Here is a 57,671-nt window from a genome sequence, read left to right as displayed (position 1 = left end):
CTCGACACCGAGCGCGCGGGCGGGGGAGAGGAGGGCGAGCTCGGTGATCCGGGCGGCGCCCAGCACCCCGATCCGCAGCGGGTCCGTCGACGTCGTCGGCACGGTCATGGCGCCGAGCCTAGGGGGAGGGGGCCGGCCGAGCGGGGACCGATGCCGCCGGAACCACCTCAGCCGCGGGGCGCGGCCGTGGAGTCGCGGACGACGAGCCGGGGTTCCACGACGACGTCCTCGACCCCGGTCGTGCCGTCGAGGAGCGCCGTCATGGACGCGATGCTCGCCCGGGCCAGGGCCTCCGGGTCCTGGCTCACCGACGTCAGCCGCACGGTCTCGAGCCGGGCGAGCGGACTGTCGTCGTAGCCGACGACCGAGAGGTCGGTGGGGACGGCGAGCCCGGCGCGGACCATCACGTCGCGCACACCCAGGGCGCACCGGTCGTTGAACGCGACGACCGCCGTGGGGCGTGTGCCCGGCGGTTCCGCCGCGAGGGCCGCCCCGGCCACGAGCCCCCCGGCCTCGGTGTCGCCGGCCCGCACGACGGCGGCGGCCGGCGCCAGCCCGTGGTCCCGCATCGCGGCCCGGTAGCCCTGCCGTCGTGCCGTGGAGATCGCCCCGCGGCCCCCGTCGGCGTAGGCGATGCGGGTGTGGCCGAGCCGGGTGAGGTGGTCGACGACGAGCCGCAGCCCGTGGGCGTCGTCGGCCCGCACCCCGCGGGCCAGACGGGCCCCGGGACGTCCGACGACGACGAGCGGCGCATCGGCGGCCAGGGTGTCGAGGGCGTCGTCGCCGAGCGTCGTCCCGAGCAGGAGGACGCCCGCGCAGCGGGAGTCGACGAGGGTGTCGACCGCCGCCCGTTCGTCCCGGCGGGACGTCGTCGTCGACAGGACGAGGTCGAGGCCGGTGCCCGCCACCGCGCCGTCGAGGGCGTCGACCATCGTGGCGTGGAACGGATGGCTCACGTCCAGGACGACGCCGAGCAGGTGCGAGCGCTTGCGGGCCAGGGCGCTGGCCGACCGGTCGGCGCGGTAGCCGAGGGCCCCGGCCGCCTCGTGCACCGCGGAGCGGGTGGCCTGGCTCGGTCCGGGCCGGTCGCGCAGCACGAGCGACACGGTGGCCGTGGACACGCCGGCCCGCCGGGCGACGTCGGCGAGGCGGGCGCGGGGCATGGGCGCGATCCTTCCACCGACGGGCATCCCTTGACAGCATCGCCGGAGCGGTCCCAGACTGCCTTAAAGCGCTTTAAGGATAGCCCATCGGCAGCCGCCCGAGGAGCCGCAGATGACCGTCGCCGCAACCCCCCGCGAGTACGACCCGTTCTCCGACGAGTTCAAGGCCGACCCGTTCCCGGTCTACGACTGGATGCGCGAGGAGGCGCCGGTCTACCACTCCGAGAAGTGGGGATGGTGGGCGCTGTCCCGGTTCGACGACGTCCGCGCCGCCGCCACCGACCCGGAGACCTTCCTGTCCTTCGAGGGCATCGACATCGACGACACCGCGAAGGACCAGTCCGGGCCGGGCTTCCTGCCCGACATCGACAACCCCCGCCACGACGCGCTGCGGCAGGTCATCCAGCCGTTCTTCCTGCCGCGGCGCATCGCCGAGCGCGAGGACGCCATCCGGGCCGTCATCCGCGGGCACCTCGCCCCGTGGCGCGACCGCGGGCGGGTGGACCTCGCGCAGGAGTTCGCCTGGCCGATCCCCAACGACGTGTTCTTCGCGGTCCTCGGCCTCCCCGGGCGGCACGACGACCCGGCGACCCGGGCGCAGCTCGACACCTGGGTGCACCAGCTCAAGGACCGCAAGCCGGGCGACCAGAGACTGACCCCGGTCGCGCGGGCGGCGACCGAGGGCATCCGCGACTACTTCGTGCACCTGCTCGACGACCGGCGTGCGCACCCCCGTGACGACGTCCTCACCCACCTCGTGCGGACCGACATCGGCGGCGTCCCCTTCGCCGAGGAGCACATCACCCCCGCGTCCGAGGTGCTCGGCCTGATGATGGTGCTCTTCCTCGGCGGGGTGGAGTCGACCGCCGGCCTCATCGGGACGACCTTCAGGCTGCTCGCCGACCACCCCGACCAGCGCGAGCTCGTGCTGCGCGACCCCTCGCTCATCCCGTCGGCCGTCGACGAGGCGGTGCGGTGGAACACCCCGCTGCAGCTCGTCGGCCGCACGGCAGCCCGCGACGTCACGCTGCACGGCACGACGATCCCGGAGGGTGGCCGCGTCGTCCTCGTCTACGGCGCGGCCAACCGCGACGAGCGCCGGTTCGAGGACGCCGACCGCTACCTCGTGACCCGTGGCCGGTTCCGCCACCTCGGGTTCGGCGAGGGGATGCACGGATGCCTCGGGCGCCCGCTCGCGCTGCTCGAGACCCAGGTCGCCCTCGAGGAGGCGCTGCCCGTCCTCGGCCGCTACGCCCTGGACGGCGAGCCCGAGAAGTACCGCAGTACGCCCAACATGCACGTGTGGTGGCACCTGCCCGTCTCGTTCACGCCACCGGGTGAGCGCGGGGAGTCCGGCGACGCGGTCTCCCGGCTCACCGGCGAGACGATGACCGAGGCGGTCGTCGAGGCCAAGGACGCCGTGGCCGACGGCGTCGTCTCGCTCACCCTGCGCCCGACCTCCGGGGGCCCGTTCCCGGCGTGGCGGCCCGGCGCGCACGTCGACCTCGTCCTGCCCGGGGTGCGCACCCGGCAGTACTCGCTCTGCGGCGACCCGGACGACTGCTCCACCTACCGGCTCGGCGTGCTCCGCGAGCCCGCGAGCCGCGGGACCTCCGAGCTGGTGCACGCGGGCCTGCGCGCCGGCGACACGGTGCGGGTCGTCGGGCCGCGCAACCACTTCCGGCTCGCCGAGTCCGACGAGTACGTGTTCGTCGCGGGTGGCATCGGCATCACGCCGATCCTGCCGATGCTGCGCGAGGCGCAGGCGCGCGGCGCCGACTGGCACCTCACCTACGGCGGACGGAGCCGGGCGTCGATGGCCTTCCTCGACGAGCTCGAGCGGTACGGGGACCGGGTGACGGTCGCACCGCAGGACGAGACGGGCCTGCTCGACCTCGCGGCCGCCCTCGGCGAGCCGCGGGAGGCCACGGCCGTCTACTGCTGCGGCCCCGGCCCGCTGCTCGACGCGGTCGAGGCCGCCACCGCCGGGTGGCCGCGGGGCAGCCTGCACGTCGAGCGGTTCGCCGCGAAGCCGCTGACCGACCCGGTGCGGGCCGACGCCTTCGAGGTCGAGCTGCGGGCGAGCGGCCGGACGGTCACCGTGCCCCCGGACGTCTCGGTGCTCGACGCCGTCGCGGAGGCCGGCGTGCCGACCGTGTCCTCGTGCGCCGAGGGGACCTGCGGCACGTGCGAGACGACCGTTCTCGAGGGGACACCGGACCACCGCGACTCGGTGCTCGACGAGACCGAGCGCGAGGCCGGCGACTGCATGATGATCTGTGTCTCGCGCTCCTGCACGTCGCGTCTCGTCCGCCACCTGTCCGCGCGGGGGGGGTTGTGTTTATAGGCGCCTTTGGGGGGGTCGCGTTTCACCTCGACCGCGCGGCGCGCCTCGGCTGCGGATATCTCGACGGGGCTTTGACCGCATGACATAATGATCTAACATTTGCTGGTCCGACCCTCACCGTCGAGAGGAGCCCCTGTGGCCGAGTCCAAGGCACGCAACACGACCGACCCGCGCTACGGCAAGCTGACCCTCGGCGTGTGCCCCGACCAGTGGGGCGTCTGGTTCCCGCAGGACGAGAAGCAGATCGACTGGGACGTCGCGCTCGACGAGATGGCCGAGGCCGGCTTCTCCGTCATGGAGACCGGCCCGTTCGGGTACTTCCCCACCGACCCGGCGCGCCTCCAGGACGAGATGGACGCCCGCGGCTTCCGGGTCGTCGCCGGCACCGGCTGGGGCATCCTCCACAAGGAGGAGGCCTGGGCCGACACCGAGAAGCTCTTCCGCTCCATCGGTGAGACGCACGCCGCGGTCGGCGCCGAGTACGTCGTCCACCTCCCCCCGATGTTCCGTGACGAGAAGACCGGCGCCTACATCGACGACAAGGTCCTCACCCCCGAGGCCTGGCGGCTCTACATCTCCAACGCGAACCGGCTCGGCCGGATCATGAAGGAGGACTACGGACTGACGATGGTGCTGCACCCGCACGGCGACAGCCACATCGAGACTCCCGAGGACATCGACCGCGTCTTCGAGGCCACCGACCCCGAGTACGTCGGCTTCTGCCTCGACACCGGCCACATCGTCTACGGCTCCGGCGACCCGATGGAGCTCTGCCGCAAGTACCCCGAGCGGATCTCCTACGTCCACATCAAAGCGATGGACGCCGCCCTGGTCCAGCAGGCGCACGACGAGGACTGGCCGTTCGTCCAGGCGGTGCACGCCGGGGTCTCCGTGGCGCCACCGGCGGGCCTGCCGGACATGCGCGACCTCGTCGAGGCGCTCGCCGACCTCGACAAGGAGCTCTACGTCGTCTGCGAGCAGGACATGTACGGCTGCCCGAAGACCGACCCGCTGCCCATCGCCGTCGAGACGCGCAGGTACCTCGCGAGCCTCGGCCTCGGTCTGCCCTGACGCCGGCCCCGCCGGGAGTCAGCGCTCGTCCACCATGATGTCGATCGAGTAGTCCTCGGCGCGGTAGCAGTGGTCGCCGAACTCCACGGCGTTGCCGGCGGCGTCGAAGGCCATCCGGCTCATCGTCAGCACGGGCTGCTGGCCGCGGATGCCGAGGTGCCGGCGCTCGGTGGGCGTGGGCATCCGCGCCCCGATGGTCTGCCGGGCGACGACCGGCTTGACCCCGCGGGCCCGCAGCGCCGCGTACAGCCCGGTCTCCTCGAGCTCTTCGCGGGTGACGTCGGAGAAGCGGGGCGGCAGCCAGTTGTGCAGGTACGCGATGGGGGCGTCGTCGGCCGACCGCACCCGCACGACGCGGAGCAGCGGTGAGTCGGCCGGGAGGTCGAGCGCCGCGGCGGCGCGCTCGTCGGTGACCGTCTCGAGGCTGACGACGGAGGAGCTCGGGTGCCGCCCCTCGCGTCGCAGGTCGTCCCAGAGCGAGGTGAGCTCGGCGCGGCGGTGCACCTTGCGGTTGGCGACGTGGGTGCCGAGGCCGCGGCGGCGGACGAGGAGGCCCTGGTCGACCATCTCCTGGATGGCCCGGCGCACCGTGGGGCGGGACAGGGCGAGCCGGGCGGCCAGGGCGACCTCGTTCTCGAACGGGTCGCCGGGCTGGAGCCGTCCGTCGGCGATCGCCCCGCTCAGCTGCTCGGCCAGCTGGTGGTAGAGCGGCACGGGTGAGTCGCGGTCGATCTCGACGGTGACGAGGTGCGCGCTCACGCAGAGCACTGTAAGACAGACCCCACGCGGAAGTCAGCCGTTCCTGAGGTGCATATATCAGAATGTAAGGACAAAGTCTTGACATGACGTCACGTCCCGGCGACAGTGGACCCGTCCCCCTCGGCGCCACGGACGGCGCCTCTCACGAAGGAGTGCGGATGCGGATCGGTCTGGCGGGTGTGGGGCGTATCGGTGCCTTCCACGCGGCGACCCTCTCCGCGCTGCCGGCCGTCGACACGGTGGTCGCCACCGACGCCGACCCCGTGCTCACCGAGAAGGTCGCCACCGAGCTCGGGCTCGAGACCGCGCCGGACGCGGCGACCCTCCTCGACTCCGGCATCGACGGCGTCGTCATCGCCACCGCCACCCCGGGCCACGCGCCGCTGCTGCGGGCCGCCCTGGAGGCCGGCGTCCCGGTCTTCTGCGAGAAGCCCGTGGCCGCGACCCTCGCGGAGACCATCGAGCTGGCCCACCTCGCCGAGTCGACCGACGTCCCGGTGCACGTCGGCTTCCAGCGCCGCTTCGACCCCGGCCACCGGCGTGCCCGGGAGGCCGTCGCGGCGGGCGAGCTGGGTACCGTCCACGCCGTCCGCAGCCAGACCCACGACCAGGCGCCGCCCCACGCCGCGTACATCCCGACGAGCGGCGGCATCTTCCGGGACTGCGCCGTGCACGACGTCGACGGCATCCGTTTCGTCACCGGCCGCGAGGTCGTCACGGTGTACGCGACCGGCGAGAACGTCGGTGCGCCCTTCTTCCGCGAGGCCGGCGACGTCGACACCGCGGTCGCGGTGCTCACCCTCGACGACGGGACGCTCGCGACGGTCACGGCGACGCGCTACTCCGGCACCGGCTACGACGTCCGGATGGAGGTCATGGGCGAGCACGCCGTCCTCGGCGTCGGGTTCGACGACTCGCTCGCCCTCGTGTCCGCGGAGCCGGGTGCCGACTTCCCCCGCGGTACGCCCCACCTGGTCTTCATGGACCGCTTCCGGACCGCGTACACGGCCGAGCTCGCGGCCTTCTGCGAGGTCGCCGCCGGCCACCTCGCGAGCCCCTGCACGGTCCGCGACGCCCTCGAGGCGTTCCGCGTCGCCGAGGCCTGTGAGCTCTCCCGCGCCGAGCGCCGCCCCGTGGACATGGCCGAGATCGCCACGGTCGAAGGATGAGCGAGATGTCCGCACCCGCCTACGACCTCGTCTCGATGGGACGCACCGGCGTCGACGTCTACCCCCTCGAGCACGGCGTCGGTCTCGAGGACGTCCGCACCTTCCAGAAGTTCCTCGGCGGCAGCGCCACGAACGTCGCCGTCGCCGCAGCCCGGCACGGCCGCCGGGTGGCACTCGTGACCAAGGTGGGGGCCGACCCGTTCGGCCGCTACGTCCGCCGCGAGACCGCGCGGCTCGGGGTGGACCCGGAGTTCGTCTCGGTCATCGAGGGGGACGGTCCGCCCACCCCGGTCACCTTCTGCGAGGTCTTCCCCCCGGACGACTTCCCGCTGCACTTCTACCGGTACCCCTCCGCACCGGACCTGCTCATCACCCCGGACGAGCTGCCCCACGAGGCGATCCGCGAGGCCCGGGTCTTCTGGGCCACGGTGACCGGTCTGTCCCAGGAGCCCTCCCGGTCCGCGCACACCGCGGCGTGGGACGTGCGGGGCCGGGCCGGGCACACCGTCCTCGACCTCGACTACCGCCCGATGTTCTGGGCCGACCCCACCGAGGCGAGCGAGCAGGTGGGCAAGGCCCTCGAGCACGTGACCGTCGCCGTCGGCAACCGCGAGGAGTGCGAGATCGCCGTCGGCGAGACCGACCCCCAGCGGGCCGCGGACGCGCTGCTCGAGCGCGGCCTCGACCTCGCCGTCGTCAAACAGGGCCCCAGGGGCGTCCTCGCGGTCACCCGGGACGAGCGGGTGGAGGTCGCACCGCACCGGGTCACCGTCGTCAACGGCCTCGGGGCCGGGGACGCCTTCGGCGGGGCCCTCGTCCACGGCCTGCTCGCCGAGTGGGACCTGCGCCGCACCGTCGCGTTCGCGAACGTCGCGGGCGCGATCGTCGCGTCCCGGCTGGAGTGCTCGACCGCCATGCCGACGACCTACGAGGTGCAGGCCGCGCTCGCCGACGGAGGGGACGCGTCATGACCTCCTTCCAGCGTGTCTCCCGCGCCGAGCTCACCGACATCCGGGCCGGCGAGCCCGAGCGCATCGGCACGGCGTGGGCGGGCCGCGAGCGTCGCCCGCTCCTCGGGGACGACGGCCGCCTCCTCGTCGTCGCCGCCGACCACCCGGCGCGCGGTGCCCTCGGCGTGCGGGGCGACGCCCGGGCCATGGCGAGCCGCACCGACCTCCTCGAGCGGCTCGCGACCGCCGTGTCGCGCCCCGGCGTGGACGGCGTGCTCGGCACCCCCGACGTCCTCGACGACCTCCTCCTCATGGGTGCCCTCGAGGGCCGTCTCGCCATCGGGTCGATGAACCGCGGCGGCCTGCAGGGGTCGGTCTTCGAGCTCGACGACCGGTTCACCGGCTACACGGCGGACGAGATCGCCGCGCGCGGTCTGGACGGCGGGAAGATGCTCACCCGGGTGGCGCTGGACCATCCCGGCACGGTGGCGACGCTCGAGGCGAGCGCGCACGCGGTGACCGCGCTCGCCGGGCACGGCCTGATGGCCATGGTCGAGCCGTTCTGGTCGGTCGTCGAGGACGGCCGGGTCCGCAACCTCCTCGACCCGGACTCGACCATCCGCTCGATCCACGTCGCCTCCGGCCTGGGGGCGACGAGCGCGCGCACCTGGCTCAAGCTGCCGGTGGTCGACGACCTCGAGCGGGTCATGGACGCCACGACCCTGCCCACCCTGCTGCTCGGGGGCGACCCCCAGGGCCACCCCGACGACACCTACGCCTCGTGGGGGGCCGCCCTCGACATCCCGGCTGTCCGGGGACTCGTCGTGGGCCGCGCCCTCCTCTACCCCCCGGACGGCGACGTCTCCGCCGCCGTCGACATCGCCGCCCATCTCGTCCACGGAGGATCCCGATGAGCCCCGTGTCCGGCACCGGCCTGGACAACCACCACTACGTCCGCCCGCTCGGCAGCTCCTCCGAGGGGCGGTTCCGGGTCGCGATCACGCCGACCGCGTCGCATCCCGTCGAGGGATGGCGGCACACGACGCTGCGGGTCGCATGGTGCGCCGCGGAGGGACACGCCGAGCACGACTCCGGCGGCGAGGAGACGCTGGTCGTCCCCCTGACCGGGGCCTGGCGCGTCGAGGTCACCGAGGCCGACGGCACCGAGCACTCGGTCGACCTCCCGGGGCGTCCGTCGGTCTTCGCCGGGCCTACAGACGTCGTCTACGCGGGCCGCGGCTCGACGATCCGGGTCACCAACACCTCGGACGGGTCCGCGCGGGTCGCGCTCTGCGGCGCCCCGGCCACCAAGGCCGAGCAGCCGAAGCCGTACCGGCACGTCCGCGCGGCCGAGGTACCGGTCGAGCTCCGGGGCGCGGGCACCGCGAGCCGTGAGGTCCGCAACCTGGGCCTGCCGGACGTCCTCGACGCCGACTCCCTCCTCGTCTGCGAGGTCGTTACGCCGGCGGGCAACTGGTCCAGCTGGCCGCCGCACAAGCACGACCAGGAACGCCCCGGCGAGGAGACCGAGCTCGAGGAGATCTACTACGTCGAGACCCGCTCGACCGACGACCGCGGCACCGACCCGGTCGGCTACCTGCGGGTCTACGGTGCCGCGGCCCGCCCCGGTCTCGACGTCCTCGCCGAGGTCGGGACCGGCGACGTCGTCCTCGTCCCGCACGGGTGGCACGGGCCCGCGATGGCCGCTCCGGACGCCGACCTGTACTACCTCAACGTCATGGCCGGCCCCGGACCGGAGCGGGCCTGGCGCATCTGTGACGACCCGGCGCACGCCTGGGTCCGCGACGGCTGGGCGGACCAGCCCGTCGACCCCCGCCTCCCGACCGGACAGGAGACCCGATGAGCCGTTCGCCCGGCACCGTCCGGCTCACCGTCGCCCAGGCCACGGTGCGCTTCCTCGCGCAGCAGTGGACCGAGCGCGACGGCGAGCGCCGGCGGCTGTTCGCCGGGTGCTTCGGCATCTTCGGGCACGGCAACGTCGCGGGAGTCGGCCAGGCGCTGCTCCAGGAGGAGGTCCGCGCCACCGAGGCCGGCGAGACTCCCGGGCTGCCGTACGTGCTCGCCCGCAACGAGCAGGCGATGGTGCACACCTCCGTCGCCTACGCCCGGCAGAAGGACCGGCTGCAGACCTGGGCCTGCACCGCGTCGGTCGGCCCGGGCTCGACGAACATGCTCACCGGCGCCGCGCTCGCGACGGTCAACCGGCTGCCCGTGCTGCTCCTGCCGTCGGGCACCTTCGCCACCCGCGTCTCGGCGCCGGTGCTCCAGGAGCTCGAGCTGCCGCACGCCGGGGACGTCACCGTCAACGACGCCTTCCGGCCGCTGTCCCGGTTCTTCGACGAGGTGATGCGGCCCGAGCAGCTGCCGTCGGCGCTGCTCGGTGCGATGCGCGTGCTCACCGACCCCGCCGAGACCGGTGCGGTGACGATCTCGCTCCCGCAGGACGTCCAGGCCGAGGCGTTCGACTGGCCCGAGGAGCTCTTCGCCGAGCGCACCTGGCACGTCGCGCGCCCACTGCCCGAGCCCGACCGCGTCGCCGCGGCCGCGGAGGTCATCCGGTCCGCGAAGCGGCCGATGCTCGTCGCCGGGGGTGGCGTCCACTACTCCGGCGCCGAGGACGCGCTGCGGGCGTTCTGCGAGTCCACCGGCATCCCCGTCGGGGAGGCGCAGGCCGGAAAGGGATCGCTGCCGCACGGCCACCCGCAGCAGATGGGCGCCGTGGGCTCCACCGGCACGACCGCCGCCAACGCGCTCGCCCGCGAGGCCGACGTCGTCATCGGGGTCGGCACCCGGTGGAGCGACTTCACGACCGCCTCGCGCACCGCGTTCCAGGCCGACGGCGTGCGGTTCGTCAACGTCAACATCGCCGCGTTCGACGCCGGGAAGCACAGTGGCCTGTCGGTCGTCGCGGACGCGCGCGAGGCGCTCGTCGCCCTCACCGGCGCCCTCGACGACTGGTCGGTGCCCGGCTCGTACCGCCGGCGCCAGGCGAAGCTGTGGAAGGAGTGGGACGCCGCGGTCGAGGCCGCCTACGACCCGCCGCGCAGGGTGACGAGGAAGCTCGCCGACGGCCTGCTCACCCAGGGCCAGGTGCTCGGCGCGGTCAACGAGCTCACCGACCCGCGCGACGTCGTCCTCTGCGCCGCCGGCTCGATGCCCGGTGACCTGCACAAGCTGTGGCGGGTGCGGGACCGCAAGGCGTACCACGTCGAGTACGGGTACTCCTGCATGGGCTACGAGGTGCCCGCGTCGATCGGGATCAAGCTCGCCGACCCCACCCGCGAGGTGTTCGCGATGGTCGGCGACGGCGGCTACCTCATGATGCCCACCGAGCTCGTCACCGCCGTCCAGGAGCGGGTCAAGGTCGTCGTCGTCCTCGTCCAGAACCACGGCTTCCACTCGATCGGCTCGCTCTCGGAGAGCCTCGGCTCGCAGCGCTTCGGCACCCGCTACCGGATGCGTGGCGAGGAGAGCCACCGGCTCGACGGCGATCTCGTGCCGGTCGACCTCGCCGCCAACGCGCGCAGCCTCGGCTGCCACGTCATCGAGGTGCACTCCGCGGAGGGCCTCGCGGCGGCGGTCGCCGAGGCCCGTGCGTGGCCGCAGGACGGCGGGCCCGTCGTCATCCACGTCGAGACCGACCCGTTCGTCCACGCGCCCGACAGCGAGAGCTGGTGGGACGTGCCGGTGAGCGAGGTCAGCGACCTGTCGACCACCCGGTCGGCGCACGGCGACTACACCGACCACAAGAAGAGCCAGCGACCCCTCGTCACCCCGACGGACGTCCCGACCGGACGCCGCCGGGGCCGGCGCGCCGAGAGGGGCTGAGGCCCGACCTGCGAGCACCCGACGCCGCGCCGCGGCCACCGACCTTCCCGTCCGTCCGACCAGCACAGCTCACGGAACCCCAGGACACCGCCTCGACGAAGCGGTGATGTTCGAAAGGCAGAAAACCCCATGACCCGCACGAAGCCCACGGTCCTCGCCGCCGCCTCTCTCGTCGCCGCGCTCTCGCTCGCGGCGTGCTCCTCGGGAGGCGGCCGCGAGACCTCCGACGGTGGCGGCGGCAACGCCGGCCAGGCCGACACCGAGCAGATCACCATCGCGATGATCACCCACCAGGCACCCGGAGACACCTTCTGGGACGTCATCCGCAAGGGTGCCGAGTCCGCGTCGCAGAAGGACAACGTCAACCTCGAGTACTCCAACGACCCCGACGCGACGAAGCAGGCCCAGCTCGTCCAGGCGGCCATCGACAAGGGGGTCGACGGGATCGCCGTCACCGATCCCAACACCGGCGCGCTCGGCGCGGTCATCGAGTCGGCGGTCGCCGCCGGCATCCCCGTCTCGATGTTCAACGCCGGCGGCCCGGACGCCCTCGGCCTCGGCGCCATCGGCTTCTTCGGCCAGAGCGAGAGCGACGCCGGCGTCGCCGCCGGCGAGAAGATCGTCGAGGAAGGCGGCAAGAACATCGTCTGCGTCATCCAGGAGCAGGGCCAGTCCCAGCTCGAGGCACGGTGCGACGGTGTCACCGAGGGTGCCGAGGGGGCGAAGGTCGAGCGGCTCTACGTCAACGGCCGCGACGACTCGGCGGTGACGACGGCCATCCAGGCCAAGCTCACCGAGGACAAGAGCGTCGACTACGTGCTGACCCTCGGCGCGCAGTTCGCACTCGACGCGGTCCAGTCCGTCGAGGGCGCGGGCTCGGAGGCGAAGATCGGCACGTTCGACACCAACGGCGAGCTCGTCAGCGCGATCCAGGACGGCGACGTCGCCTTCGCCATCGACCAGCAGCCGTACGTCCAGGGCTACCTCGCCGTCGACTCGCTGTGGCTCTACATCAACAACGGCAACGTCCTCGGTGGCGGCGAGAACGTCGCGACGGGCCCGGCGTTCGTCGACTCCTCGAACGTCGAGCAGGTCGCCGAGTTCGCCCAGAACGGAACGCGGTGACCTGAGATGGCGACCGTCACGGCCACACCCGCCGACGACCGCGTCGGCACCCGCTCGACGCTCTCCACCGTCCTGGCCCGTCCCGAGGTCGGCGCGCTGATCGGAGCGATCGCGGTCGCCACGCTGTTCCTCGCGGTGGCCCCCGCGTTCCGCAGCGTCGGCAACATCGGCACGATCCTCTACGGCTCCTCGACGATCGGCATCATGGCGGTCGCGGTGGCGATGCTCATGATCGGTGGGGAGTTCGACCTGTCGGCAGGTGTGGCCGTGACGACGTCGGGGCTGGCCGCCGCGCACACCGCGTGGTGGTTCGGCCTCAACGTCTGGGCGGGCGTGTTCATCGCCCTCCTCATCTCGCTGGCGATCGGGGCCTTCAACGGCTTCCTGCTGCACAAGACCGGCCTGCCGAGCTTCCTCGTCACCCTCGGCACGTTCTTCGTGCTGCAGGGCGTCAACCTCGCGATGACCCGTCTCATCACCGGCGGGGTGTCGTCGAACTCCTTGCGCGACCTGGACGGCTTCGACTCCGCCAAGGCCGTCTTCGCCGCGGACTTCTCCCTCGGCCCGGTCAACGTGAAGATCCCGGTCGTCTACTGGGTGGTGTTCACGGTCATCGCCGCGGTGCTGCTGCTGCGCAGCCGGTACGGCAACTGGATCTTCGCGGTCGGCGGCGACTCCGCGGCCGCGAGGGCGGTGGGCGTCCCGGTCGTCGCGACGAAGATCGCGCTCTTCATGGGCGTGGGCCTCGCGGCGTGGCTGCTCGGGATGCACCTGCTGTTCCAGTTCAACAACCTGCAGTCCGGCCAGGGCATCGGCAACGAGTTCATCTACATCATCGCGGCCGTCATCGGCGGCTGCCTCCTCACCGGCGGCTACGGCTCGGTCGTGGGCGCGTCGGTCGGGGCACTGATCTTCGGAATGACCCAGCTCGGCATCACCTACGCCGGCTGGAACCCCGACTGGTTCAGGACCTTCCTCGGGGTCATGCTCATCGCCTCGGTGCTCGTCAACATGTTCGTCAAGCGGAAGGCGGAGGGCTGATGGCTGCTCTCGAGGACACCCGTGTCGAGTCGACGGACCGCCCGGTCCTCGAGCTCGAGGACATCGGCAAGAGCTACGGCAACGTCAACGCGCTCCGCGGGGTGAACATCAGTGTCCGCCAGGGCGAGGTCACCTGCGTGCTCGGGGACAACGGCGCCGGGAAGTCGACGCTCATCAAGATCATCGCGGGCCTGCACGAGTACACCGAGGGCACGATGAAGGTCGGAGGCGTCATCCGGCAGTTCAACAGCCCGCGTGCCGCGCAGTCCCTCGGCATCGCCACGGTCTACCAGGACCTGGCTCTCGCGCCCCTCATGGCGGTGTGGCGGAACTTCTTCCTCGGCAACGAGGTCCGCAAGGGCCCGTTCCTCGACATCGAGACGATGAAGCGCGTCGCCGGCGAGGAGCTGACGAAGATGGGGATCGTCATCCCCGACCTCGACCGTCCGGTCGGCAGCCTCTCCGGTGGCCAGCGGCAGTGCATCGCCATCGCCCGGGCGATCTACTTCGGGGCCAAGGTCGTCATCCTCGACGAGCCGACCGCGGCGCTCGGCGTCAAGCAGTCCGGGGTGGTCCTCAAGTACATCGTCGCGGCGCGCGACGCCGGGCTCGGGGTCATCTTCATCACCCACAACCCGCACCACGCCTACCTCGTCGGCAACCACTTCGTCATCCTCAAGCTCGGCCGGGTGGCGCTCGACGCGCACCGCGACGAGCTGACCCTCGAGCAGCTGACCGGCGAGATGGCCGGCGGCCAGGAGCTCGACGAGCTCAGCCATGAGCTCAGCGCCGCCGACCCGGGCAAGGTCGCGCCCGCGCACGAGGTCGCGCACGGCGGCGTCCCCGCTCCCGGGCTCGGTGACGACGAGCGTGACGGTGCCGAGCCGGGCGACGACGCCCCGAGGCGGACGGAGTAGCCGGGTGGGGAACGAGCTGAGGATCGGGATCATCGGCGTCGGCCTCATGGGCGCCGACCACGCCGAACGGGTCGTCGAACGGGTCTCCGGCGGGCGGCTCGTCGCGGTGTCCGACCCCGACACCGCGCGGGCCACGGCGCTCGCGGAGCGGTACGAGGGCGTGCGCGCCCTGGCCGACCCGCTGGACCTCGTGGCGGACGACGACGTCGACGCCGTGGTCATCGCCTCGCCGGGCGTCGTCCACGAGGAGCAGGTGCTCGCGTGCCTCGCGGCCGGCAAGCACGCGCTGTGCGAGAAGCCGCTGACGATGGACGGCGAGTCCTCGCTGCGGCTCGTGCGGGCCGAGCGGGAGGTGGGGCGTCCGCTCGTCCAGCTCGGCTTCATGCGCCGGTTCGACCCCGAGTACGCCCGGATGAAGGAGCTGCTCGGCTCGGGGCGTCTCGGCCGGCTGCTGCTCGTGCACAACACGCACCGCAACAAGGACGTCCCGGACTCGTTCAGCTCCGAGATGATCGTCCGGGACAGCCTCGTCCACGAGGTGGACGTCGCGAGGTTCCTCTTCGACGAGGAGATCGCCGAGGTCACCGTCCACTCGCCGACCCCGACGTCCGCGGCGGCGCCGGGTGTCGTGGACCCGCAGGTTTCGGTGTTCCGGATGGCCGGAGGCGCGGTGGTGACGAACGAGGTGTTCGTCCGCAACCAGGTCGGCTACGAGGTGCGCTGCGAGGCGGTCTGCGAGCGCGGCACGGCGATCGCGGGCCGCCCGTGGGGCGACCTCTACACGACCCAGGCAAGGGACGTCGGGGGCTCGTGGGGTGGCGGTGTCCCGGCCGACTTCCGGCAGCGCTTCGCCCTCGCCTACGACCTCGAGGTGCAGGCCTGGGTCGACGCGACCCGGCGCGGCGAGGTCGTCGGACCGACGACGTGGGACGGCTACGCGGCCACCGTCGTGTCCGAGGCGGGCATGGCGTCGCTCGCCTCGGGCGAGCCGGTGGGCGTGCGGCTCGCGGACCGGGAGACGCTCTCGTGAGGGCCGCTCCGCGACTGCCGGGAGGCCGCCCCTGCCCCATGATGTTAGTATGTCAGTACATTTAATCGTGCCCGCCAGGAGACCTCGATGAGCAGCCCCACCCGCATCACCCACCTCGTCGCCGGCGCGCCCTGGGAGGGCACCCCCGGTCGCACCGGCCCCGTGTACAACCCCGCCACCGGCGAGCAGACCGGTGAGCTCGACCTCGCGTCCGCCGCGCTCGTCGGCGAGGTCGTCGCCGGAGCGAGGCAGGCGTGGGCCGAGAGCTGGGGCGACGCGTCCCTGACCAAGCGCACCCAGGTCCTCTTCGCGTTCCGGCAGCTGCTCGACGAGCGCAAGGAGGAGATCGCCGCCCTCATCACCGCCGAGCACGGCAAGGTCCTCTCCGACGCGCTCGGCGAGGTCACCCGCGGCCTCGAGGTCGCCGAGTTCGCGTGCGGCATCCCGCACCTGCTCAAGGGCGGCTTCACCGAGAACGCCTCGACGAAGGTCGACGTCTACTCCATCCGGCAGAGCCTCGGGGTCGTCGCCGTCATCAGCCCGTTCAACTTCCCGGCGATGGTGCCGCTGTGGTTCGTCCCGGTCGCGATCGCGTGCGGCAACGCGGTCGTGCTCAAGCCGTCCGAGAAGGACCCGTCGGCGGCCATCGCCGTCGCGAGGCTGTGGACCGAGGCGGGCCTGCCCGACGGCGTGATGAACGTCGTGGGCGGCGACAAGGAAGCGGTCGACGCGCTGCTCACCCACCCGGACGTCAAGGCGGTGTCGTTCGTCGGGTCCACGCCGATCGCGAAGTACGTCTACGAGACCGGCACGGCTCACGGCAAGCGGGTCCAGGCCCTCGGCGGCGCGAAGAACCACATGATCGTGCTGCCCGACGCCGACCTCGACCTCGCCGCCGACGCCGCGGTCAACGCCGGCTTCGGCTCGGCGGGCGAGCGCTGCATGGCCATCTCGGCCCTCGTCGCGGTCGACCCGATCGGGGACGAGCTCGTCGAGAAGATCAAGGACCGGATGGGCAAGCTCGTCACCGGCGACGGCACCCGTGGCTGCGACATGGGGCCGCTGGTCACCCAGCAGCACCGCGACAAGGTCGCGTCCTACCTCGACGCCGGGGTGGAGGACGGCGCGACCCTCGTCGTCGACGGCCGCGAGGGCGACGTCGACGCCGACGGCGCGGGGTACTTCCTGCGGCCGACCCTGTTCGACCACGTCGAGAAGGGCATGAGCGTCTACGACGACGAGATCTTCGGGCCGGTGCTCTCGGTGGTCCGGGCGAAGACGTACGACGACGCCATCGCGCTCGTCAACTCCAACCCGTACGGCAACGGCACCGCGATCTTCACCAACGACGGCGGGGCCGCGCGCCGGTTCCAGCACGAGGTCGAGGTCGGGATGATCGGGGTCAACGTCCCGATCCCGGTCCCGATGGCCTACTACTCCTTCGGAGGGTGGAAGAACAGCCTCTTCGGCGACACCCACGCCCACGGCATGGAGGGCGTGCACTTCTTCACCCGCGGCAAGGTCGTCACGTCCCGCTGGCTCGACCCCAGCCACGGCGGCATCGAGCTGGGCTTCCCGCAGAACGCCTGACCCGAGGAGGGCGGCCCGGGTGGAGCCCCCGGGCCGCCCTCGGCGTGTCGGGTTGCGCTCGTTGTGCGGATCGGGTTGGCCGGATCGGCCTCCGTGCCGCATCATGGAGCGCGGTGTGTACGAGGACCACACCGAATCCTTCGGGGAAGGCAGTTCGATCATCATGACCATGCGCAGGAACGCCCTGCTCGCGGGCGCCATCGCCCTGCCGATGGCACTCGGGGGCGTCGGCACCGCGTACGCCGCGCACTACCAGGACCGCGCCCTGCCGGGCAGCAGCCTCGGCGGGGTCGCCGTGGGCGGCATGACCCGCGAACAGGTCGCCGACGTCGTGCGCCAACGGGTCGAGGCCGCCACCGTGACGATCCGGTCGGGCGCCGAGACGCGCACCGAGTCGCTGGCCGACCTCGGGTACGACGTCGACGTCGACGCCACCGTCGAGGCCATCTTCTCGGCGAACGGGTCGTGGTCCTCCTACGCCCGCTCGCTCGTGTCGACCCGCGAGGTGCGCGCCGTCGTCCGGACCGACGAGGACATCACCGACGAGGTCGTGACACAGCTCGTCGAGCAGGCCGACAAGGTGGGGCGCGACGCCACGGTCGCGCTCGGCCCCAAGAAGGCCAAGTTCGTCGTCACACCCGCCGTCCCCGGTCAGACCGTCGACCCGGCGACCTTCCAGGACGTCGTGGCGGCCGCCGCCGAGGGTCTCGAGCCGGCGACCGCGACCGTCTCCTTCGTCGAGGACGAGCCCGACGTCACGACCGCGGCCGCCGAGCAGGCCGCGGAGGTGGCCAACGCGATCATCGCCCGCGACGTCAGCATCTCCGACGGCGACGAGGCGCACGCCGCGTCCACCAAGACGAAGGCCTCCTGGGTCACCATCCCCACCGAGGGCGACGTCCTCGGCGCCCCGGGCGTCGACGCCGGCAAGGTGAAGGCGTGGGTCGAGAAGGTCGCCGCCGAGGTGGCGGTCGAGCCGACGAAGGGCCTGCGCTACCTCGACGCCGCGGGCGAGGTGCGCAAGGTGATGACCGAGGCCCGCGACGGCCGGAAGGTCGCCAACGCCCCGGCGCTCGCCGGGGCGGCCGTGCAGGCCCTCTCCGCCGGGAAGGCGTACGACGGCGGCTTCGAGTTCGACGTGGTCGACGCGACGTGGGAGGAGCGCCGCATCGCCAAGGGCGCCGAGAACCTCGCGTACCCCGCCGCCGAGGGCGAGAAGTGGATCGACGTCGACCTCGGCAAGCACACGATGACCGCCTACGTCGGGGCGAAGGTCGTCTACGGCCCGGTCGCGATGGTGAGCGGTGCCGCGGAGACGCCCACCGTCACCGGCACCTACCACGTGTACTACAAGAACCCGCTCATGACGATGCGCGGCCAGAACGCCGACGGCTCCGACTACGAGACCGAGAACGTGCCCTACTCCACGTTCTTCCACCGCGGCTACGCGCTGCACGGTGCGCCGTGGCGGTCCTCCTTCGGGTACGCGGCCTCGCACGGGTGCGTCAACCTGCCGGTATCCATCGCGAAGTGGGTCTACGACTTCGCGCCGGTCGGGACCCCGGTCACCACGCACTTCTGAGCAACCCCGCACGCACTGCGGCGGCCCGTCCCCGAAAGGGACGGGCCGCCGCAGTGGTGTGTGGCGCTGCTGGACTCAGGGGGCGGGCGTGATGACGTCCCGGACGAGCTGGTCGAGCTCCTCGTCCGCGGCGAGGAACTGGCGCAGCGTCTTGCGGGTCGCCCCGAAGTCGTCGAACTCCTCGGGCGTCATGCCGTCGGGCTCGTAGGCGCGGCGGAAGTCCTCGAGGCGCTCGAGCGAGGCGATGACCTCCGGGTCGACCGGGACGTCGATCCGCGGCGTGGGGTCGATGCCGCTGGCGTCGAAGCGCTGCCCCCACGCGAAGGGTGGGGAGAGGACGAGGTCGCCCCCGACGAGCTCGGTCCACTGCAGCTCGTTGCGGTAGGCCGCGGCGAGGACGCGGGCGCGCAGACCGCGCTCGCGGAAGATCGCGTAGGCGCGCTTGACGGCGGCGACGCCGGCCCACTCGAGGTGGGTGGGGTCGATACCCACGCCGTCGCGGGCGACGACGTCCTTGAGCCAGTCGTCGAGGCGCCCCACCATGATCGTGACGACCGGCCCGATGCCGTCGACCGAGCGCACCTCGTCCTCCCGGCGGCGCAGGCCGCGCTCGATCGCCTCGCCCGCGGCCAGGGCCTGGGGGACCGAGAAGGACACCGTGACGTTGACGTTGACGCCGCGGTACGTCGCCTCCTCGATCGCCACGACGCCGACCGAGGTCGCGGGGATCTTGACGATGATGTTGGGGGCCAGCGAGGCGAAGTGCTCGGCCTGGGCGACGAGGGCGCTCGCGTCGCGGCGGAGCCGCGGGTCGGTCTGCATCGACAGCCGCCCGTTGCGGCCGTCGTGCTCGGCGAAGGCGGGTTCGAGGAGGTGGGCGGCCTCGAGCGAGACCTCCTCGACGACCGCCCAGCCGATCTCGGACTCGGTGGCCGTCGGCCGCTCGGCCGCGAGCTCGCGGATCCTCGCGTCCCACCTCTCCTGGTCAGCCCTGATCGCAGCGAGGGCGATGACCGGGTTGCAGGTGGCGCCCACGGCCCCCCAGCCGATCGCGGTCCGCAGCTCCGTCGGGTCGGCGCTGTCGTTCCACAGCGCCGTCGGCGTCGTGCGCGTCATCGTGCGCAGGGGTGACTCCACCCCGGTCGTGGTGGGCCCGGCCATCCCACAGTCCCTTCAATGGGTGATAATGTCAGGACATACACACTAACCGACAAAGCGGCGGTTGGAAACCCGGGCGCGCACCGGGAGGCTCGGAGGACGACGATGACGACGACGCGCGGTGCAGCCGGCCCGTTCACCCTCGCGGTGTGCGCCGAGATGGTGTTCCGCGACCTCCCGGTCGTGGAGCGGATGCGCCGGCTCACCGCCCTCGACGTCCAGGTCGAGATCTGGGACTGGACGCGGCACGACGTCGACACCCTGGTGGAGCTGCGGGACGAGGGCGTCGTCCTGTCGTCGATGACCGGGTACGTCCGCGGGGGGCTGGTCGAGCCCGCCGCTGCGGCCGAGCTCCTCACGACCGCCGAGCAGTCGGTGCACGTCGCCCGGCGCCTCGGCATCCCGCGGCTCAACCTGCACGGCACCGGCCTGGACGCCGACGGCCTGCCGGTCGCGCCGGTGGAGTCGGTCACCGGCCGGATGTGGCTCGCGGCGCGGGACACCCTCTCGCGGGTCGCCGACCTCGGGGAGCGGCACGGCGTCCAGTTCGTCCTCGAGAACCTCAACACGGCCGTCGACCATCCGGGGGTGCCTTTCGCGCGGGCCGAGGACACCCTGGCCCTCGTGGCCGCCGTCGACAGCCCGCACCTGCGGCTGATGCTCGACCTCTACCACGCCCAGATCGGCGAGGGGAACCTCGTCGAGCTCTGCCGGCGGGCGCTCCCGTACATCGGGGAGATCCAGGTCGCCGACGTCCCGGGCCGGTGCGAGCCGGGGTCGGGCGAGATCGCCTACCCGGCCGTGGCGCGGGCGCTCGCGGACATGGGGTACCGCGGCCCGGTGGGGATGGAGGCGTTCGCCAGCGGGGACTCCACCGCGGCCGTCGAGGCCTTCCGCGCCGCCTTCACCGTCGGTTCCTGACCGGCCGGGCGTGCCCGGTGTGTGGCGTGTGCCGGGTTCTACCGCGACACGGTGACCGGGTCGAGTGGCTCCTCGCCGAGCACTCGCCGGGGGGCGGGCTGGGCCGCCACCCGGGCGCGGAACCCGGAGGCCGCGGCGAGCACGGTGCGCCGGTGCGCGGTGCCGAGCGACGCCGCGGCCACCGGCTGCCGCCGGCGCTCACCTGTGCGGGTGGCGGCGCGGGCGAGCGCCACCCCTGACGGGTCGCCTCCGTCGGTCCTCGGCTCGACGTCCACCACGACCTCCTCGTAGTGCGGTCGCATCGTCACGCGGTCGCCGTCGGTGGCACCGCCGGGTCGGATGGCCACACCCGACTGGTAGCTGCGGAACGCCGGCGAGGTCAGCCGTTGGGTGTCGGTCATGTCGAGGTACTGGGCCGGAGCGAAGAGGTCGCGCACGGCCGTGTGCTCGACGACGCCGCCGCCGAGGAGCACCTCGTCGATGACGAACCGCCGGGGACCGGAGGGTGCCTGCTCCCCGTGCTTGTCGATCCTCGTGTTCAGCGGGAGCAGGGTCTGGCGGACCTCGAGCCGGCCCTGCGGGTGAACCAGGACGACGTCCGGCTCCGTCCCGGCGTCGCGCAGGGTGACCGCACTGCCGTCGGCCGGGGGAAGCTGGCCGCTCCACGACTCCGGCCGGGCCAGCTCGGTGGCCAGCAGTGCGCGCAGGTCGACCCGCTGGATCGACGGGAACTGGCCGCCGCCGCTGGTGTAGTTGACCGGGATGGTGATCTTGACGACCACCCGGAACTTGGCCGACCCGGAGACGCTCCATGGTTTCGGACCGGAGACCCGCAGCTTCAGGGTGACGCTGAGCAGGTTCTTGCCGGACCGCTTGACCGCCGCCCCGGCGCTGATGTCGACGACGAACCGGAACGGGGTGAACCGGAACAGGGTGTCGAAGGCAAGGTGGCCCTCGACCGAGAAGTTTCGCCACGAAGCGTAGGCCTCGACCCTGGCCCCGAACTGCACCGAGTTCGGGGTCATCGCGAGGTAGCCGGTCAGCCGCACCCGGGGGTTGTCTCCCCTGGTGAGGTTCAGCGTGACCCGGCGGAGTGCCGGGAACCCGGGCGGCGGGCGGAAGCGCGGGTGGAACCCGCCGATGGAGAGCGCGAAGTCGGGGTCCCGGCGCCACCGGGCCCGGACGGCGGCCTGCCCGTCGATCAGGACCGCGCCGATCCTGCTGTTGAACAGCTGGGCGTCGACGGCCAGCGTGCCGGCATCGAGGTCGACCAGGCCGACCACGTCGAGGTTGAACCGGCCCAACGGGGTGCGCAGGCTGGGCAGCCCCATCCGCACCCGGCCGACCACGGCCAGTCGTAGCGGCTCGGGCATCTCCAGAACCAGCGCCAGGTCGGCCCGGAGCACCGGCACCGGGCCCCACCCCAGCTGCACCATCGGACCGAGGAGATGGCTCCCGGTGCGCTCGGGGAAGTAGCTGCGCAGGCCGGAGAGGACCTGCGGGGCGTCGTCGACAGCCCGTCCGGGGAACATGACGGAGTCGAGCGCACCCGTGCGCGCCCCGGTGCGCAGCGCCGCCATGTCCGCGCTGCGGTTGATCCCGACCAGACCGCCGATCCTGTTCAGGCTGAACCCGTAGCCGAGCCGGATCGCCGGGCGGAACTCGCCGGTGAGCAGGAGCACCATCGAGAACCCCGGCCCCCCGCTGGGGCGCCGCGTGCTGACCAGCCCGACCGCCGAGAACACCAGCTTGGCCGCGGCCAGCTGGAGCACCCCGGAGTACTCGCCGGTGTCCGGGTCGTGGTCGAGGAACCCGCCTCCGCGCAACGGTCCGGAAGCAGGGCTGAGCCCGACACCCTCGGGTGGGACGACGTCGACGGTCAGGTCGACCGGGCCGAGGTTGCCACCGTGCTCGGGGAAGCTCAGCCGGGCCCCCAGGCCCATCCCCAGCACGTTCGCACGCAGCGGGCCGAGCCGAGCGGCGACCTCCAGCCCGGCCTGCACCTGCACCGAGTCCTCGTCCAGCCCCACCGCCAGGTCCACCGCGTCCACGTCGAGGAACGGCAGCGCCGAGGACCCGATCGGGATCCGGGCCGCGAGCCCGGCGCTGCCCCGCAGCGACAGGCCCTGTTCCGGCGACCAGCGCAGCGTGAGGTCGAACTCGCCGTTCACCGCGTTGTCCTGCGCCAGTGAGCGGACGAAGGCGTCACTGCCGGAGGCGGCGAGGCCGGCGCCCTCCAGCCGCAGCTCGACCGCCGGACTGGCGGTCACCCGGCTGCCCGCGCTCCAGCTGCCCGCCACCTCGAGACTCGCCGTCACCCGCCGGGCGACCAGCTGGGCCAGGTTGCCGACGCTCAACAGGACCACCGGGCCGTCGTCGCGTTCCCCGACCAGCCGCGCGGTGATGGCCAGCTCCGCGCTCGCCGGCCCGGGCGGGTGCAACGTCATCCCCATCGGGGGTGTGATCGCGACCTCCACCCCGGAGTCGAACTCGGCCGTCGTGCCGAGCTCGAACCGCCACGGGCCGGCGAAGGGCTCGGTGTGCTCGAGGCCCGAGCCGGCCACCCGCAGGCTGGCGAGTAGCCCCGGCGGGGCGGCGTCCGGGTCGACGGCGAGGCTGAACAGCGTGGCCTCCAGCACTGCCGGATCGGGCTCGGGTGGCACGATCAGCGTGCTCAGCAAGCCCACGGCGCGCAGCAGCTGCTGCACCCGTTCGAGCAGGTCGACCCCGTCGAACTCGGTCGTTCCCCAGCCGTGCACCTCGCGGCCGTAGCGGGCCGGGTCGGACAGCAGCACGGGCAGCCGGTCCAGGTGCAGCGCGCGCCGGATGTGCCAGGGCTGGGTCGGGTGGTCGACGATCTCCTCCTGGTCGACGAGTCCGATCACCCCGAGGATGGCGGTGGTCACCGGTGCCTCGTAGGCCAGTCGCTCGACGACCAGCTGCTCGACCACGCGCCGCGCGAAGGTGGCCGTCAGCTGCTGGGCCTGTTCAGCCTGGTCCGCGTCCAGCTCTGCGCGAGCCGCGTCCAGTGCCTCGGCCAGTGCGTCGACGGTGTCGAACACCGAGCGGTTGGCCGCCAGCAGGTCTGCCCCCGCGGCGAGGAGGGCGGTGGCGTCCCCGGCTTCCCCGGCCTCGACCAGGTCGATGATCCCCGGCAGCAGCGCGGTGGCGGCGTCGGACAGCTCCTGGGCGGCCGAGCTGACGTCGTTGCGGAAGGCGATCTCGTCGGGCAGCTCGTGACCGAGATGGCGGGCCAGGTCGTCCACGGCTGCGCCGTCGAGCCGCGATCCCAGGATGTACAGCGCCTCGGCCACGAACCGGGCGGTGGCTTCGAGGGCTCCGGGTGTGGTGGTCATCGGTGTTGTCCTGCCGTGTGTGGCGGGTGAGCGGTGAGGGTGGCTGTCAGGGTGGTGGGTGGGGTTGTGGCCAGCTCGTGCCGGCAGCGCGTCGCGTCGCGTCGTAGGCGTGGTGAGCCCACGTGTTCGAGCTCGGTGAGGAGGGCGTCGAGGTGTTCGGTGAGCACGGCTGGGTCGGGAGGTTCGGGGTGGTCGGGGCTGCCGGTGAGGGTGTGGGTCAGCCATCGCAGCAGGGCGGGGCCGTCTGCTTGGTGCCAGTGTGCGGCCAGGGTGGGTTGGTGGGTGAGGAGGCGTTCCAGCTCCGCGAGGTGGCGGCTGATCCTGGCGGCCCAGCGGGCCAGTGATGGTCTGCCGGCGCGGTGGTCCGCGGCAGTGGCCAGTGCTGCCCACAGGGTCCGGAGGTCCTCGGGTGTGGTGCGGTCGGAGGTCTCACCCGTTCGGGCCGCGGACGGCAGGGACCGAGCGGACGAGGCCGTGGTGGCCGAGGGCGGGGGCGGGTTGAAGATGTTGTTCTCCAGCTTGGCCAGGGCGTCCTGGGCATCGAGAATGCCCTTCCCCCAGTCGTCCGACTCGAATGTGGTGACGTCCTGTCCGCTGCTGTCTGTCGGGCGCCGCGCCGAGTTTCGCAGCGCGTCCCTGACCTGGATGAAGGTGGCCGTCGGGTGCCGCTGGAGTAACAGCGCGACCACGCCGGCTACGTGCGGTGCCGCCATGCTCGTTCCGGACTTGCGTCCCCACAGCGGACCCTGGGTATCCGCGGGCGGGTGGTAGAGCGCCGACATGATGTCGGCCCCTGGTGCGACGAGGTCGGGTTTGCTCGGGTTGGATCCGTCCACGGGGCCACGACTGGACATCGTGACCACCCTCTCCGACCTACGAATTGTGTGGTCTCGGGAGTGGTAGGCGCCCACCGTGATGACCTCGCTAATACGGGCAGGTATGACGATGGTCCTTTTCCCACTGATGTGGTTCTCGAATCGGCCAGGTCCCTGCGCGTATCGGGCAGTAAAATCGCCGGCACTTCCTTCTTGAAAGTTGGACTTTAAGGACAGCGACACTGACCACGTACCGCCTGTCGGCGTCGCGTCGCTGTCATGCGTCAGGAACAGGGTGACTGTGGGATGCACATACTGGACAAACACGGATGTCCCGTCGATCGTCCACGTGTCGGAGCCAACTTTTTGCGAAATATCCACGTCTTTGGATCCGGTCCGGGAGGGTCCGGTGACTTCTACCCGGCGCAACTGTGTGAACGGACCGGTGAGCTCGATCTCCACGGCGAATCCTGGCTGGACGCGGAAGGTGAAGGCCTTGGTTGGGTTTTTTGAGTCAAGTGCGAAGACTGCGCTCTTCATCCCTTCGTTGCCCGCGGCTACTACGACTGCACGTGGTGGGGGTCTAATCCCCGTGTCGCTCTTCTTGGCGCTTTCCTCGACGCCCGCGGAGATCGCCTTTTCCCACGGGGTGGGATTCTCGTCGTCGGAAGCCGCCGGACGGCCCAAACTCATGTTTATCACTGAGGGGAGGTTGAGATCTTGCGCCTCTCTCCAGATGTACTTGAATGCATTTGCTACATGGACGTCTTTCGGTTCGTCGGGGAGGCACACGACGACCAGGTCGGCCTCCGGTGCCATACCGGTGTAGTCCGTTCCGGCCGGTGACCCCCGGCCGTTCCCGGCGGCGATGCCCGCGACGTGGGTCCCATGGCTGGTTGGGTCGACGGTCTGCGGGTGGGGGACGCCACCGGTGGACGGGTTCTTGGCATGGAGGATGGGGTCGCGACTCTTGCGGTACTCCACGCCTGGCAGCCTGACCCCGCTATTCAGCCGTCTGGGTTCGGACTCCCCGTTACGTGGCTGGTGTCTCATGTCCCAGACCGTCAGGATGCGGGAGGTGCCGTCCGTGTTGCGCAGCGTCGGGTGGTAGAGGTCGATTCCCGAATCGATGATGCCGACCAGCACCCCTGCGCCTGTCAGGGTGGAGTTTGCCGCGCGCACCGCCGTGACCTTGCTGTCGTCGCGGCTGTGGTCCAGCTGGGGCGAGACCGGGCGGGCTCCGGTGGCTCGGATGACCTGCTCGGCGTCCTGGAGCCGGGGCAGCGACTCGACCGGCATCCAGCCGGCCGCCACGGTGAGCCCGTGCCGTGGGACCGGCTGCACCGACTGGGCGTGGAACCCGAGAGGGGTCAGACCGTCCACCGGCCCGGTGAACTCGACGAACAGCTGGACCGTGTCCGATTCGTCGGCGGACTCGGCGGACTCGGCAGAGCCGGGGCCGGTCCGTGCCGCCGAACGCCGTTGATGCTCGCTGATCGCCCGCAGCAGGACCTCGTCCAGCTTCGACATCTCGCCCTCACCACTCATGCTGGTCGGCTCCGGTGGTCATCGGTGTTGTCCTGCCGTGTGTGGCGGGTGAGTGGTGAGGGTGACTGTCAGGGTGGTGGGTGGGATTGTGGCCAGCTCGTGCCGGCAGCGCGTCGCGTCGCGTCGTAGGCGTGGTGAGCCCACGTGTTCGAGCTCGGTGAGGAGGGCGTCGAGGTGTTCGGTGAGTGTGGCTGGGTCGGGAGGTTCGGGGTGGTCGGGGCCGCCGGTGAGGGTGTGGGTCAGCCATCGCAGCAGGGCGGGGCCGTCTGCTTGGTGCCAGTGTGAGGCCAGGGTGGGTTGGTGGGTGAGGAGGCGTTCCAGCTCCGCGAGGTGGCGGCTGATCCTGGCGGCCCAGCGGGCCAGTGATGGTCTGCCGGCGCGGTGGTCCGCGGCAGTGGCCAGTGCTGCCCACAGGGTCCGGAGGTCCCCGGGCGTGGTGCGCTCGGTGGCCTCGGACTGCTCGCCCGTCCCGGCCGGGGTTCGGAGGGAGCCCCGCTGGGCGGTACTCGTCGTCCCGGACGGTGTGCGCAGGTCTCTACGGAGCCTGGCCATGGCGGAGGCGGCGTCGAGGATGCCGTGCCCCCACTCGTACCGGTCGAACCCTGGTAACGACCTGCCGTTGCTCTCTCTCGGGGGCCGTGCCGCTGCTCGCAGCCAGTTTCCGAGCTGTACATGGTTGGCAGTCGAGTGCTCCTGGAGTAGCAAGGCGACCACCCCGGCGACGTGCGGTGCCGCCATGCTCGTCCCGCTCTTGCGACCCCAGAGGGGTCTCTCGGCCAGAGTCCTCCCCTTGAAGACCGACGCCATGATGTCGATGCCGGGCGCGACCAGATCGGGCTTGCCGTTCTGGGAGCCTGGCACCGGGCCCCGGCTGGACTGGTCGACAACGATCTCGCTCTGATGTGGGCGCCGCAGATTGCAGTTGCCCACCGCGATGACGTCGTCGATACGAGCCGGGACCATGACGGTCTCCTTCTCGTGGAAATGGTCAATGAACGCCCCGTGACCCGCCACGTACCACCCGTCGATGTCGGCGATGCGGCCCGGTTCGACTTCGAAGGTCACCGCCCAGTTCCCGGGGCTCGGAGTGGTCGTGCTGGTCGTCTTCAGGACGATGGTCAGGATCGGGTCGAACCGATCGACATGGACGTCGGTGTTGTCTACCTTGACGTCGTGAGTAACATAGCCCTCCACCGAGAGGTTATCGGTCGGCTTTCCGCCGGGACCCTCGATCCGGATCCCGCGCAGACTGTCGAGGTCGCCTTCGAACTCCAGTTGCAGCCGGGCCCCAGCGTTTGCGGAGAAGCCCACCCTCGCTAGTTCTCCCTCGTCACGGTCTCCTGGACGTGCTTTCGCGCGGCCCAGACCCATTTTCCCGGCTGCGACGACGACCGCCCGACCGCCCTTGTTCAGAGCTGCGGAGATCCATTTCTCCAATGTGTTGGGCCCGCCCCTCTCGCCGATCTCCACCCGTCGTCCCATGCTCAGGTTGATCACGACGGGGCGGCTACGCTCCTTCGCCTCCCTCAGGATGTACTCGAAGGCGTTCGTCCACGTCACGTCCTTTGGCGATCGACCGACACACACGACCACCAGGTCGGCCTCCGGTGCCATACCGGTGTAGTCCGTTCCGGCCGGTGACCCCCGGCCGTTCCCGGCCGCGATCCCCGCAACGTGGGTGCCGTGGTTGTTCGGGTCATCGGTGAGTGGAAAGGGTGCCCTGTACGGGGGAGCAGCGAGGACGCCGTCGCGGTCTTTGCGGTACTCCACGCCAATGAGGTCTTCACCACCCTCGAACTTCGCAGGCGGGGACTCGCCTGGTCTTGGAGGGTTCCGCATGTCCCAGACCGCCAGCATCCGCGATGTGCCGTCCGGGTTGCGGAAGGTCGGGTGGTAGAGGTCGATCCCCTCGTCGATGATGCCGATCACGACTCCGGCACCGCGCAGCGCCGGGTTCCGCATGTGCAGCCGGTCGGCGTTGACCTCGCCCAGGCTCTGGTCCAGCTGGGGCGAGACCGGGCGGGCTCCGGTGGCCCGGATGACTTGGTCGGCGCCTTGGAGCCGGGGCAGCGCCTCGACGGGCATCCAGCCGGCCGCCACGGTGAGCCCGTGCTGCGGGACGGGCCGTACCGACTGCGGGTGGAACCCGAGAGTGGTCAGGCCGTCCACCGACCCGGTGAACTCGACGAACAGCTCGACCGTGGCCGGCTCGTCGGTGGCTGTCTTGGCAGTCTCGGCGGAGCCGGAGCCGGAGCCGGAGCCGGGGCCGGTCCGTGCCGCCGAACGCCGTTGATGCTCGCTGATCGCCCGGAGCAGGACCTCGTCCAGCTTCGACATCTCGCCCTCACCACTCATGGCTGGTCACCTCCGGCCTCGGCGGTGTCGAAGCGCATCCCGCTGCGCGCGTCACCGTGCTCGGCGGCCACCCGGCGTCGACCCACCCACAGGTACTCTCCCCGCGCACCGATGGCGAACTGGTGGCTACGGGTCACCCGCAGCCCCGAGCGCGGCACCTCCTCGTCGGACAGCCGCAGAGGCGCACCGCCGGGCGCCAGGACCCGGCCCAGCGGCACGACCGGTTCGTTACCCGGGTCCGCCGGCAGTGCGCCACGCTCCAGCAGCCCTGCCCCGTCCGCGTCGCGGACCGGCAGGAAGGGGAACCAGTTGGGCGGCACACCGGTCGCGAGCCGGTAACGCAGCGTGCCCGGGCCGCCGGTTGCGGTATCCGGTTCGGGTGCGGCGGTGGGGCCGGCGCCGAGCCGGCGGTCCACCGGCTCTCCGCCGGCTCCCTCGACCAGGTGCTCGATGCCCCAGGCGAGGTTGGCGGTCTCGTCGCGCAGGATGCGCACGTCCTCGACCGGCTCCCCCTCCTCGAACTCGTAGACCGCAGGAAGCAGCAGCAGGCCGTCGTCGCGCCCGGTCGGCACGTACATGCGCCAGTCCTCGGTGAGCGCGGTGGGCACCGTGGTCCGTACGCCGAAGACGTCGGTGACGACCAGCGAGGTGATCCGGGTGAAGGTGCCCGGTTCGATGTCGAGCGGGACGACATACCAGTCGCCGGCATAGGTGAGCGCGTAGTCCACGAGCAGCAGGCGCAGGAGGTCGTTCGTCCCGGCCTCCAGCCCACCCCAGTCGACGGCGGCGTCCTCCAGCTCCCACCACCGTGCGGCGGGCATGCCGGGGTAGGTCAGCGGCGTGGGGATCATCGTCTCGCTGACCCGGGTGAGGTTGATCGTCGACAGCGGCACGTCGCGCCAGTCGGCGCCGAGTGAGACACCCGCCGCCGCGGCGCTGAGCGCGTCCCAGTCCAGCCGCCCGCCGTGGTAGCTGTCCGCGACGAACACCGACTCCTCCTCGTCGCCGTCGTGCGTGGCGACGGCGAACCGGTACTCCTGACGCCCGGGGTCCCAGGCGTCCTGACCCGGTTCGGGCTCGACGTAGTGGGTGTCGTACCAGTCGACCCAGCCGGTCAGGCAGGCGCGCAGACCGGCGTCGTCGGCCGGGTCGGCCACGACGCCCTCCGGCCAGCTCCACGCCGCCTCCGGGTCGGCCGCCGCCGGTGCCGCGAACGCGTACACGGCCCGTCCGTCCGGGACCCGGCCGCCGGCCAGCCGCAGCCGTCGCAGCGCGGCCGCGTCGACCAGTGGGTCGCCGGGGTCGACCGGAGGCAGCGGGAAGGCCGCGGTCACCGCGTCGAGGTAGCTCTCCAGCCCGGCCGCACGCAGCATCCGCCGCAACCTCAGCCCGGTCGTGACGCCCACGTTCGCGGTGGGGTCGGCCCGCCGGTGCACCGGCTGGGACTCCACGAGTGGTTCCAGTGGTTCGAAGAACTTCCACGGCCGCCCGGTCACCGACGTGCCCGGGGCCAGCGTGCCCTCGGCGTGGTACCGGGTGATCGGGGCCACCGTCGCCGACACCTCGGTCGAGATCGGGGTGCCGGCGTCCTCGCCGACGAACTCGCCCAGCTGCCACTGGCGGGCCAGCATCCACATCGGGTCGTGCACCCGGGCCGCAAGGCCGGGGTCGATCGTCGGGGTGCGGGTACCCATCACCAGGCGGTGGTGCCCGGTCAGGGACGGGGTGGGGTCAGGCATCAGGGCTCCTCGTGGCCCTGGCTGCCGCTCCGGTGCCGGGCACGGTCAGTCGCCCCCCTCGTCGAGGTAGGCGAGGAAGTCGGTGGAGACGGTGTGGCCCTCGGCGTTCTGGGCGAAGAACGTCGCGGGAAGGAAGTGGCCGAGCCCGGACGGGCCACCCTCGGCGGCCCGGGACGGCACGTCCTCGAGGACGTCGAGGACGTCGGCGAGCAGCTCGTCGGTGCTCCACGGCCCGGTCGGGTCGGCGGGCGTGGCGACCAGGACGGCGTGCGGTGGCTCGCTGTCCGGCCCGTCGGCGGTGAACGCCACCCCCGTGGTCTGGTAGGGGCGGTACCCCGACGAGGTCGCGTCGATCGCCTCCACCAGCAGCCCGGTCAGCGGCTGGTCCAGCCGCTGCGACGCGGTCCGCACGACGAGCATGTCCAGCGGGTCCTCGTCCGGACCGCGCGCTTGACCGAGGTGGACCGCGGGGGTCCGGTCGGGGGCGAGGGCCTCCAGGTGGTCGCGCACCCGTTGCATGCGGGCGAAGCCGGGGCGGACCGCGGCGAACCGGGCCATCGTCGCCTCCACGGCCTGCTCGAGGTACACCGGCGGCACGAAGGCGAATGCGTCGAGGCCGGCCTGCAGCTCGGCACCCCGGGTCGGGGTGAACGCGGTGAGGACCGGGAAGGTGGTGCCGAACACGGTGCCCAGCCGCCGGACGTGCCGGTCGACCGGTCCCTGCTCGTCCTCGTCCTCCCCGGCCTCGTCTGTCGCATCGGTGACCAGCTGCTCGATGCGCTCGGACAGGCTCGCGATGACCCCTCCGGCCTGCTCGGCCAGCACCGCCGCCGCGTCGTCGGCATCGGCGGGCACCAGTGGCACCGTGCCGGGAACGCCGAAGGCCAGGGCGGCGTGCAGAGCCGCGTGCAGCGGCGCTGCCTCCCCCGTGTCGGCGGCCTCGGCCGCGGCCTCGTCCAGCGTGGTGACCGCGGCGACGAGGGCACTCCAGGCGGCGGCGTCGCGGGCGCCCAGCTCGGCGAGGTCCACGGTGGCCGTCGGGTCCTCACCGAGCAGGTCGTCGTCGGCCAGCGGCCGCGCCCCGGACAGCAGCGTGTGCACCGCCCCGGCCAGCTCGACGAACGTCTCCAGGTCCACCTCGTCCGCGGCCAGGTCGTCCAGCACGGTGCGCAGCTCGACCACCGTGCCCGGGTCGGTGCCGGCAGGTCGCACGTCCGCGCGCAGCAGATGGTCGCGCAGCAGCGCCTCCAGGTCGGAGACGGTCGAGGCGAGCCCGACCAGGTGGACCGGGTCCAGCCCGAGCGCGTCCAGGCCCATCCCCTCGGTCGCGACCACCCCGTCGTCGTCGAGGTAGCTCGCCTGCACGCGGTACGTCCGCAGGTCGCCGAGCAGGGCCGCGCAGAACGCGTTCAGCTGCGGGGCGGCCTGCGCCAGGGGGCCCCCGCCCGCGTCGCCACCGACCGCCAGCGGTACGAGCAGCCGGTTGCGGCTGCGCGGAGCGGAGTCCACCGGCTGCAGGCTGGGGTCGTTCGTGGTGGGCGGGGTCTGCTGGGACTCCAGCTCCGGCGGCGGAGCCTCGTCGCTCGCGGCGGCGTCGAGCACCGCGCCGGCACGGGTGGGGTTGTCCCGCACCACCTGGTAGACGCTCTCGGCCAGCAGGGCGTCGTCCACTGCGTCGAGCACGGCATCGACCTCGCCGCCGACCAGATCCAGACCGACGCGGTCCTCGCTGTCCACCAGCGCGGCCGGCAGCCAGTGCGGGCCGCCCTCGTCACGGTGCAGCCGCAGCGCGTGGACCACGGCCAGCCCGTCGAGCACCGCGGCCGGCGGCGGGCCGTCCCCGGCTCCCGCTGGTTCGTCGTCGCCCGGGTAGGCGGTGCGCAGCGCCGGGACGTGCCCGCCGAGGCCGTGCTCGACCATCAGCCGCTCGCAGCGGTAGCCGAGCAGGGCCCCGAGCGGCTGGCCGGCCCGTACCCCGTCGAGGACCTGACGGGCCAGCCGCACGCGCTGCGAGGACAGGTCGATGCGCAGCGGGTTGGCGGAGCCCTCGGCGGCGCGGGCCCGATAGCCGCTGCGCAGCAGCGCGGCGGCCCGGGCCTGGTCGACCGACGGTGCGTGCAGGTACCCGGCGGAGACGCTCGTGTCACCCCCGGTGTCGCCGACGGCGGGCACCGGCAGGTCGGTCAACCAGCCGTAGCCGCCGACGTAGCTGCCGGTCACACCGCCGGTACGCAGCTCCCGCAGCCGCTTCGTGGCGAAGGCCGTGGTCCAGGCGTCGAGCCGGTCTCCGGTCAGCGCGAGCGTCTCGCGGAGCAGGACGTCGAGCTGGTCGACGGGCAGCTCGGCGAGCCGGTCGAGCCCGGTGTCGAAGTCGGTCAGCTCGGGCTCGACATGGGTGCCCTCCGCGGACCGTCGCTCGTAGAGCTGCTGGCGGGTCTCGGTGGAGCCGGGCGCGGTCTCGGCGGCGTAGTCCCAGCAGGTCTCCCCCGCGACGGGGAGCGCGTTGTGGCCCACGTCGTCGTAGCCGAGCAGGCCCGGGTCCTGGGCCTGCCACATCGCCCGGTGGTAGGCGGCCAGCTTGGCGTGCCGCACCAGGTAGGCCAACACGACGTGCGGGACCTGCGTGGCGGCGGCGTCGCGCAGCTCGACCAGCCCGGCGCCGCGGACGAACCCCAGATACTCCGCCGGTGTCGGCCCTTCGCCGGACGTGACCATCGGCAACGTCCCCTCGGGGCCGTCGAGCCGATGGATGCCGTCGGCGTAGACCGCCCGGGAGAGCATCGGCAGCCAGTCGTCGGCGGTCTCGAAGGTGAACCTCGCGGGGTCCGCGCCGAGCGCGACCCACAGGTCGCGGTGACGCTCGAAGAGCTGCTGGAGCGCGGGGAGCTCGTCCCACTCCCGGAACAACTCGAAGACCACGTCGAGGGTGCGCGGCAGCACCAGCGTCTGCAGACCGAACGCCTCGGGCACTGCCGACCGGCTCAGCACGTCCACGAGCACCACCGCCGGGTCCTCGCCGGACCCGACGCGGGGCACGCTGCCCGGGTCGAACGAGCGACGGTGCAGGGCGCGGACCCGCCGCAGCACGGTGAGGACCCGGCCATCGGAGTCCTCCGTGCCGTCCATCGGCCGCCAGCGCGCCAGGTCGGTGACGGGGAGCAGCCCGTAGGGCTGGTCCCCGACGCGCAGCACCGGCAGCGGGCCCCGGGCCCGGACGTGCTCGCGGAACAGTGTGTAGGCAGCCTGCTGGTCCCGCCTCCAGTCGACACGCCATTGCACCTGGTCGGGAACCTGCTCTGGTCGCAGGGCGTCGCCGAAGACCATCGAGTCCAGGAAGTAGCCCCAGGTGGCCGGCCACAGCACGGCGTTCATCGCGGCGGTTCCGCGCAGGTCGTCACCGTGGCCGCCATCGGTGTGGCGGAACGTCTCCCAGCCGGCGCCGAGCGCATCGGCGGCACGGACCGCGTTGCTCCCCGGCGGGGGCGCCTCGGCATGCTCGAGCTCGAACAGCTGCCGGTCGCGCGGGTCCTCGGTGGTGTACGCAGCCGGCTCGGCCGCGGTGTTGTTGGTCGGCGAACCCTGACCCAGGAAGCCCAGCGTGGCGGTGTGGCGCAGGGCGTCCAGCTGCTGTTCGAGCAGGTCGGCCGCATCACCGGCGGAGGCCCGCACCCCGATCGCCACCAGGCGGTCGATCGTCGGCACCGGCACGTCGGCGAGCGTGTCGGTGAGGTCGACCCGAACCGCCATCCCGACCCGCACGGCCTCGTCGAGGTCCACCATCCAGGTCATCCCCGGGTCGGTGAGCTCGTCGGTCTGCGCGTGCGGGTCGAAGCCCGCTGCCAGGTTCGCGGGGACGGGCTCGCCCAGCGCCCGGAAGAGCTCCACGCTGTGTCGGTCGTCATCGGCGGTCGGAGTGCGCCGCCGGTAGCCCACCACCAGCCACCGGTCGGGCATCAGGGTGGTGCGTGGCGCCCTGGTCCATCCGGACTCCCGCATCGGTGGTTCCGGTGAGGCCCGCAGCGCGCGGACGACCCAGGCCGCCCGCGGACCGCCGAACCGGTTCGCCAGCACGCTCCACGCGGCGGCGACGACGCCACCGTCGTCGTCCGGGTCGGCGCCGTCGACCGCTGCGAGGTAGGTCTGCCCCCAGCTGAGCTCGTCGGCGGTCAGCTCGCGTTCGTGGCTGTCGACGTGCAGCTCCTCGGGATAGATCCGCACCAGCAGCTCGCGCCGACCCGACTCGGTCTGCCAGCGGGTCTGCAGCCGGACCGGCAGGAGGACGACGGGGCGGTCACCGGGCAGCCCGGCCAGCAACTCGTCGGTGGGGGTGGTCGTCACGATGCACCGTCCTCGCCGGCCGGTCCGGAGGAGAGCAGGGCGTCTGCGTGCCAGGCCACGCTGGCGGGTCCACGGGCGAAACAGCGCGCCATGTGCGCACCGTTGGCCGCCCAGGTCACCGGTGGCGATCCCGGGTCGGTCGGGTCGGTGAACTGCGGTGGGCCCGGCAGGTCGCCCATCCGCACCCAGCGACCGGGCTGCTCCGGGCCCAGCACGTGCGACCAGGCCAGGTCGTCCAGGTGCTGCGGGACGGCCTGGTCGTCGTCGTCCGGGTCGAGTCCGAAGCGGGTCGCGGTCGGCGACTCGCGGAACACCACGAACCACCCGGGGTCCTCGGCACCACCTCGCGCCTCGGTGGCCGGCAGGTCGAACCCGAACAGCGCTCCGTCGTCGGCCAACCGGCCCTCGAGCATCGGCTGCCGGGTGCCGTTCTCCGGCGCTGGGACCCGGACACCGTCCTGCTCGACCGCGCGGACGAGGATGACGACGAGGCCCGGGAAGCGCCGCACCAGCTCCCCGCGGACCGCCAGCATCAGCCCGTCGCCGCCTGGGGAGTCCAGCAGCGGGTGGTCCGGCGCCAGCTGGTCGAGCGGTGGGATGTCCGCGCCGCCGTCGGTGCGGTCCCAGAAGTGTCGGAAGAAGGTCGCGCGCGGGTCGGCCGGGTAGCCGCGCCAGGACAGCTCGGCGGCCATGGCGTGGTTAAGCCCGACGAGGTAGGACTCGACGAACCCGGTATGGGCCTGCACCAGGCACAGCGACTCCGTGGGCAGGGCCGCGTCCAGTGCCAGGAAGCGCGGCGCCACCTCGCGCAGTGCAGCCACCATGGGCCACGGGAACGACGGCGCCGCCAGGGTCGGGGCGGTGCGGGCGGTGGCCTCGCTGCGCCTGGCCGGTGCGCCGACCAGCCCGGCGACCAGCGTGCGGGCCAGCTCGGCCGGCGTCGGCACGGCGGTGGCTGCGGCGGTGGCTGCGGTGCTCACCTCGGGGTCCGTCGGACGTGACCTCAGACCGGCCTGGCGGTGGGCGAGCGCGATGCCCGCGGTGAACGCACCGCGGGCGAGGTCCTCCTCCTCGAGCAACACGGCGTCGGGCGGGACCGTCTCCGGACTCTGCGCCTGCTGCATCCACTCCGCGTAGGTGTGGTCCAGCAGGGTCGCTTCGAAGTCCTCGTACTGCTGGGTCAGGCCGGCCTCGGTGAACATCGTCTGGCCGTGGTCGCTGATCTCGGGGATCGTCACCGACCCGGCCGGTGCGGTGAGCTCCGGTACGGGCTGAGCGGCCCGTGCGACGGCGTGCTGCACGACGGCCCCGCCGTCGAGCACACGCCCGCCGTCGCGTGAGCTGCGCCGGGCCAGTGGCCCGCCGGGCCGGGTGAGCCGTCGGGCCGCCCCGGTCAGCGCGGCGTCGACCCTGCTCGGCAGCGTGTGCTTCACGGAGGCGGTGCGGGTGACCTGGAGCTGGCTGACGGCGGTCATCGCTCCCAGCCGGCGGTGCAGCGCACTCGTCCTGACCTCGCGGGCCAGCTCGGCCTGACGGGCGCTCTGGGTGCTCTCCCGGAGCTGGTCGTACTGCTCCCAGGCCGAGGCAATCAACACGTCCTGGAAATGCTGCACGGTCGCCACCCCGAGACCGGCGAAGGTCCGTAGTCGGGGGTCGAGGTTGAGCTCGCGCAGCCAGCGCGGAGTGTCCCCATCGGCCGGTGGACGCTCCAGCCCGGCGTGCTGCCCGCCGTACAGCGGTGGACCGACAACGGTGGTGGCCGCATCCGCGGCTGCGTCGAAGAAGGCGCGCAGCCCGTCGGTGAACCACTCTCCACCGGACCACGGCGCGTCCCGGTACCCCGCGGGAACGACGGCTCCCCCCAGCGGCAGCAGGCTGTCTTCGCTACCAGGGGGGACCAGCGCCGCGCCCGGAGCGCTGACGTCCAGCGTGGTCACGGCGTCCGAGCCCAGCTGGTGCGGGGTCAGCCGGCGGACCAGTGACTCCAGGTCGCCGCCGGCCTCGGCGGTGGTGAAGCGCCAGTGGTGGAAAACCGGCAGCTGCACCTCGTCGCCGGCGTCGGCGGCGTCCGGGTCCGGCCATGCCGGCGCGAGCGTGGTCGTGGTGACCTCGTCGCCGGAGGCGGCCTCGACCCCGGCCCGGAAAGTCGGTACCAGGCAGGCGAGGTAGCGCCGGCCGGGTAGCAGCCGACGGGCGGCGATCAGTCGGGACCGGGCGCGGTGCGGGTCGTCGTCGAGCACCTGCTCGACCGACTCGTCCGGCTCCAGGCCGACGACCTGCGCATGCGCCCAGGCCCAGGTCTCCGTCGGGTCGGGCAGCTCGCGGACCGGGCACACCAGCCGGGCGTGCTCACCGCCACCGCGGACGAGCTGCGCCCGCTCCTCGGGCAGCACGACCAGCGCGAGCCACGGCCGCAGCCGCTGCCCACCGGCCTCGGTGCCGGCGAGGGGGGTGAACAGCCACGGGAGGTCGGGGCGGCGGAACTCGATGACGGGCACGTAGTGCGGCTCGACGCCGTCGGCGCCCGGGGGCGGGTCGACCCGGACGATCTCGTCGCGGTCCAGGGCCAGCACGTCGCCGGGACCGTGCACGGCCAGCGTCACGTCGACATCGGTCTTCTGCCCGGTGTCGACGGCCTTCTGGACGAGCCGGACATCCAGAGCGGCTCGGGCGGGCTGGTCGGTGCCGAGGGTCTCGGGCCGGGTGATCGCGGCGGCGACGCCATCGCGAACCCAGGACACGAAGGTGAAGGTGTCGGTCATCGTCCCCACGGCCGGTCGGCGGACAAGTCGTCCGGCCGTGGCGATGCGAGGTCTTCATCAACGCGTGACGGGTGCGACCGGAACCGTTCAGGACGCTAGCGATGATCCACGGAGGGAATGCAATGATTTCCGAAGGGAATGCTGAATCATGTTCAGTCACAATTCCTCAGAACTACAACGCGTCATCCGTTTCCACGGACGTCCGCCGCGCGGCGCCGCTCGTGCCGTCCTCGGGTCAGCGGGCGATCTCGTCGATCCGGACCGGACGGTTCTCGGTGGCCGAGAGCGTCGCGGCCTCGGCGACCCACGTCGTGCCCATCGCGTCCTCGACCGTGCACGGCGAGGCGGTCTCGCCCGCCGCGACGGCGCAGAACGCCGCGAGCTCGTGGCGGAAGGCCTCGGCGAGCCGGTCCATGAAGAAGGTGTGCGGAGGGCCGGCCGGCCAGGTGAGGCCCGGCTGGGTCGGGCGCAGGGGTAGGCCGTCGTCGAGGCCCGCGGCGACCGAGTCCTGCACCCCGTGCACCTCGAGCCGGACGTCGTAGCCCCGCGCGTTGGTGCGGGTGTTCGAGACGACGCCCAGGGTGCCGTCGGCGAGGGTGATGATGACCGAGACGGTGGACCAGTCGCCGTTGTCGGCGTAGAGCGCAGGCGGGGCGTCGGGGTCGACCGAGCCGACCGCGGTCACCTGCACTGCCTCCTGTCCGGTGACCCAGCGGACCGCGTCGAAGTCGTGGACCGAGCAGTCCCGGAAGATGCCGCCGGAGACCGCGAGGTACGCGGCCGGCGGCGGGGCCGGGTCCAGGGTCGTGGACCGCACCGTGTGCACCCGCCCGAGCGCACCCGAGCGCACGGCGTCGCGCGCGGCGACGAAGGCCGGGTCGAAGCGGCGCGGGTAGCCGATCTGGACCGGGACGTCGGAGCCGGCCAACCGGTCGCGGACGGCGACGGCCTCGTCCGCGGTGCCGGCGATCGGCTTCTCGCAGAACGTCGGGATGCCCTTGTCGACCGCGGCGAGCAGGAGCTCGGCATGTGCGCTCGTGGCCGCGGCGACGACCACTCCGTCGACCCCGGCGCCGAACACGGCCTCGGGGGACTCGACCGCCGTGGCCTTGCCCACCCGTGCGGTGACGGCGTCGACCGCGGACGGCACCGGGTCGGTGACGACGAGCTCCTCGACGCGGTCCAGCGCCGCGAGGGTGTCGGCGTGGAAGGCCCCGATCCGGCCGAGTCCGATGAGTCCGATGCGCATGGGTCGTGACACCTCTGGTCTGGTCCCGGGCCGGGACGGCCGGGGCGTACTGCTGTGGACGCCGCAGATGCTATCAGCCTAATGTCCTGACAAATAGTGTCTCCGCGGAACCCGCCCTCTTCGGGCCGAGCACCGTCAGTGGCTCTGTGTGGCGTGGGTGACCGCGTCGAGCCGCACCGCGAGCCGGTCCGGTGCCAGCGCGACGGCAAGGGCGTCCCGGACCACGTCGGCCTGGGTGCGCGGGGTCATCCCGTCGACAGGGGTGTCCCGGTCGAGGTTCGTCGGGAAGGCGTAGCCCTCGGCCGACGCCGCGACGACGTGCCCGGCCGCCGCCTCCGGCAACCCGTCCGCGACCGCCGCGAGCAGCGCCGGGTACACGGCCCGGACCACGCGGTCGCGGTCCACCGTCTCCATCGCCCGGCCGAACGCCGACGACACCTGGAGCAGGTTCGCCATCCGCCGGACGTCGGCGGTGTGGTTCGACCCGGCGGCGTGGAAGAGCGCGGGGTTGAAGAACACTGCGTCCCCGGTGTGCAGCGGCAGCTGGACGTGGTGGCCCTGGAAGTGGTCCTGGAACTCCGGCAGCCAGTAGGCGAGGTAGCCGAGCCCGTACTTCTGGCTGTGCGGCAGGTAGAGCGTCGGCCCGGACTCGACGGGCATGTCGCAGTGCGCGACCGCGCCCTGCAGGGTGAGCAGCGGCGACACGTCGTGGACCCGCCCCGGGTAGCGCCCGGTGACCTCCGGCGACTGGAAACCGAGGTGGTAGTCGCGGTGCACCGTCTGCCCCTTGCCGCCGGGGTTGACGACGTTGACCTGGGAGGTGACCTGGTATCCCGGCCCCAGCCAGGCGCTCGCGGCGAGGGCCACCATGTCGTTGGCGTAGTAGGCGACGAACGACTCCGGGTCACGTACCGCGAGCTTCTCGAGGGCGTTCCACACCCGGTCGTTCTCCCCGGGCGCCGCGAAGTGGTCGCCGGCCATCTGCCCGGCGGCCTTCTCCTCGGCGATGAGGGCCTCGAACGCGGCTGTCGTCCGTCCGACGACCTCCGGGTCGAACGCGCCGGTGACGACGACGATGCCGGGACCGTCGGCGAGGGCGTCGGCGATCTCGGCGCGGAGCGCGTCGGCGGTCTCGTCGTCCGCGAGCAGCGGGCGCAGGTCTGCGGCCTCGTAGACGAGCACCCCCTGCTCCACTCGGGCGGCGTGCGGGTAACGGGTGCCGTCGGTCCTGTCCTCGAGGACCGTGAGGAAGTCCTCGAGCCGGCAGTCCTCGGCCCGTCGATAGCCGTGCCGGGGGCTGGTGGGGGTCGTCGTCATCGGGTCTCCTCGTCGAGCACTCGTCATGGGCGTCGTCCTCCCGTCCAGCGTGCACCCCGGGCGAGGTGGTCACCAGGGGCGAACCATCTCGAGAACACCTCACCGGCCCCTGGTCCCACGCCCGGGGGCACGGGGGGGATGCGCGGATGGCACGCCGCAACCACCGGATGCGGGACGTCGCGGACCAGGCGGGGGTCTCGTCCGCGACCGTCGACCGCGTGCTCCACGGACGGCCCGGCGTCAGCGCCCGCGCGGTCCGGGCCGTCGAGGACGACGACCCGGAGGCCGTGGCCGACCTCCTCGACCGCGTCGGCACCGGCGGGCGGCTCAGCCACGGGCTGGTCCTCGAGGTGCCGGACGACGCGCTCGTCGCCGCGGCCGCACGCCGCCTCGGGGAGCGCGTCGTGCCGGTCGCCACCCCGTACACCGTCCCGCCCCGGCTTCGCGGCTGACCCGGCCGGTCAGCCGGCCGCGTCCCGCAGGACGCGCGCAAGGGCGGGCAGGTCGCCGCCGGCGGCGCGCAGGGCGTCGAGGTCGACCCTCGCCCCGGCCTCGATCGCCCGCCCTGCCGCGCGGACCGGCCGGGCGATGCCCGGCCCGATGCTCACCCCGCAGGCACCGACGAGCCGCCCGTGCTCGAGCGAGAGCACGAGCGGTGCCTCCGGTCCGCCGACGAGCACCTCCTCGGCCTCGGTCGGGGGCACCCCGGCGGACTGCATCGTCGCGTCGTACTGGTCCGACCACGACCAGGGCGCGTCGGTGAACGCTGCCTCGAGCCCCAGGGCGGTGTCGGCGGCGACCTCGCCCTGCCGGCCGGCCGCGGTGAACGACTCCAGCCGCACGCCGCGTCCTCCTGCCGGCGGGACCATCCGCACACCGTCGCCGGCAGCGAGGACCGCGGGGTGCGAGGTGCGCATCGCGAGGTCGACGACGACGCCGTCGTCGACGGCCAGGCCGGCGTCCTCGGCGAGCGCGGTGCGCGGGTCGACGCCGATCCCGACGACGACGAGGTCCGCGGGCAGGAGGGTGTCGTCGGACAGGTGCACCCCCGTGACCGAGCCGTCGGGGGCACGCACGACCTCCTGCGGCGCGACGCCGGTGCGCACCCGGACGCCGTGCCGCGTGTGCAGGGCCGTGAGCCAGAGCGCGACCGGGGCGGGGACGCCGCGGCCGAGGACCCGGGGGCCGGCCTCGACGACCTCGACGTCGAGGCCGCGGTGGACGGCTGCCGCGGCGACCTCGAGGCCGATGACCCCGCCGCCCACGACGACGAGCCGCGCCCCGGAGGTGAGGGCGCCCGAGAGGGCCGACGCGTCCGCGGTGTCGCGCAGGTGGTGGACCCCCGGGCCCTCGGCGCCCGTGACGGCGAGGCGTCGGGGCTCGGCACCCGTGGCGAGGACGAGGCGCTCGTAGGCCCACATCGTGCCGTCGTCCGTCGTCAGCGTGCCGGCGTCCGGGTCGATGGCGGCCACGGGCGTGCGGGTCCGGACGAAGACGTCGTCCCGCCACGTGGCGCCGGGCGGCCACAGCCCGGGCACCTCTGCGGTGGGGTCGAGCAGGGCGTCCTTGGAGAGCGCCGTGCGGTCGTAGGGCGCGACCTGCTCGACGGTGAGCAGGGCCACGGGCTCCCCGGCCTCGGCGATGCGGCGGGCGGCGGCGGCAGCGGCCGGCCCACCTCCGACGACGACGAACCGCGGTGACTCCATCGCGCCGAACCTAACGGATCCGGTGGCCGACACGGGGTCCGGGGCCGGTCCGCAGCACCGCGGCGAGCCCGCTGCCGGCACGAGGTGGGCAGCGGGGTCGCCGAGTCGCGGGTCGGTCGGGGCGTCACCGGCCGCGCCCACCACACCGCGTCCGCGCTCGGTGGGCGGCGGAGGTTCACCCCGAGGTCGTGGCGAGGGTCGTGAGGCCCTCGATCCCCATGCGTCGCGCGAGGCGCATGCGCAGCTCCTCGGCGGTGCCGTTGGCGATCTCCGCCCCGTAGTCGGAACCGTCCGCCACCGCCCGTCGCGGGCGCCGGCCGGCAGGCAGGCCGATGATGCGGACCATCTCGTCGGCCACGATCTGCGGGTCGGCGCTGACCCCGTCGACCATGAGGCGCTCGGTGTCCTCGGCGCTGGAGTCGAGGAAGGGCTGGAGCCGTGAGTACTCGGCGGCGCGAGCCTGGTCGGAGGGCATGCCCGCCTTGGCGAAGTGCTGCGTGCCCTGCGTGAAGACCCCCGGCATGAGGATCGTCGTCTCGATCCCGTAGATCGCGACGTCCCAGGCGGTCGACTCGGCGAACGCGTCGAAGGCCGCCTTGGCCGCGCTGTAGGGGCCGAGGAACGGTGGGATGACCCGCGTGGTGCCGGACCCGTTCCACAGCAGCAGGCCGGACTCGGCGCGGCGCATGTGCGGCAGGACCGCACGGTTGACGCGCAGGGCACCGACGGCGTTGACGTCGAAGGCCCGGATCACCTCCTCGGCCGTGAACGCCTCGGTCACGCCGAACAGCAGGTGGGCGGCGTTGTGGACGACCACGTCGATGCCACCCACCTCCTCGACCATCCGGGCGACGGCGGCGTCGGCGGACTCCTGGGAGAGGACGTCGAGCTTGACCACGCTGATGGCTCCCGACAGGGAGGCGGCCCGGCCCGTCAGCTCGTCGGCGGCCGAGGCGTTGCGCGTCTGCGGGTCCCGCATGCTCGCGAACACGTGGTGCCCGGCACCGGCGAGGGACACCGAGGCGAGGTTGCCCATGCCGGTCGCCGCGCCGGTGATGAGGATGCGCCGGGGGGCTGCGTCGCTCATGCCAGCACCGCCTTGTTGCGCTCGACCCACTCGCCGAACGTGTGCGCCGGACGGCCGGTGAGGGCCTCGACGTCGTGGGAGACCGGCAGGACGGCGGCCTCCGGCGCGAAGGTGCCGAACACCGAGTCGACGACGACGTCGGGGGTGCCTTCGGGGAAGGCCGCGGCCTTGGCGGTCTGGAGCTCGAGGGCCTCCACGCGCAGGTCGCGGCCCAGCACCTCGGCGGCGATCTCCGTCTGGTCCGTCACCGAGAGCGGTTCCGGGCCGGTGATCGAGTACGCCCCGCCGGCGGGGCTGGGCGAGGTGAGCACCGCGGCTGCGCTGGCGGCGATGTCGGCCGGGTCGACGACGGGGAGCTTCACGTCCAGCCACGGTGCACGCACCACGCCCTCGCTCGCCTCCCCCGCCCACATGAGGAAGTTGTAGTCGAACCCGCTGGCGCGCAGGAACGTCGACGGCACCCCGGCCTCCACGAGTGCCTGCTCGCCGGCGCGGTGGCGTGCCGTGACGATGTTGGCCTCGCCGAGGGCGATGTCGGTGACGGCCGTGAACGAGGACAGGAGCACGACGTGCTCGAGGCCCACCTGGCCGGCGACCTCGGCGAACGTCGCGCCGTTGTCGTCGGCCATGTTGAGGAAGGCGCGGTCGACGCCCGCGAGGGCCGCACGGACGTCGTCGGCGGAGGTCAGGTCACCCTGTACCACCTCCACGTCTGCGGGACCGCTGAACTTCGCCGGGTCGCGGACGAGGACCGCGACGTCGTGGTCGGTACCGGCGAGCAGCTCGACGAGGGCGCCACCGACGGTTCCGGTGGCACCGGTCACGAGGATCTTCATGGCTTGATCTCCTTCTCGAATCCGCCCGGACCATCCAGGTGGAACACTGATCACTAAACCATGTGATCACCAATGACACAAGACCGATCACCAAAAAGTGTTAGCATGTTTCCATGCCGGTCACCCAGGAGCTGAGTCCCCGCGAGAGGATCCTCGACACGACCCTCGCCCTGCTGGCCCGCGGCGGACGCTCGGCCGTCACCACCCGGGCCGTCAGCGCCGGGGCAGACGTGCAGCCGCAGACGATCTACCGACAGTTCGGCGACATGGAGGGCCTGCTCACCGAGGCGACCGACCAGGGCTTCCGTGACTACCTGGCCTCGAAGTCCGCCCGGCCACGGCGCTCCGACCCGGTCGACGACCTCCGCGACGGATGGGACCTGCATGTCGAGTTCGGGCTGCACCACCCGGCGCTCTACCTGCTGATGTACGGCGAGCCGGACACTCCTCGCGAGCTCGCGGCGGCCGACGCCGCCGCGGGCATCCTGCGCAGCCTCGTCGACGCAGTGGCACGGGCGGGCATGCTCGGCGTCGACGTCGAGACCGCCGTGGACATGATCCAGTCCACCGGGGTCGGCGTGGTCATCACCCTGATCGGGGCGCCACCCGCACCGGGCGACACCTCGGTCTCGGACAGCGTGCGCGAGGCGGTGCTCGCGGCCGTCGTCACGCCCCCGGGCACCGCGGACGTCGAGCCGGGCCGGGCCGGCGACGCAGCCCGGCCCGCGGCGAGTGCCTCGGCACTGCGCGCCAGCCTCGACCCCCGGGCCGCCGGCCTCACGCCCGGGGAGGCGCTGCTGCTCGACGAGCTCCTGGCGCGCATCGCCGGATCGGGTCGCCGGGACTCGCGCTCCTGACGCCGGGCGAGGTCGCCGGGGCGCCCTCGGTCAGGTCACCGGCGGCCGGCCCACGTCCGAGGACGACGAACCGCGGGGACCCCATCGCGCCCGAACCTAACCGACGAACAGCGCCAGCGCCGCGAGCCCCGAGACGACGAGGACCGCGACGTCGAAGCCGCGCTGGCTGATCCGACGCACGGTCGCCGTGCCGAGCAGACCGCCCACGACGACCAGCGGCGCGAGCAGCGCGGCTCGCCCGGCGTCCGCCCAGTGGAGGAGCCCCAGGCCCACCGAGAACGGGACCTTGACGAGGTTGACGACGAGGAAGAACCACGCGTTGGTCCCGACGAACCGGAGCTTGTCGATGCCCGCCGCGGACAGGTACAGGGTCATGACCGGCCCGGCGGCGTTCGCCGTCATCGTGGCGAAGCCCGCGGCCGTGCCCGCCCCCCAGGCCGCGGCGGGCCGCTCGTGGACCGCCGAGACGGTGTCCCGGGCGCGCCACTTCACGACGAGCTGGAGGGCGACGAGGACGAGGAGCACCGCCCCGATCGCCCTGCGCAGTGTGGTGTCACCCACGACGCCCAGGAACAGCGAGCCGAGCGCCAGCCCCGGCAGCACGGCGGGCAGCAGGCGCCGGACGAGGGTCCAGTCGGCGTCACGGCGGTAGTGCCACACCGCGACGAGGTCGCCGACGATGAGGACCGCGAGGAGCGCGGCGGTCGACTGCCGGGCCGGCAGCAGCGCCGCGAAGATCGCGACGGCGAGGACGCCGAGCCCTCCGATCGCGGTCTTGGAGTATCCGATCAGGGCCGCGGCCAGGCCCATGAGGACCAGGCCGAGAAGGGTCCCCCCGAAGAGCTCGAGCACGCCCGCAGGCTACGCGGGCGCCGCGATCACGCAGGCTCCGCGTCCGCGGGGGCGGTCACCGGCGGCCGAAGTCCTGGGTCCAGTAGGTGCGGTAAGCCGACGGGCCGCGGGAGACGCCGACGCCGATGGCCTTGTTCGAGCAGTTGAGGATGTTCTTGCGGTGCCCCGGGCTCGTCATCCAGGCCTTGACGACGCGGTAGGCGCTGATCTGGCCGGCAGCGATGTTCTCGGCGCTGCCGTACTCGTAGCCCTCGGCGCGGATGCGCTGCCAGGGGCTGCGGCCGTCCTTCGAGGTGTGGCTGAAGTAGTTCTTCGTCCGCATGTCGTGGCTGTGCTTGCGCGCGGCCCGGCGCAGCTGGGTCGAGACCCGGAAGTCGGCGCAGCCGGCCTTGCGGCGTTCGGCGTTGACGAGCTTGATGACCTTGGTCTCCATCTCGGCGTTGGTCACGGCTGCTGCGGACTCGGCGGTGACGAGGCCGGCGGGGACGACCACCGCGGCCGCGAGAGCGGTTCGGGTGAGCACGGATCGGACGGAGACACGCATGGGTTCACCTTCGCTCGGGGGCGGGCGCCACGGAGCGATGACGCCGACGGATGGTGTGCGGCGCCCCGCTCGTGGGCCGGGCGGCCGCCCCACCATGACACAGGACCGAGGCGGATGTGCCGGAACGCGCATCCGGGGTCTCCCGGGCGGCCCGGGAGACCGCCCGGGCTCAGAGGCCGAGCTTGCGCTTCTTCTTGCGCCACGCCTTCGTCATCTCCAGCTTGACGATGTCGCGGCGGCGGCGCCCCTCGACCTTGTTCGGCAGCGACAGCTGGACGACCTTGACGTACACCGACCCGGCCTGCTTCCACAGGCTGCCGGTGACGTACGGCAGGTCGTGCCGCTGCATGAGGTCACGGATCCGCGGGGCGATCTCGGCGTACCGGTTGCTCGGCATGTCCGGGAACAGGTGGTGCTCGATCTGGTGGCTGAGGTTGCCGGTCATCACGTGCATCGCCTTGGTGCCGCTGATGTTGCCGGAGCCGAGCATCTGGCGCAGGTACCACTCTCCGCGGGTCTCGCCGTCGATCGAGGTCTTCTCGAAGGTGGAGATGTCCGGCGGGAAGTGGCCGCAGATGATGACGGTGTTGGTCCAGAGGTTGCGCACGAGGTTGGCCACGACGTTGGCGGTGAGCGTCGTGCGGGCCGAGCCGGTGACGGCCGAGAGCGCGGGGTGGACGAGGTAGTCCTTCGTGGCCTGGCGCTTGATCTTCGTGACGACCTCGTCGGCGTTCTTCCTGAACTCGGCCTTCTGCTCGTCCGACATCCGGTGCTTGGTGGCCATGTACTTGCCGAGCTCGAGGTCGTACGCCGCGATGGAGTACTCGAAGAGCAGCGCGTTGCCCACGTGCCAGATCGGCTGGAACAGGTAGAAGAGGCTCCACTTCTGGTCCTCGTCGACCCGCAGGATGCCGTAGCCGAGGTCGTTGTCGCGGCCGAGGACGTTCGTGAACGTGTGGTGGATCTCGTTGTGGCTGTGCTTCCACTGGCTGGCGGGGGAGGCGTTGTCCCACTCCCACGCGGTGGAGTGGATCTTCGGGTCACGCATCCAGTCCCACTGGCCGTGCATGACGTTGTGGCCGATCTCCATGTTCTCGAGGATCTTCGCGACGCTGAGACCTGCCGTGCCGAGCCACCAGGCGGGGCGGAAGCCCTTGACCTTGACGCCCGAGAAGAGCAGGAGGGCACGGCTGCCCATCTCGAGGTACCGCTGGGTCTTGATGACCTTGCGGATGTAGGCGGCGTCGCGCTCGCCCCGGGAGTCCATGACCTCCTGGCGCAGGGCGTCGAGCTCGTGGCCGATGCCCTCGATGTCCTGCTGGGTGAGGTGCGCGGCGGGGTTCGGCTTGCCGGACCTCTTGAGAGCGGGGCGCTCCGGTCGGGGCTCGTCGCTCGCGACGCGCAGCCGCGGGTTGATGCCCTGCGGCTTCGTGGAGCCGTGGGCGGGACGCTGGGGGGCGAGGGTCATGGGACGGTCCTTCCGTGGGTGGCGCGGGAGGGTGGGCGGGTGGTCAGTGGTCGATCTCGCAGGCGCCGGCGACGGCGTTGACGCAGGTCTGGATCGGGAGCGGCTCGTCGGACTCGTGGACGGTGACCTCGCCGGTGCGCAGGTCGCGGACGGCGCCGCTGCGCATCGGCAGGACGCAGCCGAAGCAGATGCCCATCCGGCAGCCGCTCGGCATGATGACCCCGGCCTCCTCGCCGGCGTCGAGGATCGGGGTGGAGCCGTCGGCGTCGACGGTGACGGCGCTGCCACCGAAGGTGACGGTGCCGCCCTCGCCCGGCTCGACGACGCTGGGCCGGAAACGCTCGATGTGCAGCCGGTCGGGGACGCCGGCGTCGGCCCAGTGCTTCTCGGCGGCGTCGAGGAGGGCCGTGGGCCCGCAGAGCCAGGTCTCGCGCTCGCGCCAGTCCGGGACGAGGGTGTCGAGGCGGTCGAGCCGGAGCACGCCGTGGACGTCGTCGAGGTTGAGGCTCAGCGCCAGGCGCCCCGCCTCGTGGTGGCCGGCGAGCTCGCGGTGGAAGATGACGTCCTGCTGCGTGGGGGCGCAGTGGACGTGCGCGACGTCGGCGAGCTCGGGGAGGTGGTTGCGCAGCATCCCCATGACCGGCGTGATGCCGCTGCCGGCGGTGAGGAAGAGGACCTTGGCCGGGGCCGGGGCCGGGAGGGTGAAGTCGCCGGTGGCCTGGTCGAGCATGACGAGGGTGCCCGGGGCGGCGTGCCGCACGAGGTGGCGGCTGACCTTGCCCTCGGGGATCGCCTTGGTCGTGATGGCGATGCAGCCGGCGGGGATGCCCGCGGCAGCCGAGCCGTCGGCGCGGTGGGTGAGGCTGTAGGCGCGCCAGTGCCGCACGCCGTCGATGTCGATGCCGATCCGGATGTACTGGCCCGGCACGTGGCCGAGCCAGCCGCGACCCGGCCGGATGACGACGGTGGCGGCGTCGGCGGTCTCGGGGCGGACCTCGACGATGCGTCCACGCAGGTCGGCACCCGCGCGCATGGGGTCGAACAGGTCGAGGTAGTCGGCCGGGACCAGCGGCGTGGCCAGGGCCTCGGCCACCTTGCGTGCGCCGCGGAGGGCTCCGCCCAGCGGGCCGGGGGTGTGCGCCCCGAGGCGTGGCCGGGTGGGACCCGCGGTCGGGGTCGCTCGGTCGGTGCTCGGGGCGCTCACGTACGCAAGCGTAACCTACGTTTGCGTAACTTACGACAGCGTAGGTTGTCTTCTCAGGAAGTGATCAGGGACCGCCGTCGCCGGGTCGGGGGTGGAACACGACCGGCGAGGGGGACGCGGTTCTCACCTCGACCGGCGGGGGTGTCCGTCAGTGGTCACCCGCCATGAGGCGTCCGATCTCGGTGCGGTCGGCGTCGGCGGCGTCCATCTCCGCGACGACCCGGCCGCCGTGCACGACGGCGATGCGGTCCGAGAGCGAGAGGATCTCGTCGAGCTCGGCGGAGACGAGGAGCACCGCGGCCCCCGCGTCGCGAGCCTCGACGATCCGCCGGTGGATGAACTCGATCGAGCCGACGTCGACGCCTCGGGTCGGCTGGGCTGCCATGAGCAGCTTCGGCTCGAAGGCCATCTCGCGGGCGACGACGACCTTCTGCTTGTTGCCGCCGGACAGGGACCCCGCGGTCTGGAAGACCCCGGAGGAGCGGATGTCGAACTCCTCGCGCAGCTGTTCGGCGTTCTCGCGGACCGCGGTGAACTGGCGCACGCCGGACTTCGCGTAGGGCTCCTGGTCGTACTCGTTCAGGACGAGGTTGTCGGCGATGGAGTACGAGCCCACGAGGCCGTGCTTCTCGCGGTCCTCGGGCACGTGCCCGACGCCTGCGTGGTGCGTCGTGTACGGGTTCGCGGTCGTGAGGTCGAGCTCGCCGAGCGTCATCCGGCCGGAGGTGACCTTGCGCATCCCGGCAAGGGCCTCGACGAGCTCGCGCTGCCCGTTGCCCTCGACCCCGGCGACGCCGACGATCTCCCCGGCGCGCACCGACAGCGTGAAGCCGTTGACGGCGCTCAGCCCGCGGTCGTCGCGGACGTGGAGGTCCTCGATCTCGAGCACCGTGTCGGCCGGCGAGGCCGCCTCCTTGTCGATGGACAGCACGACCTCGCGGCCGACCATCATCGTCGCGAGACCCGTGGCGTCGGTGTCCTTCGCGGCCACCTCACCGACCACGGCGCCCTGGCGCAGCACGTACACGCGGTCGGCGACGGCGAGCACCTCGCGCAGCTTGTGGGTGATGAAGACGATGGACGTGCCCGAGTTCGCGAGCTCCTGCATCACCCCGAGCAGCTCGTCGGTCTCCTGCGGGGTGAGCACGGCCGTGGGCTCGTCGAGGATGAGGAGGTCGACCCGCCGCGAGAGCGCCTTGAGGATCTCGACCCGCTGCTGGGTGCCGACCGGCAGGTCGTCGACCTCGGCGTCGGGATCGACCGCCAGCCCGTGCTTCTCGGAGAGCTCGCGGACCATCTGCCGGGCGGCCGGGAGGTCGAGCACCACGCCGCCGCGGGTCGACTCGTGGCCGAGCATCATGTTCTCGGCGACCGTCATGACGGGCACGAGCTGGAAGTGCTGGTGCACCATCCCGATGCCCCGCCGGATGGCGTCGCGCGGGTCCCTGATCGGCGTGGTGTCGCCCTTGACAGAGACGGTGCCGGTGTCCGGCGTGATGAGCCCGAAGATCTGGTTGACCAGCGTCGACTTGCCCGCGCCGTTCTCGCCGAGCAGCGCGACGATCTCACCGCGCCGGACGTTCAGGGTGACATCGCGGTTGGCGTGCACGGACCCGAACGACTTCGACAGGCCCTGGATGTCGAGGAGCACCTCGCCGATGACACCCTTGCCGAACCCGGACTGCTCCGGGGGCAGCTCGAGTGCGGCGTCGGTCGTCGCGACCGCCGCGAGGTGGTCGGCCGACGCGTCCGCGTGGCCCTCGGGGTGCGGTGTGCCCTCGCTCGGGGCGGACTCGGGCGGCGTCTGCGGGGTGCGGTCGCTCATCACTGGTCCTTCTTGACGTACGGCTGGCCGACGGCGCCGGGTGGTCGCACCCGTCCGGCGGCCACGGCGAGGACGACGAGGGTCGCGACGTAGGGCAGCGTGCCGAGCAGCTGGGGAGGGATGGTCACCCCGCCCGTCTGCTGCAGCTGGGACCCCACGGCGTTGACGAACCCGAAGAACAGGGCCATCGCGAACGCCCGCAGCGGCCGCCAGGCACCCATGATCATGATCGCGAGGGCGAGGAAGCCGCGGCCGGCGGTCATCCCGCGCTCGAAGGAGCTCGAGGCGTCCATCGACAGGTAGACCCCTGCGAGCCCGGCGAGCGAGCCCGCGAGGGTCACGTTGACCATCCGCAGCCGCTCGACGTCGATGCCCGCGGTGTCGGCGGCGGACGGGTACTCGCCGACCGCACGGGTGCGTAGCCCCCAGCGGGTGTGGAACAGCGCAAGGTGGACCCCGACCGCCAGGATGATCGCGACGGTGGCGACCCAGCTGCGACCGCTGAAGAAGGTCTCCCCGATGAGCGGGATCTCGGCGAGCACCGGCACCCGGAGGTTGGGGATGACGCCGGGGAGGATCTGGCCGGACTGCAGGTAGAACGAGGTCAGGCCGGTGGCGATGATGTTGAGGACGACACCGGCGATGATCTGGTCCATCCGCCAGCGCACGGCCGTCACGGCGAGGAAGCCGCCTGCGAGCAGTCCGGTGCCGACGCCGGCGAGGATGCCGACGAGCATCGACCCGCTGAGCGCCGCGGCGAAGAACCCGGCGAACGCGGCGAGCAGCATCTGCCCCTCGATGCCGATGTTGACCACGCCCGAGCGCTCGCCGATGACCCCGACGAGCGCGGCGAGAACGAGCGGGATGGCGTAGTCCCACGCGGCGCCGAACATCGACGGGGCGATGTCCTGCCGCGCGTAGTAGAAGACGTACGCGACGACGAGCACGGCGCCGAGGAGGACGAGCGTCGTGCGGTTTCGGGTGGCCCAGGCGATGACGGTCTGCATGCTCAGCTCCCCCAGCTCGTCGTGGCGACGCTCACCTTGTCGGCGCGGCTGCGGAACAGCCACTTCCCGAGGACCGGGATGGAGACCATGAGGAGGATGAGGGCGAGCAGCAGGTCGACGATCTCGGGGGTGATCCCGCCCGGGAGTGCCGGTGACTGGGTGGCGAACTGCAAGCCCGCGGCGCCGGTGCGCAGCATCCCGACGAGGAAGGCGGCGGGGATCGTCGCGAGCGGGTTGGCCCGGGCCAGCAGCGCGATCGTGATGCCGTCGAACCCGAGCGAGCCGACGATCGCCGGCTCGAAGCGGTGCAGCGTGCCCTCGGCCTCGAGCGCACCGGCGAGGCCGGCGAGCCCGGCGCCGAAGACGAGCGAGAGGACGACGATGCGTCCGATCCCGATTCCCGCGTACCGGGCGGCCTCCTTGTTCGCCCCGACGGTGTTGAACCGGAAACCGAGCGTCGTCCGGGAGAGCATCCACCAGCAGAGCACGGCGAGCACGACGGCGACGACGAACCCGACCGGGACGCCGAGCACCGCACCCACCCGGGCGGCCTCGGGGATGAGGTCGGTCTGCGCGATGCCGCTGCTCTTGGACGCCTCACCCTGCAGCGGCCCGAGGACGAGCCAGTACGTGACGCCGTAGGCGATGTAGTTGAGCATGATCGTGGAGATGACCTCGTGCACCCCGCGCCACGCCTTGAGGACGCCGACGACGAGGCCGACGAGACCACCGAACGCGGCCCCGACGACCATCCCGAGGATCGCCGCGAGGACGCCGAGGTCGCCGAGGACGAACGCGACCCACGCGCCGAAGATCGCGCCGGTCGCCAGCTGGCCCTGGGCGCCGATGTTGAACAGCCCGACGCGTAGCGGCAGGACGACGGCCAGCCCGGTGAGGACGAGCGGCGCGGTCTTCTGCAGCGTTCGGGTGAAGGCGCCGTCCACGAAGAGTGCCTCACGGACGAGCGTCGTGTAGGCGTACGCCGCGTTGACGCCCTGTGACCAGATGACCACCCATCCGATGGCCAAGGCGATCACGAGGGCGACGACGATGACCACGGCGCTCTGGTGGCCGATGAGGAAGGCCAGTGCCCCGCCGCGGTCCTGCGGCTCGTGCGGCTCCTCGTCGGGCGCCGGCGGCGGCGTCTGCTCGGCCGTGCTGGTCTCGGACATGGGTCTCCAATGACTCGGGGTGCCCACAGTCTGGCCCGTCCGTCGCCGACCGCGGTAGTAGGGGTGGGGGTGTCGTCGGCTCCGTGCCGGAGGCCCGGGCCGGGGGCGTGGCCGCGGTCCGACACGGGCCGAGGGGGCGGGCATCCCGGGCCGGATGCCCGCCCCCTCGGGGACGGGGAGGTCACGAGGTGACCGGTGCCGTCGTCAGAGGCTGACGCCGGTCTCCAGCGTGCCCGCCTCCATCTGCTGGGTGATGTCCTCGACCCGCGTCTTCACGTCGTCGGGGATCGTGCTCTCGAAGTCGTGGTACGGGGCGAGGCCGGCCTTGCCCATCGTCGTCAGACCCTCGAACTCACCCGACTGGGCGGTCTTGATGGTCTCGGTCACGCCCTCGGTGATGAGCTTCATCGCCGAGGTGACGAGGCACGGCTGCGCGGCGGGGACGGTGTCCCACTGGTCGGTGTCGACACCGATGCAGAAGATGGAGTCGCCCGCACCGGAGGCCTTCGCGACCTCCTGGAGGGCGCCGTTGCCGGTGTTGCCGCCGGCGCCGAAGATGATGTCGGCCTTCTGGGCCAGCATCTTCTTGGCCTCGCCCGCGCCCCACACCGGGTCGTTGAACGCGTTGTCGCCGGCGGGGTGGTAGACGGTCGAGACCTGGACGTCCGGGTTGGCGGCCTTGGCGCCGTTCTCGAAGCCCTTGGCGAACTTCTGCACCGGCGGGATCTCCTGGCCGAGCACCTGGCCGAGCTTGTTCGTCTTGGTCATCAGGCCCGCGAGGTAGCCCGCGCCGTAGCCTGCCTGGTCCTCCGGGAAGAGGATGCCGGTGAGGTTCGTCGCCGTGACGGCCTCGGGGTCGAAGAACTGGTCGATGCCGATGAACTTCGTCTCCGGGCTGCCCTCGGCGGCGGTCGCCGTGGCCTCGGTCATGAGGAAGCCGACGGTGACGACGACGTCGTAGCTCTTGTTCGTGAACTGCGCCATGTTGGGGGCGTAGTCCTTCGGGTCCTGCGTCTCGACGTACTTGTAGAAGCCGCCGAGCTCCTCGGCGGCGGCGATCGCGCCCTCGTGGGCGGACTGGTTGAACGACTTGTCGTCGACCTTGCCGGTGTCGGTGACGAGACCGATGCAGAACACGTCCTCGTCGGCGCAGTTCGAGTCGTCGGTCGGGGCCCCGGAGTCGGCGGAGCCGGAGGCGCTGCTGTCCCCACCGGAGGTGCCGGTGCTGCCGCCGCAGCCCGCGAGGGCCAGGGCGAGCGCGGCGGGCGCCGCGACGAGGTAACGCGTGGACTTCATGGAGGATCTCCTCGTGGGTCGGGTCAGACGAGCAGATGCTACGGTGCAATCGGGGGTGCGCCGCATCCGGCTCGCGTTCGTTGTGGGGTCGTTACCGGGACGCGCGTACCCGGCCTCACCAGCCCGGCGCGGCGGACCATCCGGCGTCGACGGTGACCGTGGTGCCGGCGATGCCCGATGCGACTCCTGAGGCGAGGAACGCGACCGTCGCCGCGACCTCCTGGGGGCGCACCGGCCGCCCCAGCGCGGCGGCCGCCTCGAAGCGGGCGACCCCGTCCGGCCAGTCCGCGGCGAGCCCGGGCCGGTCGACGAGGCCGGGCGCCACGCCCACGACCCGGACGCCGCGCCGCCCGACCTCCTGGGCGGCCGCGGCGACGAGGTGGTGCAGAGCCGCCTTGGCGACGGCGTACGGCGCGTGCCCGGGTGCCGGGCGCAGGCCCTCGACCGACCCGACGACGACCACGACGCCCCCGGCGTCCATCCGGGCGGTCGCGGCGTGGAGCAGCGCGGCGGTCGGGCGGAAACCGGCCCGGTGGTAGTCGTCCCAGGCCGCGGCGTCGAGGTCGTCCCACGGCACGACGTGCTGCGGGAAGGCGCTGAGCACGACGACGTCCGGCCCGCCGAGGGCGGCCGCGCACCGGTCGAGCAGGTCGGTGCAGACGGCGTCGAGCGCCGCGGGCTCGGCGAGCGGGACGTCGAGGTCGGCGTACAGCGTCGTGGCCCGCCGCCCGCACGCCTCGACCTCGGCGGCGGTGACCCGCGCGCCGTCCTCGCCCGAGCGGTGGTGGACCGCGACGTCGTGCCCCGCACCGGCGAGTGCCACCGCGACCGCGCGACCGAGGCCGCCGCCGGCCCCGGTGACGAGAGCGGTCACCGGGTCACCGCATCCGCCCGACCGGCTCGTCGCGGGTGAGCGTGGAGATCTCGGTGGCGAACGTCGGGTACTCGGCGACGAGGGCGTCGCGCTCGCCCAGCTCGAAGTGCTCGGGACGGAACGCGGGGGCGCACCAGCAGGACAGCAGCGTCCACCAGCCGAGCGTCGTGGCCCCCATCCAGGTGCCGCGGCGGACGAGTACCTGGGGGTGGCCCGCGCCGACGTAGTTGAGCACGCCGGAGCCGCCGGGACGCAGCCGCAGGAGGGCCATCGGCGCGCCGTCGAGCCACTGCCAGCCCTCGTCGACGGTCAGCCGGTGCATCGCGGAGAAGCCGTCCGAGCCGTTCGTCAGCAGCACGGTGACGGCATTGAGGCCCTGGGTCCGCGGGCCGGTGACGTACCAGGCCCCCTCCTCGGGGATCGGCCGCATGCCGAGCCGGGCGATGACCTCGTCGGCGGTCTCCTCGGGGGGCTCGAGCTGGGTGACCCGGGCGTCCTGGCTCACGTCGCCTCCGCGGCGGCGCGCGCCTCGGCGCCCCGGGCGCGGGCCCGGGCGAGGAGGTCGGCGGTGTCGACGCGGGTGCTGCGGCCGTCGCGGACGACGACCTCGCCGTCGACGAGCACGTCGGTGACGTCGGCCCGCCCGGCCGCGAACACGAGGAGGGCGTGGACGTCGTGCACGGGGGTCAGGTGCGGGCGCTCGAGGTCGACGAGGACGAGGTCGCCCCGCTTGCCGGGCTCGACCGAGCCGATGACGTCGCCCAGCCCGAGCGCCCGGGCACCCTCGAGCGTCGCGGCGCGCAGCACCTCGTGGGCGCTCGCGACGTCCGGCCGGCCGCTCGTGAGCCGGGCGAGGAGCGCCGCCTGGCGCATGGCCTGCCACATGTCGAGGTCGTTGCTGCTCGAGCAGCCGTCGGTGCCGATGCCGAGCCGGACGCCGGCGTCGTGGACGTCGACCCACGGCAGCGCGCCGCTCGCGAGCTTCTGGTTCGAGCCCGCGCAGTGCGCGACGGCCGCCCCGGCGCGGGCGAGCCGCGCGCGGTCCGACGCCGAGAGGTGGACGCCGTGCCCCGCGACGACCGGGACGTGGCCGGTGAGCCATCCCGCGCGGTCGAGGATCTCGACGGGGGAGGCGCCGTGGCGCTCGCGGACGTCGGCGTTCTCGGCGGCGTTCTCGGAGACGTGGGTCGTGAGCAGCGGGTGCTGGGGCGGTGCGTCGAGGTCCGTCTCGCCGAGGGCCTCGTGGAGCACGGCGGCGACCTCGGCGAGGTGCTCCGGCGAGCAGGTGTACGTGGCGTGCGGCATCGCGGACACCGGCACGTCGGGACCGCCGATGTCGAGCAGCTCGCCCGGCCACGACCGCAGCAGCGCGAGCCGCTGCTCCCACGCGAGACCGTCCGGTCCCGGTCCGTCGAGGAAGACCGGACCGATGACGTGCCGGCTGCCGGCGGCGACCGCGCCCCGGTGGGCGGCGGCGTGGTGGAAGTACATGTCGAGCTGGGTGGTGCACCCGCCGAGCAGGGACTCCAGGGCGCCGAGCGTGGCGCCGAGCTCGACGGTGGCGGGGTCCATCACCGCGCCCTCGGCGGCCCACACCCGGGTGAGGAAGCCCTGGAGGTCGACGTCCTCGGCCAGGCCGCGCAGGAGCGTCATCGGCAGGTGGGTGTGCAGGTTGACCAGCCCGGGCATGACCAGGCGACCGCGTCCGTCGAGCTCGGTGACCCCGGGCTCGGGGGCCGCCTCGGTGGGACGGCGTGGCGGCGGCCCGACCCGCGCGTCGCCCACCTCGGTGATGACGCCGTCCTCGACGACGACGTCGACGTCCCGCAGGACCGTGTCCGAGGGGTCGACCGTCACGACGTAGGACGCCTGGTGGATGACGACGGTGCCCATCAGGACTCTCCCTCGAAGGTCGCCCGGGTGTGGACGAGCTCGTCGAGGACGGCGAGCACCGCCGTGCGCGAGCGGGCGAGGGCGGCCTCGATCTCGTCCATCGTGATCGGCTCGGACGCGTCGCCGACCCCGGTGGCCGGGTTGACGACGAGCGAGAGCGCCGCGTACCGCAGCCCCGCCTCGCGGGCCAGGACGACCTCGGGGACGCCGGTCATCCCCGCGACGTCGGCCCCGGCGAGGCGGGCGAGCCGGATCTCGGCGGCGGTCTCGAAGCGCGGGCCCTCGAAGGCCGCGTACACCCCGCCGTCGCGCACCGGCGTGCCGACCGCGGCGGCGGCGTCGAGGATCTCGCGGCGCAGGTCGGGGTCGTAGGGGGTGGACACGTCGGTGTGCACGACGCCCTCGGGGCCGGAGCCGTCGTGGAAGGTGAGGGGACGCTGCTTCGTGAAGTCGACGAAGTCGTCGAGGCAGAGGAGGTCCCCGGGCTCGAGGTCGGGGTCGACCGACCCGGTGACGTTGACGGCGACGACGTCTCGCGCGCCGAGGTCGGCGAGGGCGCGGACGTTCGCCCGGTAGTTCACGAGGTGCGGGGGGACCGAGTGCCCCGGCCCGTGCCGGGCGAGGAACACGACGGGGAGGTCGTGCCACGTCCCGTGCGTGACCCGCGCCGGGCCGAAGGGGGTCTCGACGGTCTGCTCGCGGCGGTCCTCGAGGGCGTCGAGGTCGGAGAACCCGGTCCCGGCGACGAGGGCGAGAGGCGGGGCCGTCATGCGTTTCTCCTATGTCAAGCCGTGGCCGGTAGGGCCGGGGTCTGACGGTTGTGGTGGTCGGTGGTGAGGCGGTTGAAGACGGTGCGGGCGATCCGACGTTTCAGGCATCGCAGGGCCTCTGTCCTGGTC

Annotated in this window: 43 protein-coding genes (1 of these 43 running past the window's edge); 16 read left to right on the top strand and 27 right to left on the bottom strand. The window is 72.6% G+C overall.

Annotated elements, in window-relative coordinates; genetic code table 11:
- Both JQN72_RS17410 and JQN72_RS17405 read right to left on the bottom strand, forming a co-directional pair.
- A protein-coding gene (locus tag JQN72_RS17410; RefSeq protein ID WP_204136407.1) for a Gfo/Idh/MocA family protein crosses the window boundary here: on the bottom strand, window positions 1-108 show its start. It extends 930 nt beyond the left edge of the window; the window shows 108 of its 1,038 coding nt (coding positions 1-108); it begins with the start codon at window positions 106-108; its stop codon lies off the left edge, out of view.
- A gap of 59 nt (window positions 109-167) precedes the next feature.
- Window positions 168-1,163 (bottom strand): LacI family DNA-binding transcriptional regulator, encoded by a 996-nt coding sequence (locus JQN72_RS17405; protein ID WP_204136406.1) that lies wholly within the window; start codon window positions 1,161-1,163, stop codon window positions 168-170.
- A 112-nt stretch (window positions 1,164-1,275) separates the two neighbouring features.
- Between JQN72_RS17405 and JQN72_RS17400 the strand changes: the two genes are divergently transcribed.
- Window positions 1,276-3,510, top strand: a complete 2,235-nt coding sequence (locus JQN72_RS17400) for a cytochrome P450 (protein ID WP_204136405.1) — start codon at window positions 1,276-1,278, stop codon at window positions 3,508-3,510.
- Between the two features lie 135 nt (window positions 3,511-3,645).
- Window positions 3,646-4,581 (top strand): TIM barrel protein, encoded by a 936-nt coding sequence (locus JQN72_RS17395; RefSeq protein ID WP_204136404.1) that lies wholly within the window; start codon window positions 3,646-3,648, stop codon window positions 4,579-4,581.
- An 18-nt stretch (window positions 4,582-4,599) separates the two neighbouring features.
- Here JQN72_RS17395 and JQN72_RS17390 read toward each other — a convergent pair whose 3' ends face one another.
- Complete coding sequence (locus tag JQN72_RS17390) at window positions 4,600-5,340, bottom strand: GntR family transcriptional regulator (RefSeq protein ID WP_204136403.1); 741 nt, start codon at window positions 5,338-5,340, stop codon at window positions 4,600-4,602.
- A gap of 158 nt (window positions 5,341-5,498) precedes the next feature.
- Between JQN72_RS17390 and JQN72_RS17385 the strand changes: the two genes are divergently transcribed.
- The 11 genes from JQN72_RS17385 to JQN72_RS17335 all read left to right on the top strand — a co-directional run bounded on the left by JQN72_RS17385 (window position 5,499) and on the right by JQN72_RS17335 (window position 18,593).
- Window positions 5,499-6,509, top strand: coding sequence for a Gfo/Idh/MocA family oxidoreductase (locus tag JQN72_RS17385; RefSeq protein WP_204136402.1), 1,011 nt, complete (start codon window positions 5,499-5,501; stop codon window positions 6,507-6,509).
- Window positions 6,506-7,480, top strand: coding sequence for a 5-dehydro-2-deoxygluconokinase (iolC, locus tag JQN72_RS17380; protein ID WP_239100841.1), 975 nt, complete (start codon window positions 6,506-6,508; stop codon window positions 7,478-7,480). The genes JQN72_RS17385 and iolC overlap by 4 nt, the downstream gene beginning before the upstream one ends.
- Window positions 7,477-8,373 carry a deoxyribose-phosphate aldolase gene (locus JQN72_RS17375; protein ID WP_204136401.1) on the top strand — a complete coding sequence of 299 codons (897 nt, stop codon included), beginning with the start codon at window positions 7,477-7,479 and terminating at the stop codon, window positions 8,371-8,373. Before iolC ends, JQN72_RS17375 begins: the two co-directional genes overlap by 4 nt.
- Window positions 8,370-9,323, top strand: coding sequence for a 5-deoxy-glucuronate isomerase (iolB, locus tag JQN72_RS17370; protein ID WP_204136400.1), 954 nt, complete (start codon window positions 8,370-8,372; stop codon window positions 9,321-9,323). Before JQN72_RS17375 ends, iolB begins: the two co-directional genes overlap by 4 nt.
- The gene (gene iolD / locus JQN72_RS17365) at window positions 9,320-11,308 is read left to right on the top strand and encodes a 3D-(3,5/4)-trihydroxycyclohexane-1,2-dione acylhydrolase (decyclizing) (RefSeq protein WP_204136399.1); all 1,989 of its coding nucleotides are present in this window, start codon (window positions 9,320-9,322) and stop codon (window positions 11,306-11,308) included. The genes iolB and iolD overlap by 4 nt, the downstream gene beginning before the upstream one ends.
- A 129-nt stretch (window positions 11,309-11,437) precedes the next feature.
- Entirely contained in the window at window positions 11,438-12,433 is a 996-nt protein-coding gene (locus JQN72_RS17360; RefSeq protein ID WP_204136398.1) for a sugar ABC transporter substrate-binding protein, read from the top strand.
- Between the two features lie 6 nt (window positions 12,434-12,439).
- On the top strand, window positions 12,440-13,474 hold the full coding sequence (locus JQN72_RS17355) for an ABC transporter permease (protein ID WP_204136397.1): 1,035 nt from the start codon (window positions 12,440-12,442) through the stop codon (window positions 13,472-13,474).
- On the top strand, window positions 13,474-14,391 hold the full coding sequence (locus tag JQN72_RS17350) for an ATP-binding cassette domain-containing protein (protein ID WP_204136396.1): 918 nt from the start codon (window positions 13,474-13,476) through the stop codon (window positions 14,389-14,391). Before JQN72_RS17355 ends, JQN72_RS17350 begins: the two co-directional genes overlap by 1 nt.
- 4 nt (window positions 14,392-14,395) lie before the next feature.
- Window positions 14,396-15,421 carry a Gfo/Idh/MocA family oxidoreductase gene (locus JQN72_RS17345; protein ID WP_204136395.1) on the top strand — a complete coding sequence of 342 codons (1,026 nt, stop codon included), beginning with the start codon at window positions 14,396-14,398 and terminating at the stop codon, window positions 15,419-15,421.
- An 87-nt stretch (window positions 15,422-15,508) separates the two neighbouring features.
- Window positions 15,509-17,011 (top strand): CoA-acylating methylmalonate-semialdehyde dehydrogenase, encoded by a 1,503-nt coding sequence (locus JQN72_RS17340; RefSeq protein ID WP_204136394.1) that lies wholly within the window; start codon window positions 15,509-15,511, stop codon window positions 17,009-17,011.
- Window positions 17,012-17,180: 169 nt separating this feature from the next.
- Window positions 17,181-18,593, top strand: a complete 1,413-nt coding sequence (locus JQN72_RS17335; protein WP_204136393.1) for a L,D-transpeptidase family protein — start codon at window positions 17,181-17,183, stop codon at window positions 18,591-18,593.
- Window positions 18,594-18,668: 75 nt separating this feature from the next.
- Here the strand turns inward: JQN72_RS17335 and JQN72_RS17330 are convergent, their stop codons facing one another.
- Window positions 18,669-19,754: a transaldolase family protein gene (locus JQN72_RS17330; RefSeq protein ID WP_204136392.1), complete on the bottom strand. Its 1,086-nt coding sequence runs from the start codon at window positions 19,752-19,754 to the stop codon at window positions 18,669-18,671.
- Between the two features lie 102 nt (window positions 19,755-19,856).
- On the opposite strand from JQN72_RS17330, the gene JQN72_RS17325 reads away from it, so the two are divergent.
- Window positions 19,857-20,672: a TIM barrel protein gene (locus tag JQN72_RS17325; RefSeq protein ID WP_239100840.1), complete on the top strand. Its 816-nt coding sequence runs from the start codon at window positions 19,857-19,859 to the stop codon at window positions 20,670-20,672.
- A gap of 38 nt (window positions 20,673-20,710) precedes the next feature.
- Here JQN72_RS17325 and JQN72_RS17320 read toward each other — a convergent pair whose 3' ends face one another.
- The 8 genes from JQN72_RS17320 to JQN72_RS17285 form a co-directional block, all read right to left on the bottom strand.
- Window positions 20,711-24,028: a DUF6603 domain-containing protein gene (locus JQN72_RS17320; protein ID WP_204136391.1), complete on the bottom strand. Its 3,318-nt coding sequence runs from the start codon at window positions 24,026-24,028 to the stop codon at window positions 20,711-20,713.
- Complete coding sequence (locus JQN72_RS17315; protein WP_204136390.1) at window positions 24,025-26,373, bottom strand: S8 family serine peptidase; 2,349 nt, start codon at window positions 26,371-26,373, stop codon at window positions 24,025-24,027. Before JQN72_RS17315 ends, JQN72_RS17320 begins: the two co-directional genes overlap by 4 nt.
- Window positions 26,374-26,409: 36 nt before the next feature.
- Window positions 26,410-28,746 (bottom strand): S8 family serine peptidase, encoded by a 2,337-nt coding sequence (locus JQN72_RS17310; RefSeq protein ID WP_204136389.1) that lies wholly within the window; start codon window positions 28,744-28,746, stop codon window positions 26,410-26,412.
- Entirely contained in the window at window positions 28,743-30,485 is a 1,743-nt protein-coding gene (locus tag JQN72_RS17305) for a hypothetical protein (protein WP_204136388.1), read from the bottom strand. The genes JQN72_RS17310 and JQN72_RS17305 overlap by 4 nt, the downstream gene beginning before the upstream one ends.
- A 45-nt stretch (window positions 30,486-30,530) precedes the next feature.
- Window positions 30,531-34,823 carry a hypothetical protein gene (locus tag JQN72_RS17300; protein WP_204136387.1) on the bottom strand — a complete coding sequence of 1,431 codons (4,293 nt, stop codon included), beginning with the start codon at window positions 34,821-34,823 and terminating at the stop codon, window positions 30,531-30,533.
- Window positions 34,820-37,585, bottom strand: a complete 2,766-nt coding sequence (locus tag JQN72_RS17295; RefSeq protein ID WP_204136386.1) for a hypothetical protein — start codon at window positions 37,583-37,585, stop codon at window positions 34,820-34,822. Before JQN72_RS17295 ends, JQN72_RS17300 begins: the two co-directional genes overlap by 4 nt.
- Before the next feature lie 235 nt (window positions 37,586-37,820).
- Window positions 37,821-38,834, bottom strand: a complete 1,014-nt coding sequence (locus JQN72_RS17290; RefSeq protein WP_204136385.1) for a Gfo/Idh/MocA family oxidoreductase — start codon at window positions 38,832-38,834, stop codon at window positions 37,821-37,823.
- A gap of 135 nt (window positions 38,835-38,969) precedes the next feature.
- Complete coding sequence (locus JQN72_RS17285; protein ID WP_204136384.1) at window positions 38,970-40,151, bottom strand: phytanoyl-CoA dioxygenase family protein; 1,182 nt, start codon at window positions 40,149-40,151, stop codon at window positions 38,970-38,972.
- A 146-nt stretch (window positions 40,152-40,297) separates the two neighbouring features.
- Between JQN72_RS17285 and JQN72_RS17280 the strand changes: the two genes are divergently transcribed.
- On the top strand, window positions 40,298-40,603 hold the full coding sequence (locus JQN72_RS17280; protein WP_204136383.1) for a helix-turn-helix domain-containing protein: 306 nt from the start codon (window positions 40,298-40,300) through the stop codon (window positions 40,601-40,603).
- 9 nt (window positions 40,604-40,612) lie between these two features.
- Here the strand turns inward: JQN72_RS17280 and JQN72_RS17275 are convergent, their stop codons facing one another.
- From JQN72_RS17275 to JQN72_RS17265, 3 genes are all read right to left on the bottom strand, one after another.
- Complete coding sequence (locus JQN72_RS17275) at window positions 40,613-41,857, bottom strand: NAD(P)/FAD-dependent oxidoreductase (protein ID WP_204136382.1); 1,245 nt, start codon at window positions 41,855-41,857, stop codon at window positions 40,613-40,615.
- Between the two features lie 175 nt (window positions 41,858-42,032).
- A complete protein-coding gene (locus tag JQN72_RS17270) occupies window positions 42,033-42,944 on the bottom strand; it encodes an SDR family NAD(P)-dependent oxidoreductase (RefSeq protein ID WP_204136381.1) in 912 nt (303 codons plus the stop codon).
- Window positions 42,941-43,780, bottom strand: coding sequence for an SDR family oxidoreductase (locus tag JQN72_RS17265; protein ID WP_204136380.1), 840 nt, complete (start codon window positions 43,778-43,780; stop codon window positions 42,941-42,943). Before JQN72_RS17265 ends, JQN72_RS17270 begins: the two co-directional genes overlap by 4 nt.
- Before the next feature lie 113 nt (window positions 43,781-43,893).
- Between JQN72_RS17265 and JQN72_RS17260 the strand changes: the two genes are divergently transcribed.
- Window positions 43,894-44,637, top strand: a complete 744-nt coding sequence (locus JQN72_RS17260; protein WP_204136379.1) for a TetR/AcrR family transcriptional regulator — start codon at window positions 43,894-43,896, stop codon at window positions 44,635-44,637.
- 96 nt (window positions 44,638-44,733) lie between these two features.
- On the opposite strand, the gene JQN72_RS17255 is transcribed toward JQN72_RS17260, so the two are convergent.
- From JQN72_RS17255 to JQN72_RS17200, 12 genes are all read right to left on the bottom strand, one after another.
- A complete protein-coding gene (locus tag JQN72_RS17255) occupies window positions 44,734-45,489 on the bottom strand; it encodes a sulfite exporter TauE/SafE family protein (protein ID WP_307812800.1) in 756 nt (251 codons plus the stop codon).
- A gap of 55 nt (window positions 45,490-45,544) precedes the next feature.
- Entirely contained in the window at window positions 45,545-46,033 is a 489-nt protein-coding gene (locus JQN72_RS17250) for a CAP domain-containing protein (RefSeq protein WP_204136378.1), read from the bottom strand.
- Between the two features lie 169 nt (window positions 46,034-46,202).
- Complete coding sequence (locus tag JQN72_RS17245; protein ID WP_204136377.1) at window positions 46,203-47,501, bottom strand: acyl-CoA desaturase; 1,299 nt, start codon at window positions 47,499-47,501, stop codon at window positions 46,203-46,205.
- A 43-nt stretch (window positions 47,502-47,544) separates the two neighbouring features.
- Window positions 47,545-48,705 carry a ferredoxin reductase gene (locus JQN72_RS17240; RefSeq protein ID WP_307812799.1) on the bottom strand — a complete coding sequence of 387 codons (1,161 nt, stop codon included), beginning with the start codon at window positions 48,703-48,705 and terminating at the stop codon, window positions 47,545-47,547.
- Window positions 48,706-48,853: 148 nt separating this feature from the next.
- A complete protein-coding gene (locus tag JQN72_RS17235) occupies window positions 48,854-50,530 on the bottom strand; it encodes an ABC transporter ATP-binding protein (RefSeq protein WP_204136376.1) in 1,677 nt (558 codons plus the stop codon).
- Window positions 50,530-51,537: an ABC transporter permease gene (locus JQN72_RS17230; protein WP_204136375.1), complete on the bottom strand. Its 1,008-nt coding sequence runs from the start codon at window positions 51,535-51,537 to the stop codon at window positions 50,530-50,532. Before JQN72_RS17230 ends, JQN72_RS17235 begins: the two co-directional genes overlap by 1 nt.
- A 2-nt stretch (window positions 51,538-51,539) precedes the next feature.
- Window positions 51,540-52,709, bottom strand: coding sequence for an ABC transporter permease (locus JQN72_RS17225; RefSeq protein WP_204136374.1), 1,170 nt, complete (start codon window positions 52,707-52,709; stop codon window positions 51,540-51,542).
- Window positions 52,710-52,913: 204 nt separating this feature from the next.
- The gene (locus JQN72_RS17220) at window positions 52,914-54,005 is read right to left on the bottom strand and encodes a BMP family ABC transporter substrate-binding protein (RefSeq protein WP_204136373.1); all 1,092 of its coding nucleotides are present in this window, start codon (window positions 54,003-54,005) and stop codon (window positions 52,914-52,916) included.
- A 115-nt stretch (window positions 54,006-54,120) separates the two neighbouring features.
- Complete coding sequence (locus JQN72_RS17215) at window positions 54,121-54,879, bottom strand: SDR family oxidoreductase (RefSeq protein ID WP_204136372.1); 759 nt, start codon at window positions 54,877-54,879, stop codon at window positions 54,121-54,123.
- 4 nt (window positions 54,880-54,883) lie between these two features.
- Window positions 54,884-55,384, bottom strand: a complete 501-nt coding sequence (locus tag JQN72_RS17210; RefSeq protein ID WP_307812798.1) for a cupin domain-containing protein — start codon at window positions 55,382-55,384, stop codon at window positions 54,884-54,886.
- Entirely contained in the window at window positions 55,381-56,772 is a 1,392-nt protein-coding gene (locus tag JQN72_RS17205) for an amidohydrolase family protein (protein WP_204136371.1), read from the bottom strand. Before JQN72_RS17205 ends, JQN72_RS17210 begins: the two co-directional genes overlap by 4 nt.
- Window positions 56,772-57,542: an S-methyl-5'-thioinosine phosphorylase gene (locus tag JQN72_RS17200; protein WP_204136370.1), complete on the bottom strand. Its 771-nt coding sequence runs from the start codon at window positions 57,540-57,542 to the stop codon at window positions 56,772-56,774. The genes JQN72_RS17205 and JQN72_RS17200 overlap by 1 nt, the downstream gene beginning before the upstream one ends.
- Between the last annotated feature and the right edge of the window lie 129 nt (window positions 57,543-57,671).

The sequence above is a fragment of the Phycicoccus sp. CSK15P-2 genome (assembly GCF_016888005.1).
Taxonomy (GTDB): Bacteria; Actinomycetota; Actinomycetes; order Actinomycetales; family Dermatophilaceae; genus Phycicoccus.
Note: the sequence above shows the minus strand (reverse complement) of the source record. Positions and strands in the feature narration are given on the sequence as shown.

What these genes read in the sequence shown, in the direction of transcription:
- JQN72_RS17405 (WP_204136406.1), bottom strand. Translation starts at nt 1,163, where the DNA reads ATGCCCCGCGCCCGCCTCGCCGACGTCGCCCGGCGGGCCGGCGTGTCC.
- JQN72_RS17310 (WP_204136389.1), bottom strand. Translation starts at nt 28,746, where the DNA reads ATGAGTGGTGAGGGCGAGATGTCGAAGCTGGACGAGGTCCTGCTCCGG.
- JQN72_RS17245 (WP_204136377.1), bottom strand. Translation starts at nt 47,501, where the DNA reads ATGACCCTCGCCCCCCAGCGTCCCGCCCACGGCTCCACGAAGCCGCAG.
- JQN72_RS17350 (WP_204136396.1), top strand. Translation starts at nt 13,474, where the DNA reads ATGGCTGCTCTCGAGGACACCCGTGTCGAGTCGACGGACCGCCCGGTC.
- iolB (WP_204136400.1), top strand. Translation starts at nt 8,370, where the DNA reads ATGAGCCCCGTGTCCGGCACCGGCCTGGACAACCACCACTACGTCCGC.
- JQN72_RS17285 (WP_204136384.1), bottom strand. Translation starts at nt 40,151, where the DNA reads ATGACGACGACCCCCACCAGCCCCCGGCACGGCTATCGACGGGCCGAG.
- JQN72_RS17235 (WP_204136376.1), bottom strand. Translation starts at nt 50,530, where the DNA reads ATGAGCGACCGCACCCCGCAGACGCCGCCCGAGTCCGCCCCGAGCGAG.
- iolD (WP_204136399.1), top strand. Translation starts at nt 9,320, where the DNA reads ATGAGCCGTTCGCCCGGCACCGTCCGGCTCACCGTCGCCCAGGCCACG.
- JQN72_RS17275 (WP_204136382.1), bottom strand. Translation starts at nt 41,857, where the DNA reads ATGGAGTCACCGCGGTTCGTCGTCGTCGGAGGTGGGCCGGCCGCTGCC.
- JQN72_RS17355 (WP_204136397.1), top strand. Translation starts at nt 12,440, where the DNA reads ATGGCGACCGTCACGGCCACACCCGCCGACGACCGCGTCGGCACCCGC.
- JQN72_RS17320 (WP_204136391.1), bottom strand. Translation starts at nt 24,028, where the DNA reads ATGACCACCACACCCGGAGCCCTCGAAGCCACCGCCCGGTTCGTGGCC.
- JQN72_RS17260 (WP_204136379.1), top strand. Translation starts at nt 43,894, where the DNA reads ATGCCGGTCACCCAGGAGCTGAGTCCCCGCGAGAGGATCCTCGACACG.
- JQN72_RS17315 (WP_204136390.1), bottom strand. Translation starts at nt 26,373, where the DNA reads ATGTCGAAGCTGGACGAGGTCCTGCTGCGGGCGATCAGCGAGCATCAA.
- JQN72_RS17280 (WP_204136383.1), top strand. Translation starts at nt 40,298, where the DNA reads ATGGCACGCCGCAACCACCGGATGCGGGACGTCGCGGACCAGGCGGGG.
- JQN72_RS17250 (WP_204136378.1), bottom strand. Translation starts at nt 46,033, where the DNA reads ATGCGTGTCTCCGTCCGATCCGTGCTCACCCGAACCGCTCTCGCGGCC.
- JQN72_RS17200 (WP_204136370.1), bottom strand. Translation starts at nt 57,542, where the DNA reads ATGACGGCCCCGCCTCTCGCCCTCGTCGCCGGGACCGGGTTCTCCGAC.
- JQN72_RS17265 (WP_204136380.1), bottom strand. Translation starts at nt 43,780, where the DNA reads ATGAAGATCCTCGTGACCGGTGCCACCGGAACCGTCGGTGGCGCCCTC.
- JQN72_RS17400 (WP_204136405.1), top strand. Translation starts at nt 1,276, where the DNA reads ATGACCGTCGCCGCAACCCCCCGCGAGTACGACCCGTTCTCCGACGAG.
- JQN72_RS17340 (WP_204136394.1), top strand. Translation starts at nt 15,509, where the DNA reads ATGAGCAGCCCCACCCGCATCACCCACCTCGTCGCCGGCGCGCCCTGG.
- iolC (WP_239100841.1), top strand. Translation starts at nt 6,506, where the DNA reads ATGAGCGAGATGTCCGCACCCGCCTACGACCTCGTCTCGATGGGACGC.
- JQN72_RS17270 (WP_204136381.1), bottom strand. Translation starts at nt 42,944, where the DNA reads ATGAGCGACGCAGCCCCCCGGCGCATCCTCATCACCGGCGCGGCGACC.
- JQN72_RS17375 (WP_204136401.1), top strand. Translation starts at nt 7,477, where the DNA reads ATGACCTCCTTCCAGCGTGTCTCCCGCGCCGAGCTCACCGACATCCGG.
- JQN72_RS17385 (WP_204136402.1), top strand. Translation starts at nt 5,499, where the DNA reads ATGCGGATCGGTCTGGCGGGTGTGGGGCGTATCGGTGCCTTCCACGCG.
- JQN72_RS17295 (WP_204136386.1), bottom strand. Translation starts at nt 37,585, where the DNA reads ATGACCGACACCTTCACCTTCGTGTCCTGGGTTCGCGATGGCGTCGCC.
- JQN72_RS17305 (WP_204136388.1), bottom strand. Translation starts at nt 30,485, where the DNA reads ATGCCTGACCCCACCCCGTCCCTGACCGGGCACCACCGCCTGGTGATG.
- JQN72_RS17205 (WP_204136371.1), bottom strand. Translation starts at nt 56,772, where the DNA reads ATGGGCACCGTCGTCATCCACCAGGCGTCCTACGTCGTGACGGTCGAC.
- JQN72_RS17230 (WP_204136375.1), bottom strand. Translation starts at nt 51,537, where the DNA reads ATGCAGACCGTCATCGCCTGGGCCACCCGAAACCGCACGACGCTCGTC.
- JQN72_RS17325 (WP_239100840.1), top strand. Translation starts at nt 19,857, where the DNA reads ATGACGACGACGCGCGGTGCAGCCGGCCCGTTCACCCTCGCGGTGTGC.
- JQN72_RS17290 (WP_204136385.1), bottom strand. Translation starts at nt 38,834, where the DNA reads ATGCGCATCGGACTCATCGGACTCGGCCGGATCGGGGCCTTCCACGCC.
- JQN72_RS17360 (WP_204136398.1), top strand. Translation starts at nt 11,438, where the DNA reads ATGACCCGCACGAAGCCCACGGTCCTCGCCGCCGCCTCTCTCGTCGCC.
- JQN72_RS17330 (WP_204136392.1), bottom strand. Translation starts at nt 19,754, where the DNA reads ATGGCCGGGCCCACCACGACCGGGGTGGAGTCACCCCTGCGCACGATG.
- JQN72_RS17335 (WP_204136393.1), top strand. Translation starts at nt 17,181, where the DNA reads ATGCGCAGGAACGCCCTGCTCGCGGGCGCCATCGCCCTGCCGATGGCA.
- JQN72_RS17225 (WP_204136374.1), bottom strand. Translation starts at nt 52,709, where the DNA reads ATGTCCGAGACCAGCACGGCCGAGCAGACGCCGCCGCCGGCGCCCGAC.
- JQN72_RS17220 (WP_204136373.1), bottom strand. Translation starts at nt 54,005, where the DNA reads ATGAAGTCCACGCGTTACCTCGTCGCGGCGCCCGCCGCGCTCGCCCTG.